Annotated in this window: 52 protein-coding genes (1 of these 52 running past the window's edge); 19 read left to right on the top strand and 33 right to left on the bottom strand. The window is 42.1% G+C overall.

Annotated features, from left to right (window positions below; genetic code table 11):
• Window positions 1–40 precede the first annotated feature (40 nt).
• The 3 genes from MHB83_RS10370 (at window position 41) to MHB83_RS10360 (ending at window position 6,277) form a co-directional block, all read left to right on the top strand.
• Window positions 41–1,882 (top strand): bifunctional homocysteine S-methyltransferase/methylenetetrahydrofolate reductase, encoded by a 1,842-nt coding sequence (locus tag MHB83_RS10370; protein WP_342496303.1) that lies wholly within the window; start codon window positions 41–43, stop codon window positions 1,880–1,882.
• The gene (metH, locus tag MHB83_RS10365; protein WP_342496302.1) at window positions 1,866–5,294 is read left to right on the top strand and encodes a methionine synthase; all 3,429 of its coding nucleotides are present in this window, start codon (window positions 1,866–1,868) and stop codon (window positions 5,292–5,294) included. Before MHB83_RS10370 ends, metH begins: the two co-directional genes overlap by 17 nt.
• Before the next feature lie 125 nt (window positions 5,295–5,419).
• Window positions 5,420–6,277: a GNAT family N-acetyltransferase gene (locus MHB83_RS10360; RefSeq protein ID WP_342496301.1), complete on the top strand. Its 858-nt coding sequence runs from the start codon at window positions 5,420–5,422 to the stop codon at window positions 6,275–6,277.
• A 42-nt stretch (window positions 6,278–6,319) separates the two neighbouring features.
• On the opposite strand, the gene MHB83_RS10355 is transcribed toward MHB83_RS10360, so the two are convergent.
• From MHB83_RS10355 to MHB83_RS10330, 6 genes are read right to left on the bottom strand one after another with little or no spacing between them, the layout of a single operon-like run.
• Window positions 6,320–8,134, bottom strand: a complete 1,815-nt coding sequence (locus tag MHB83_RS10355; RefSeq protein ID WP_342496300.1) for an IucA/IucC family siderophore biosynthesis protein — start codon at window positions 8,132–8,134, stop codon at window positions 6,320–6,322.
• 13 nt (window positions 8,135–8,147) lie between these two features.
• A complete protein-coding gene (locus MHB83_RS10350) occupies window positions 8,148–9,497 on the bottom strand; it encodes a lysine N(6)-hydroxylase/L-ornithine N(5)-oxygenase family protein (protein WP_342496299.1) in 1,350 nt (449 codons plus the stop codon).
• Complete coding sequence (locus MHB83_RS10345) at window positions 9,472–10,026, bottom strand: GNAT family N-acetyltransferase (RefSeq protein ID WP_050945332.1); 555 nt, start codon at window positions 10,024–10,026, stop codon at window positions 9,472–9,474. The genes MHB83_RS10350 and MHB83_RS10345 overlap by 26 nt, the downstream gene beginning before the upstream one ends.
• Window positions 10,023–11,804, bottom strand: coding sequence for an IucA/IucC family protein (locus MHB83_RS10340; protein WP_212046090.1), 1,782 nt, complete (start codon window positions 11,802–11,804; stop codon window positions 10,023–10,025). The genes MHB83_RS10345 and MHB83_RS10340 overlap by 4 nt, the downstream gene beginning before the upstream one ends.
• Complete coding sequence (locus tag MHB83_RS10335; RefSeq protein WP_342496298.1) at window positions 11,801–13,297, bottom strand: aspartate aminotransferase family protein; 1,497 nt, start codon at window positions 13,295–13,297, stop codon at window positions 11,801–11,803. The genes MHB83_RS10340 and MHB83_RS10335 overlap by 4 nt, the downstream gene beginning before the upstream one ends.
• Window positions 13,284–14,630, bottom strand: a complete 1,347-nt coding sequence (locus MHB83_RS10330; RefSeq protein ID WP_342496297.1) for an aspartate aminotransferase family protein — start codon at window positions 14,628–14,630, stop codon at window positions 13,284–13,286. The genes MHB83_RS10335 and MHB83_RS10330 overlap by 14 nt, the downstream gene beginning before the upstream one ends.
• Window positions 14,631–15,016: 386 nt before the next feature.
• On the opposite strand from MHB83_RS10330, the gene MHB83_RS10325 reads away from it, so the two are divergent.
• Window positions 15,017–15,553, top strand: a complete 537-nt coding sequence (locus MHB83_RS10325) for a serine acetyltransferase (RefSeq protein ID WP_034620007.1) — start codon at window positions 15,017–15,019, stop codon at window positions 15,551–15,553.
• Here MHB83_RS10325 and MHB83_RS10320 read toward each other — a convergent pair.
• The 4 genes from MHB83_RS10320 to MHB83_RS10305 all read right to left on the bottom strand — a co-directional run bounded on the left by MHB83_RS10320 (window position 15,548) and on the right by MHB83_RS10305 (window position 17,621).
• A complete protein-coding gene (locus MHB83_RS10320; protein WP_080984794.1) occupies window positions 15,548–15,808 on the bottom strand; it encodes a hypothetical protein in 261 nt (86 codons plus the stop codon). The genes MHB83_RS10325 and MHB83_RS10320 overlap by 6 nt on opposite strands.
• A 36-nt stretch (window positions 15,809–15,844) precedes the next feature.
• Window positions 15,845–16,111: a hypothetical protein gene (locus tag MHB83_RS10315; RefSeq protein WP_253622745.1), complete on the bottom strand. Its 267-nt coding sequence runs from the start codon at window positions 16,109–16,111 to the stop codon at window positions 15,845–15,847.
• A gap of 68 nt (window positions 16,112–16,179) precedes the next feature.
• Complete coding sequence (locus tag MHB83_RS10310) at window positions 16,180–16,740, bottom strand: GNAT family protein (RefSeq protein ID WP_342496296.1); 561 nt, start codon at window positions 16,738–16,740, stop codon at window positions 16,180–16,182.
• 14 nt (window positions 16,741–16,754) lie between these two features.
• Entirely contained in the window at window positions 16,755–17,621 is an 867-nt protein-coding gene (locus MHB83_RS10305; protein WP_342496295.1) for an AraC family transcriptional regulator, read from the bottom strand.
• A gap of 113 nt (window positions 17,622–17,734) precedes the next feature.
• Here MHB83_RS10305 and MHB83_RS10300 point away from each other — a divergent pair, with 113 nt between their 5' ends.
• A complete protein-coding gene (locus MHB83_RS10300) occupies window positions 17,735–19,111 on the top strand; it encodes an MATE family efflux transporter (protein WP_342496294.1) in 1,377 nt (458 codons plus the stop codon).
• Between the two features lie 25 nt (window positions 19,112–19,136).
• Here MHB83_RS10300 and MHB83_RS10295 read toward each other — a convergent pair whose 3' ends face one another.
• The 4 genes from MHB83_RS10295 to asnB all read right to left on the bottom strand — a co-directional run bounded on the left by MHB83_RS10295 (window position 19,137) and on the right by asnB (window position 24,948).
• Window positions 19,137–19,976: a phytoene/squalene synthase family protein gene (locus tag MHB83_RS10295; protein WP_050945342.1), complete on the bottom strand. Its 840-nt coding sequence runs from the start codon at window positions 19,974–19,976 to the stop codon at window positions 19,137–19,139.
• Window positions 19,969–21,444, bottom strand: coding sequence for a phytoene desaturase family protein (gene crtI, locus MHB83_RS10290; RefSeq protein ID WP_339161709.1), 1,476 nt, complete (start codon window positions 21,442–21,444; stop codon window positions 19,969–19,971). Before crtI (MHB83_RS10290) ends, MHB83_RS10295 begins: the two co-directional genes overlap by 8 nt.
• On the bottom strand, window positions 21,441–22,958 hold the full coding sequence (crtI, locus tag MHB83_RS10285; RefSeq protein ID WP_137054812.1) for a phytoene desaturase family protein: 1,518 nt from the start codon (window positions 22,956–22,958) through the stop codon (window positions 21,441–21,443). Before crtI (MHB83_RS10285) ends, crtI (MHB83_RS10290) begins: the two co-directional genes overlap by 4 nt.
• 148 nt (window positions 22,959–23,106) lie before the next feature.
• Window positions 23,107–24,948, bottom strand: a complete 1,842-nt coding sequence (gene asnB / locus MHB83_RS10280; protein WP_106029939.1) for an asparagine synthase (glutamine-hydrolyzing) — start codon at window positions 24,946–24,948, stop codon at window positions 23,107–23,109.
• 155 nt (window positions 24,949–25,103) lie between these two features.
• On the opposite strand from asnB, the gene MHB83_RS10275 reads away from it, so the two are divergent.
• Window positions 25,104–25,631 (top strand): DUF2777 family protein, encoded by a 528-nt coding sequence (locus MHB83_RS10275; protein WP_342496293.1) that lies wholly within the window; start codon window positions 25,104–25,106, stop codon window positions 25,629–25,631.
• A gap of 38 nt (window positions 25,632–25,669) precedes the next feature.
• Here MHB83_RS10275 and MHB83_RS10270 read toward each other — a convergent pair whose 3' ends face one another.
• Both MHB83_RS10270 and MHB83_RS10265 read right to left on the bottom strand, forming a co-directional pair.
• Window positions 25,670–26,038: a YisL family protein gene (locus tag MHB83_RS10270; protein WP_003212021.1), complete on the bottom strand. Its 369-nt coding sequence runs from the start codon at window positions 26,036–26,038 to the stop codon at window positions 25,670–25,672.
• Between the two features lie 92 nt (window positions 26,039–26,130).
• Complete coding sequence (locus tag MHB83_RS10265) at window positions 26,131–27,036, bottom strand: fumarylacetoacetate hydrolase family protein (RefSeq protein WP_050945352.1); 906 nt, start codon at window positions 27,034–27,036, stop codon at window positions 26,131–26,133.
• A 931-nt stretch (window positions 27,037–27,967) separates the two neighbouring features.
• Here MHB83_RS10265 and MHB83_RS10260 point away from each other — a divergent pair.
• From MHB83_RS10260 to MHB83_RS10225, 8 genes are all read left to right on the top strand, one after another.
• Window positions 27,968–29,062 (top strand): CotH kinase family protein, encoded by a 1,095-nt coding sequence (locus tag MHB83_RS10260; protein WP_106029935.1) that lies wholly within the window; start codon window positions 27,968–27,970, stop codon window positions 29,060–29,062.
• Between the two features lie 122 nt (window positions 29,063–29,184).
• On the top strand, window positions 29,185–29,346 hold the full coding sequence (locus MHB83_RS10255; RefSeq protein WP_012009503.1) for an aspartyl-phosphate phosphatase Spo0E family protein: 162 nt from the start codon (window positions 29,185–29,187) through the stop codon (window positions 29,344–29,346).
• 127 nt (window positions 29,347–29,473) lie between these two features.
• Window positions 29,474–29,695, top strand: a complete 222-nt coding sequence (locus MHB83_RS10250; RefSeq protein WP_003211745.1) for a spore germination protein — start codon at window positions 29,474–29,476, stop codon at window positions 29,693–29,695.
• 14 nt (window positions 29,696–29,709) lie between these two features.
• On the top strand, window positions 29,710–29,943 hold the full coding sequence (locus MHB83_RS10245; RefSeq protein ID WP_003210877.1) for a spore germination protein GerPB: 234 nt from the start codon (window positions 29,710–29,712) through the stop codon (window positions 29,941–29,943).
• A 31-nt stretch (window positions 29,944–29,974) separates the two neighbouring features.
• A complete protein-coding gene (locus MHB83_RS10240; protein WP_003211179.1) occupies window positions 29,975–30,589 on the top strand; it encodes a spore germination protein GerPC in 615 nt (204 codons plus the stop codon).
• On the top strand, window positions 30,586–30,762 hold the full coding sequence (locus MHB83_RS10235; protein WP_003210893.1) for a germination protein GerPD: 177 nt from the start codon (window positions 30,586–30,588) through the stop codon (window positions 30,760–30,762). Before MHB83_RS10240 ends, MHB83_RS10235 begins: the two co-directional genes overlap by 4 nt.
• Window positions 30,762–31,193 (top strand): spore germination protein GerPE, encoded by a 432-nt coding sequence (locus tag MHB83_RS10230; protein WP_050945359.1) that lies wholly within the window; start codon window positions 30,762–30,764, stop codon window positions 31,191–31,193. Before MHB83_RS10235 ends, MHB83_RS10230 begins: the two co-directional genes overlap by 1 nt.
• A 22-nt stretch (window positions 31,194–31,215) precedes the next feature.
• Window positions 31,216–31,434, top strand: a complete 219-nt coding sequence (locus MHB83_RS10225) for a spore germination protein (RefSeq protein WP_003211468.1) — start codon at window positions 31,216–31,218, stop codon at window positions 31,432–31,434.
• Window positions 31,435–31,479: 45 nt separating this feature from the next.
• Here MHB83_RS10225 and MHB83_RS10220 read toward each other — a convergent pair whose 3' ends face one another.
• The 5 genes from MHB83_RS10220 to addB are packed head-to-tail and all read right to left on the bottom strand — an operon-like array spanning window position 31,480 to window position 43,578.
• The gene (locus MHB83_RS10220) at window positions 31,480–31,779 is read right to left on the bottom strand and encodes an HNH endonuclease (protein ID WP_268458930.1); all 300 of its coding nucleotides are present in this window, start codon (window positions 31,777–31,779) and stop codon (window positions 31,480–31,482) included.
• A gap of 19 nt (window positions 31,780–31,798) precedes the next feature.
• Window positions 31,799–35,194, bottom strand: a complete 3,396-nt coding sequence (locus MHB83_RS10215; RefSeq protein WP_342496292.1) for an SMC family ATPase — start codon at window positions 35,192–35,194, stop codon at window positions 31,799–31,801.
• On the bottom strand, window positions 35,191–36,366 hold the full coding sequence (gene sbcD, locus MHB83_RS10210; RefSeq protein WP_044139868.1) for an exonuclease subunit SbcD: 1,176 nt from the start codon (window positions 36,364–36,366) through the stop codon (window positions 35,191–35,193). The genes MHB83_RS10215 and sbcD overlap by 4 nt, the downstream gene beginning before the upstream one ends.
• Before the next feature lie 26 nt (window positions 36,367–36,392).
• Entirely contained in the window at window positions 36,393–40,091 is a 3,699-nt protein-coding gene (gene addA, locus MHB83_RS10205; protein WP_106029932.1) for a helicase-exonuclease AddAB subunit AddA, read from the bottom strand.
• Window positions 40,069–43,578, bottom strand: coding sequence for a helicase-exonuclease AddAB subunit AddB (addB, locus tag MHB83_RS10200; protein WP_342496291.1), 3,510 nt, complete (start codon window positions 43,576–43,578; stop codon window positions 40,069–40,071). The genes addA and addB overlap by 23 nt, the downstream gene beginning before the upstream one ends.
• A 165-nt stretch (window positions 43,579–43,743) precedes the next feature.
• Here addB and MHB83_RS10195 point away from each other — a divergent pair, with 165 nt between their 5' ends.
• Entirely contained in the window at window positions 43,744–44,190 is a 447-nt protein-coding gene (locus tag MHB83_RS10195) for a ferritin-like domain-containing protein (RefSeq protein WP_003211961.1), read from the top strand.
• Window positions 44,191–44,387: 197 nt separating this feature from the next.
• Here the strand turns inward: MHB83_RS10195 and MHB83_RS10190 are convergent, their stop codons facing one another.
• Genes MHB83_RS10190 through MHB83_RS10180 form a run of 3 tightly spaced genes read right to left on the bottom strand, consistent with a single transcriptional unit; the run spans window position 44,388 to window position 46,109 of the window.
• On the bottom strand, window positions 44,388–44,798 hold the full coding sequence (locus MHB83_RS10190) for a DoxX family protein (RefSeq protein ID WP_106029930.1): 411 nt from the start codon (window positions 44,796–44,798) through the stop codon (window positions 44,388–44,390).
• A 56-nt stretch (window positions 44,799–44,854) separates the two neighbouring features.
• Entirely contained in the window at window positions 44,855–45,694 is an 840-nt protein-coding gene (locus MHB83_RS10185; RefSeq protein WP_050945367.1) for a M56 family metallopeptidase, read from the bottom strand.
• Window positions 45,687–46,109, bottom strand: a complete 423-nt coding sequence (locus MHB83_RS10180) for a BlaI/MecI/CopY family transcriptional regulator (protein ID WP_003210872.1) — start codon at window positions 46,107–46,109, stop codon at window positions 45,687–45,689. Before MHB83_RS10180 ends, MHB83_RS10185 begins: the two co-directional genes overlap by 8 nt.
• Before the next feature lie 266 nt (window positions 46,110–46,375).
• Here MHB83_RS10180 and MHB83_RS10175 point away from each other — a divergent pair, with 266 nt between their 5' ends.
• On the top strand, window positions 46,376–47,521 hold the full coding sequence (locus MHB83_RS10175) for an AbrB family transcriptional regulator (RefSeq protein WP_251191064.1): 1,146 nt from the start codon (window positions 46,376–46,378) through the stop codon (window positions 47,519–47,521).
• Window positions 47,522–47,555: 34 nt separating this feature from the next.
• On the opposite strand, the gene lepB is transcribed toward MHB83_RS10175, so the two are convergent.
• Both lepB and MHB83_RS10165 read right to left on the bottom strand, forming a co-directional pair.
• On the bottom strand, window positions 47,556–48,068 hold the full coding sequence (gene lepB, locus MHB83_RS10170; protein WP_041815362.1) for a signal peptidase I: 513 nt from the start codon (window positions 48,066–48,068) through the stop codon (window positions 47,556–47,558).
• Window positions 48,068–48,685: a TVP38/TMEM64 family protein gene (locus MHB83_RS10165; RefSeq protein WP_080772985.1), complete on the bottom strand. Its 618-nt coding sequence runs from the start codon at window positions 48,683–48,685 to the stop codon at window positions 48,068–48,070. The genes lepB and MHB83_RS10165 overlap by 1 nt, the downstream gene beginning before the upstream one ends.
• Window positions 48,686–48,835: 150 nt before the next feature.
• On the opposite strand from MHB83_RS10165, the gene MHB83_RS10160 reads away from it, so the two are divergent.
• A complete protein-coding gene (locus MHB83_RS10160) occupies window positions 48,836–49,198 on the top strand; it encodes a hypothetical protein (protein ID WP_003210969.1) in 363 nt (120 codons plus the stop codon).
• Between the two features lie 68 nt (window positions 49,199–49,266).
• Here the strand turns inward: MHB83_RS10160 and MHB83_RS10155 are convergent, their stop codons facing one another.
• From MHB83_RS10155 to MHB83_RS10145, 3 genes are all read right to left on the bottom strand, one after another.
• Entirely contained in the window at window positions 49,267–50,223 is a 957-nt protein-coding gene (locus tag MHB83_RS10155) for an LCP family protein (protein ID WP_342496290.1), read from the bottom strand.
• Between the two features lie 257 nt (window positions 50,224–50,480).
• On the bottom strand, window positions 50,481–50,756 hold the full coding sequence (locus tag MHB83_RS10150; protein WP_309216350.1) for a barstar family protein: 276 nt from the start codon (window positions 50,754–50,756) through the stop codon (window positions 50,481–50,483).
• 64 nt (window positions 50,757–50,820) lie between these two features.
• Window positions 50,821–51,990: an MFS transporter gene (locus tag MHB83_RS10145; protein WP_310024014.1), complete on the bottom strand. Its 1,170-nt coding sequence runs from the start codon at window positions 51,988–51,990 to the stop codon at window positions 50,821–50,823.
• 144 nt (window positions 51,991–52,134) lie between these two features.
• Here MHB83_RS10145 and MHB83_RS10140 point away from each other — a divergent pair, with 144 nt between their 5' ends.
• Complete coding sequence (locus MHB83_RS10140; RefSeq protein ID WP_342496289.1) at window positions 52,135–53,574, top strand: PLP-dependent aminotransferase family protein; 1,440 nt, start codon at window positions 52,135–52,137, stop codon at window positions 53,572–53,574.
• A 31-nt stretch (window positions 53,575–53,605) separates the two neighbouring features.
• On the opposite strand, the gene MHB83_RS10135 is transcribed toward MHB83_RS10140, so the two are convergent.
• The 3 genes from MHB83_RS10135 to MHB83_RS10125 all read right to left on the bottom strand — a co-directional run bounded on the left by MHB83_RS10135 (window position 53,606) and on the right by MHB83_RS10125 (window position 56,247).
• Entirely contained in the window at window positions 53,606–54,088 is a 483-nt protein-coding gene (locus tag MHB83_RS10135) for a hypothetical protein (RefSeq protein WP_003211388.1), read from the bottom strand.
• Window positions 54,089–54,403: 315 nt separating this feature from the next.
• Window positions 54,404–55,510, bottom strand: a complete 1,107-nt coding sequence (locus MHB83_RS10130; RefSeq protein WP_137054823.1) for a D-TA family PLP-dependent enzyme — start codon at window positions 55,508–55,510, stop codon at window positions 54,404–54,406.
• A gap of 158 nt (window positions 55,511–55,668) precedes the next feature.
• A complete protein-coding gene (locus tag MHB83_RS10125; protein WP_003212419.1) occupies window positions 55,669–56,247 on the bottom strand; it encodes a competence protein ComK in 579 nt (192 codons plus the stop codon).
• A 288-nt stretch (window positions 56,248–56,535) separates the two neighbouring features.
• On the opposite strand from MHB83_RS10125, the gene MHB83_RS10120 reads away from it, so the two are divergent.
• Entirely contained in the window at window positions 56,536–56,766 is a 231-nt protein-coding gene (locus MHB83_RS10120) for an IDEAL domain-containing protein (RefSeq protein WP_003210924.1), read from the top strand.
• Between the two features lie 63 nt (window positions 56,767–56,829).
• Here the strand turns inward: MHB83_RS10120 and MHB83_RS10115 are convergent, their stop codons facing one another.
• Window positions 56,830–57,671, bottom strand: partial view of an SDR family oxidoreductase gene (locus MHB83_RS10115; protein ID WP_342496288.1) — the 3' portion only. It continues 19 nt past the right edge of the window; the window shows 842 of its 861 coding nt (coding positions 20–861); the start codon falls outside the window, past its right edge — the gene reads right to left on this strand; it ends in the stop codon at window positions 56,830–56,832.

The following is a 57,671-nucleotide window of genomic DNA, read 5'->3' as shown; positions in this document are numbered from 1 at the left end:
AGAAGGCTTTTTTTGTTACATAAAAATAAGGAGGAAACCAATGGGCCTATTACAAGACTTACAAAACCGCGTACTGATTGCTGACGGTGCAATGGGAACACTTTTATACTCTTACGGCATTGACCGCTGCTTTGAAGAATTAAATTTATCGAAAGAAGATGAAGTAAGGCGCGTGCACGAAGCATATGTGCAGGCTGGTGCGGACATCATTCAAACAAATACGTACGGCGCAAATTATATTAAACTATCCCGCTACGGCTTAGAGGAAGAAACAAAGCGCATCAATACAAAGGCGGTACAAATCGCAAAAGCAGCCGCCGGCTCTGCTTATGTCCTTGGAACGATCGGCGGCATTCGAACGTTTAACAAAAATGCCTATACAATTGAAGAAATTAAACGAAGCTTTAGAGAGCAGCTGTATATTCTATTAAATGAGCAGCCCGATGGATTATTGCTAGAAACGTATTATGACATGGAAGAAGCGAAGGCCGTTCTCCAAATTGCACGAAAAGAAACGACTCTCCCGATTGTCATGAACGTCTCCATGCATGAACAAGGTGTGTTGCAGGATGGAACACCGCTCAAGGATGGTTTATCTGAATTGTCCTCTCTTGGCGCAGACGTCGTTGGCATCAACTGCCGGCTTGGCCCTTATCATATGATTCAGGCACTCGAAGGCGTTCCAATTTTAGAAAATTCTCATTTATCAGTCTATCCCAACAGCAGTCTTCCCTCTCTTGAAGAAGGCAGACTCGTCTATGATACAGATAACGATTATTTTCGAAAAAGTGCACTTGAATTTAGAAATCAAGGCGCACGTATTATCGGCGGTTGCTGCGGAACAACGCCTCAGCATATTCACGCAATGGCTGAAGCGGTCAAGGATTTAGCCCCGATCACTGAAAAAGAAGTGAAAGTATTAAAAGAAGAAATCATTTCGATTCAAGATCAGCGGACTGAACCAGGTCTTGATGAGCTCGCTACGAAAAAACGGACGATTATTGTAGAGCTTGATCCGCCGAAGAAGCTGAACTTCGAAAAATTCCTCGTCGCGGCAAATGAGTTAAAGAATGCAGGCATTGATGCCTTGACATTAGCCGATAATTCTCTTGCGACCCCGCGCATTAGCAATGTGGCTTGCGGGGCATTATTGAAACAGCAGCTTGATATGCGTTCACTCGTCCATATCACGTGCCGTGATCGTAATTTGATTGGGCTTCAGTCCCATTTGATGGGTCTCGACACCCTTGGTTTAACTGATATTTTAGCCATTACAGGCGACCCTTCTAAGATTGGAGATTTCCCGGGTGCAACGTCGGTTTATGATTTAACCTCCTTTGATTTGATTCGGCTGATTAAGCAGTTTAACGAAGGCCTTTCTTTCTCAGGGAAGCCGCTTGGCAAAAAGACCAATTTTTCAGTAGCTGGCGCGTTTAATCCGAATGTTCGCCACATTGATAAAGCGGTCAAACGTCTTGAGAAAAAAATCGAATACGGTGCTGATTATTTTATTTCACAGCCTGTTTATTCTGAGGAACAGCTTGTGAAAATTCATGAGGAGAGCCGTCATTTAGATAAGCCGATTTATATTGGCGTTATGCCGTTAACAAGCAGCCGAAATGCGGAGTTTATTCATCATGAAATTCCAGGCATCAAATTATCTGATTCCATTCGTGACATTATGGCCAAGGCTGGTGAGGATAAAGAAAAGCAGCGAGCAGAAGGCTTAGCGATTGCCCGCTCTTTATTAGATACAGCCTGCGAATTGTTTAACGGCATTTATTTAATTACCCCTTTCCTTCGATCAGACTTAACAGCAGAACTAACCACCTACATTCATCAGAATGAAAAGGAGTCAAACACCCATGTCAACTATCACTGAACAGCTTAAGAAACGCATCCTCGTCCTTGATGGTGCAATGGGGACCATGATTCAAAATGCCAATCTCACAGCAGAAGACTTTGGCGGAGAAGAGTATGAGGGCTGTAACGAGTATTTGAATGTGACAGCCCCTCACACCATCCGCGCGATTCATAGAGAATACCTTGAGGCAAGCGCCGACCTCATTGAAACAAATACGTTCGGGGCTACAAAGCTCGTCCTTGACGAATACGGGCTTGGCCACCTTGCCTATGAACTCAATATACGGGCTGCCCAGCTGGCAAAGGACGAAGCTGACCGTTTCTCCACGCCGGAGCAGCCTCGATTTGTTGTTGGCGCGATGGGTCCCACTACGAAAACATTATCTGTGACAGGCGGCACAACCTTCGATGAGCTCGTCAAAAACTATGAAGAGCAGGCCCGCGCCTTGATTGATGGCAAATGTGATGCCCTTCTTTTAGAAACAAGTCAAGACATGCTGAATGTAAAAGCTGGTTTCAAAGGCATTCAGGAAGCCTTCCAGCAGACAGGTATTGAGTTGCCTCTCATGGTATCAGGTACGATTGAACCGATGGGCACTACCCTCGCTGGTCAGGATATTGAAGCCTTTTATATCTCTCTTGAGCATATGAAACCAATGAGTGTCGGCCTGAACTGTGCGACGGGTCCTGAATTCATGACAGACCATATCCGCACGCTCTCCTCCATCGCCAAGTCAGCGGTTAGCTGCTATCCAAATGCTGGTCTACCAGATGAAGAAGGTCAATATCATGAATCCCCTGCTTCACTTGCTAAAAAAATTTCCGCCTTTGCCAAGGAAGGCTGGTTAAATATTGTTGGCGGCTGCTGCGGAACAACACCTGCACATATACAGGCATTGTCAGATGAAGTACGAACGATTCAGCCGCGTCACATTGCGCATGAATCGTCTCAGCATACCGTATCAGGAATTGAGCCCCTGATATATGAGGAGTCAATGCGCCCTCTTTTTGTAGGAGAACGAACCAACGTGATTGGTTCACGCAAATTCAAACGACTCATTGCGGAACAAAAGTTTGAAGAAGCATCAGAAATTGCTCGTGCACAGGTAAAAAACGGCGCTCACGTGATTGATGTGTGTCTCGCTGATCCAGATCGCGAGGAGGCGGCTGACATGGAAGGCTTTTTACAAGAGGCTATGAAAAAAGTCAAAGCCCCTTTTGTCATTGATTCAACGGATAAACACGTGATCGAAAAGGCGCTCACATATTCCCAAGGGAAAGCCATCATCAATTCCATTAACCTTGAGGATGGCGAAGAACGCTTTGAAGAAATTCTTCCACTTGTGAAGCTATACGGCGGTGCACTTGTTGTCGGCACGATCGATGAAACAGGGATGGCCGTAACAGCAGAACGAAAGCTCGAGATTGCCGTACGCTCTCATGATCTATTAACGGAGAAATATGGCATTCCCGCAAGTGACATTATTTTTGATCCACTCGTCTTTCCAATAGGCACTGGAGACGAGCAGTATATTGGCGCTGCCGAAGAAACGATCAAAGGCATCAAAATGATCAAGGAAAACCTGCCTGAGTGCTTGACGATTTTAGGCATCAGCAACGTGTCTTTTGGACTCCCGCCTCTTGGGAGAGAAATCTTGAATGCCGTCTACTTGTATCACTGCGTCCAAGCAGGACTTGACTACGCCATCGTGAATACAGAAAAGCTTGAACGCTTCGCTTCTATTCCAAAGGAAGAAATCAAGCTCGCTGAAACGTTGCTCTATGAAACAAATGATCAAACCCTTACTGAATTCACCCAGTTTTACCGAGGCAAAAAGAAAACGGTAAAAAAACCAAAGGTCTCCTTATCACTTGATGAAAGGCTAGCACTCTACGTCGTCGAAGGAACAAAAGAAGGACTTATCGATGATTTATCCCTTGCTCTAGAGCAATTTGAATCACCACTTCATATCATCAATGGTCCGTTAATGCAGGGAATGGCTGAGGTTGGACGTCTTTTCAATCAAAACGAACTGATTGTGGCGGAAGTGCTTCAATCGGCAGAGGTCATGAAGGCATCTGTATCGTATCTCGAGCAATATATGGAAAAGCAGCATGCAAACGGAAAAGGTAAGATTCTACTTGCCACTGTAAAAGGAGATGTCCATGATATTGGAAAAAACCTTGTCGACATCATTTTGAGTAATAACGGCTTTCAAGTGGTCGATCTCGGGATCAAGGTGACACCGCAAACATTGATCGAAGCTGTGCAAAAGGAAAAGCCAGATATGATTGGATTATCAGGATTGCTTGTGAAGTCAGCCCAGCAAATGGTACTCACCGCTCAGGATTTACAAAAGGCGAATATTTCCGTGCCCATTTTGGTTGGCGGCGCTGCACTTTCTCGGAAATTTACGAAAATGAAGATTTCGCCTCATTATGACGGACCGGTCCTTTACGCAAAAGATGCGATGGACGGCTTATCTTTAGCCAATGAGTTAAAAGCAAATCCTCTTCAGTTTCAAATAAAGCCCGACGAAGAGTCTGTGGCACCTGTCAAAGAGAAAGAAACAAAGCAGCCACAAGCTGTCATTGAATTACTAGAAAAACGTGCGGCACTCCCTGAGTCACCTATTTTCACACCAGAAAATACGGCACGTCATTATGTAAGGGACATCGACCTGCATCACATTATGCCTTATGTAAATGAACAAATGCTCATTGGCCACCACCTTGGATTAAAAGGAAAGGTCAAAACATTGTTAGCGCAGCAGCATCCAAAAGCATTGGAATTAAAGCAGCTTGTCACAGACCTTCTAAACGAAGGCAGAGAGAAAAACTGGTTTGCCCCTGCATTTGTCTATCAATTTTATCCTGCTAGTTCAAACGGAAATGATCTGCATATTTATGATCCCAAAGCGCCTGACCGTATCATTGAAACATTCCAATTTCCAAGACAGGAGAAGCTTCCATACCGCTCCATTTCTGATTATGTGCGGGGAAGCGGTGAAAAGGAGAAAGATTATATTGCCTTATTTGCCGTCACAGCCGGAGCGCGTATACGTGAAGTCGCGCAGCACTTTAAGCAAGAAGGAGATTATTTAAAAATGCATGCAGTTCAAGCTCTTGCGCTTGAGCTTGCAGAAGGATTAGCCGAAAGAACCCACCAAGTGATTCGTGACAAATGGGGCTTCCCTGACCCAGTCGATTTCACAATGGAAAAACGATTCCAAGCGAAATATCAAGGGCAGCGCTATTCCTTTGGTTATCCCGCCTGTCCAAATCTTGAAGACCAAGAAAAGCTGTTCAAGCTGCTTCAGCCAGAAAAAATCGGCATCCAGCTAACAGAAGGATTTATGATGGAACCTGAAGCATCTGTTTCAGCGATCGTCGTTGCTCATCCTGAAGCTCGATATTTTAATGTTCATTAATGCAGAACCTCCGAAACTGGAGGTTCTTTTTTGCTGGGAAAATTAGATAAACTTCAATTTTTACACTATACCTTCTTATGGTACGATACACATAGATGAATTCAGCTAAGAAGGAGTTGCGCGTCATGACAAACGTTGTTCAACGAGCATTAACACTCGATGACATACCAGATCTTATCGCATTGTCTCAAGAGGTAGACTGGCCTGATTACAATGCGGAAGAGCTCACATCTCTTTTAACAAATGGATATTTCACAGGTTTTTCAACAGCGGATGGACAAGTCATCTCATGTGCAGGACTTTTCCAATATGATCGAATGGCGTCAATTGGTGCTGTCATTGTATCTGAGACACATCGCGGCTTAGGTCTTGCAAGGAAAATGATTGACACCCTGCTAGATCAATGTGATCAAAGCATTCCTGTCGTTTTAACCGCTACTGTCCAAGGGCGGCCAGTTTACGAAAAAATCGGGTTTCACACGGCTGGTTACATTACGACTTACAAAGCGCAAAACCCAAACCCAGAAGCGCTTCGTGTGTCAGATGACATCCACCTGTCTCCTGCCGATGAATCGCACCTTTCGTGTATTGAAGCACTAGATGAAAAAGGCGCAGGCACAAATCGATCAAGCTTTATAAAAAACCGGATGAACCGAGCAGCACGGCGTATCATTGCACAAAATGAACATCACGACACAACTGGCTTTGCGTTTGGCGTTGAAACACCTGCCAATTTAATGATTGGTCCGCTTGCTGCAAATGATGAACTTACAGCTCTCTCGCTGATCCGTTCGCTCATTTCGTCTTATTCGGGTCCAATTCGTTTAGATATGCAGGAGGAAACAGCTGAGCGCCTCCATGAATCACTTGTTGAAGCAGGTTTTACGAAAACAAACAAAGCGCATTTTATGATGATTCGTGGAAAAGAAAAGCTGAACGATCCCGCTCTTCTTTATTTCCTTGCCTCTCAAGCATTTTCGTAATATATAAAAAGCTGTAGACACTTGATGTCTACAGCTTTTCTATTATTTCTCGCCGATGGACGAAAGAACATGCGCGAGTGCATTTGTGACCTTTCCATGCTCTGATGCATGCGGGCGGTCATCTCCGTCTCCATACCCATAATCAATCATTCGATTACGATTTAAGCACAGCTTTGTCAGCTTCGGCTGGAATAGATCAAATAGTTCAAAACGGTCCTTCAGCTGTGGGAATTGCTTTTGATACTGCTGAATTTCTTCGGCAAGCAAGCTCCAAAGTGTCACTTCATCTAATAGCTGATGGTTCTCTAACACGTTTGATACGTAACGCAGGTTGCAAATAAACAATCCTGTAAAGATAAACTGCACTAAGCCTTCCGGCGGTTCACTCCGCAGCACTTCTTTTAAATCGTCTCCTAGAGAAGCCAATTCAGGCAGCGGCTGATCACTAATATTCACATCATCGACGAAATCTTTGATCGCCAAACGGTGAGGCTGATGATCTTTTAACACAAGAATCGTATTTTGTCCGTGCGGTGAAAAGACGGTGCCGTATTGATACATAAAGTGCAATAGCGGCGGCATCACCACATGGAAAAATTTCGCCATCCACTCTTTTGCTGAGAGACCTGATTTTTCAATCAGCTGTTTCACATATGGCTCACCTTCATGATCCTCATAAGTGAGTGCCGCAAGTGTAACAGGGTTCTCTCCTTCATCTAAGTACGAGTAAATGCTTTCTCTAAAAATCACACCGAGCATTTCAAGATATTGATACGGGGCACCAGGCAGTTTGCTATAGTAAGGATGATCGACATTAATACTTGCATTCTCACCAGGTAATATCACGCGGCAGACATCAGATAAAAATGAATCTTGATCCGCGATCCCTTTAATATGCGCTGTAATGCGAGGGGCAATGACTGTCCGTTCTGACGGAAGTCCTCGGTACACGAGTGTATTTAAAATGCTCATTGGCAGTTTAATATGATGCTTGCCTTTATTTGAGATGTTCGTAAAGGTTCTGATCGACTGCTGCGGGATATATTGATCCAGTCCCTCTCCTACATACACAATCCGGCGCAACGCCAAATCTTCTGGGAAATGCTGAATAATCATATGTGTCCACTGCCATTTATGAACAGGCATCAAATAATAATCAGCTGCAATCAATCCTTCATCCTTTAGCACGCGGTGAAATTGACGGATCGTGACTTCATCTAACTCTTTGGCAATTACCTGCTCATAGTTTTCATGATCGACTGCATGGAATGTCGCAAGGTCCCGGTGAACAGCAATCCAAGACAGCTGCACACTTTCTTGCCTTTCAGGTGCATAGGCTAGGTAGTCATCATAACTGAACCCAATGCGTCCTTTGTTATACACAATCCAAGGATGGCCTGTCATTTCTCCTTCAATCCATGCATAATCAGTATCTGTCAGTTCATCCGCACGAAGTGCTTTTTTCGACAGCAAATGTACATCTGCTAACAGGGTGTGATGAAGCTCTTTTATAAGGTGTCCTGTTGTGTCAGAAGACATTGGAATGAGCGGCTGAATGTCTAGTAAAAACACAATGGCACTGACATCCTTTGACCATTTTCCGTCTTGACAGCACTCGATTGATTCAGCAATTGTATCAAAACTATCAAACAAACGAGGTTTTGCAAGATAGCGATATTTCTTATGTTCGTGAATGATTAATTCATACTGAGCAATGCCATCCTTTTGATCTAGCTGCACGGGATGAAGCATATCCTCATACATGTATTCAGACAGCATTTTTGCCACCATTCGCTGGTTTGCCTTTTTCCAAGCAGCCGGATTCACCGCTTTTTTCAATTCATCTTGTACACTCATCGCTTCATCCTCCTTAACCTTTGATTTCTTCAAATGTGTTGACGTTCTTATGTGTACCAAATGTCTGGAAGACGTGTTTTTGATAAAGTGGATACACGGTTTGACGAGCAAGTTCATTGATAATCACACTGTTTCGGTAAGCGCCAAGTCCTAAATCTGGAGCGCCAACGCCATGTGTATGAAGCTCTGCATTTTGGACAAAAATATCATTTTCACCCATTGTATTCGTTTTTAAGCGATATTCACGTTCGACTTGGAACCGTCCTTGATCGTCCCATTGAATGTGATGAGAAATTGGATTGATAAACGGGGGCAGTACCGATTGATAGCCCGTCGCCAGTACGACAATATCTGTCTCGTGGGTAAAGGTGTCCTCTTTGACCCATTGCGTGCATGAAAGGGACAAGCCGCGAGCTGTTTCCTCAATCAAGTTGACCTCCGTCATTGCTTGAAGCACTGTGTTCAACTGCTCTCCGCAGGCAGAACGTTCATAAAGCAAATGATAAATATCACGGATCATTGCAGAGCTGATGCCCTTATACAGCAAATCTTGCTGCTTTAACAACGCATCCTTTTTTGTTTGCGGAAGCTCATAAAAGAAATCAATATAATCTGGAGAGAAATATTCAAGACCAAGGTTTGAATATTCCATTGGGAAAAATCCTTTAGAGCGTGTGAACCAGTGAATATCCTTCGCCTCATCATCTGATAAAATATCATAGAACACTTCTGCCGCACTTTGACCAGAGCCGATCACTGTCACAGATTTCCCTTTGAAACAGCCTTCTTTCTTTCGTTTTAAATAGTCAGCAGAATGAAAAACTTTCTCTCCTAAAGCTGGCTGGAGCGATGCTGGTATCGCCGGCTGTGTACCAATTCCTAAGACGAGATGCTTACTTTCAAACACCTCTACCGTTTGGTCTTTCACATGACGCACATGCACTTCATATCGCTTTTCTCCTGCTTTCTCGATCAATGAGACAGATTCGACGTTCATGCCAAATCGGCAAGAGTCTAACTGGTCTGCGACCCAGCGGCAATAATGACTATATTCCTTGCGCGGAATATGAAAATCCTCTAGAAAGTAAAATGAATACAAACGGTTTTGTTCCTGTAAATGGTTGAGAAAGCTATATTTACTTTTCACATCTGCCATACTGACAAGGTCCGCTAAAAAGGGAACTTGCAGTGTCGTCCCCTCAATGAGCATCCCTGGGTGCCAATGAAAGGCTTCACTTCTTTCAAAAAACAAAGCGTCAATTTCATTTACCTCTTCAGATAATGCGGCAAGTCCTAAGTTAAACGGACCAATGCCGATCCCTATTACATCCACTACATTATTTTGCTTGTTGAACCGCGTCATGGTTATACTTCCTTTCGAATCTTTCTCGATCACAAAACATTAAAAGACCTGTTTTATCGGGTAAATTGACTGGTTTTACACGTTCAAATCCGCATTTTTCAAATACATGGATCATTTTTTCATTGCGAATATCCGGCTCAGCGACGACTTTTTCTGTTCGTTTATTCTGCTCAAATTGAAATGCTGTCATGGCCTGAAGCAGAGGGGCTGCAAAACCTTTTCCCACATAATCCGGTTCCCCTATTAATAGATGGATTCCTTGGTCATGCGGAGAAGGCTGATAGTAAGATTCAATGACATCACCTTTGACGTTGTACGCCTCAAAATAACTCATGGGTGTCCCATCAATTGTACCTAAATAAAGGGTTTGATGCGGATCATGAATCGCCTGATAAAAATGCTTTTCAAAAGCAGGAAACGGAATATTCAAATGCCAAAATGGGTGAACATACTCCTCTTGCATCCACTTGTGGACAAGCCGGACATCTCTTTCATATTCAGCGCGAATAAACTTAATACGATCCCTCATCCAATCAGCGCCTCCTTATGTAAAAAGAGCGGATTCAAGACAGCTGTGTAACGAGACTGTGTTTCCAGAGATCCTGTCAGTTCATCCATATCTTCAAACCGTGTCAGCAAATTCGCTTTTGAAGGCAGTTCTTTTGAGCGCAGAAGGCTGTTTGTCAGCTCAGATGCACCGTATGTTTCCTCATGAGCGAGCAATGTGTCTCTCACAAGGGCGAGCAAGTCTTCTTCTTTCGCCAGACCTTCTGTACCAAAACCGTTAATGAGACCAAATAAATGATTAAAGAAGAAATAATAACGCAGTCTCTCAACAGCTACCTCATCTGCACAAATCGTTTCACTTCTCACGCTCAGGTTTTGGACAAGATTTGCGAGTTTATCCTTTTTCGATTCACTATAGTAGTAGCCTTGGTTGTCACGATAATAGAAGGTGTGCGGGTAACCACCCTTCATTTGCACAACAGCGTTTTGCTGATGGGCTTCCAGTGCAAGACCATACGTTTCAAACAGCCAGAGCATCGGTTCTAACGAAATGGTTAAATATTGCTTAAACCAATCTTGGCTCACAGCCTCCAGTGATCGGCCTTCTGCGTCTGCAAGGTCATGAATGATCCCTGCTAATCGCGATTTTCCACCATACGCATGATCCTGACATAATCCAGCAATTAAGCTTGCCCCTTTTTCACGATGTAAAAATGGATTTTGGCGAATGACTACTTCAAAGCCAGATTCCGCCTCTTCTCCTTGAATAGATAAATAGGCAGGATCTTCAATGACCCGGAATCCAGAGAATTTGTCGTATAGAGAAACGCCTAATTCTGTTTTTAAAATGCGCGACATCTCTACTCCGCGATCCAGTTCCTTTTGTTTATTAACACGTAAGGAGTTTGTAATTTTCACAGGAACAGAGAATTTGAGCATGTAAGCAGAATCCTTTTGATAGACGGTTCTGAAGGATGAGGTCGCTGTGTATTCAGAACCGATCGGTCCTAAATAAGTGAGTTTCCCTTCCTCTATATAACGGTTCACGAACGCTTTCTCCATAACCACCTTCACTTGAAGCGGGTGAATCGGAATGAGCACATATTCTCCGTTTTCTACTAACGTATTCAGTCTCTCTTTTTCTGCTGGTACCTGGCGCAAGAGCTCCTCTAGCATGAGGCTTGCCGCAGACTGTGTAATTGACGAATCCTGAAGCACAATCGAATGATGCGCTTTAAAGTAATGAAGCTGGAAAGCCCCTTTCAGCTCAGGAGAATAGATCGCTTCCTCCTCCTCTGTCATTCCTTGTCTGCTTTTTGGGGTAGGATGCGTTAAATGACCAAGGAGAAGTGACTGCTCAGCCTCGATATACTCAAAATCGGCTTCAGAAAGAGCGGCTCGATCACTTTCTCGCTCCTTTAAGAACCGTTCAATATTTCGGCAGCTTAAAATGATGCGAAGCATGAATTCATCCTCTGCATCTGTACGGCCATATTCAATGAGAAGCTCCTTTGAACATAAAGCAACAAGTGTCGTGTAATCGACGATTGCGCCCTCTTGTTCACTGCCTTGCGGGCGAAAGCGAATCGGAAAATCAAAGAGATGGCGGCCAACAGATGAAACATATCGGATCGGAATCACAAGCTCTAGATCTTGTTTTGCTAGTTTTGCGATGAAGACAAGCGAGCCATCTGCTCTCACCTCTTTTTTTGCAGATCGATCGATTCCTGTTTCGCGTAAAAAACAGTTTAAAAAGCTTTGCATGGTTGCATTTTCAGCCATTTGTTTATATTGACTCAACGTAGTACCCTCCCGGATTGAATATGAGCGATCCCGATATCAACGATGTCAGAAAGGATTTCCTCAATATGTGTGATTGTCGTTCTCGGATTTAACAAAGTGAATTTTAAGCATGTTCGGTCATTCACCACTGTTTTCGCAATGACAGCAGTTCCTGTTTTGAATAATGTCCGATGAATGATTTTATTGATGTCATCTGTTTGATCGTCATCCTTAAATCGGAACACAACTGCATTGATTTCTGGCTCAGGATTGATCACTTCAAGGTCATCATTTCTCTCAATAAGCGCGACCACATCCTTTGCAAAATGAATGGTATGGTCAATGATTTCTCCAAAGCCTTCTTCTCCAATTAAACGAAGAGAAAGAAGTAATTTCAGAGCATCAAACCGGCGCGTCGTTTGGACAGATTTATTGACGAGATGTAGAATACCATCGAGCTCGTCTTCCTTTGGATTAAGATAATCGGCATGATAATTGATCAAACCAAAATGTCTTTTATCCTTTAGCAAAAATGCCCCGCAGGATATCGGCTGATAAAATTGTTTGTGAAAGTCAATCGTGATTGAATCAGCAAGCTCAATACCGTCTAACTTCTTACGGTAGGTTTCGCTTAATACAAGTGCTCCGCCGTAGGCAGCATCTGCGTGAATCCAAAGACCGTATGGCTTGACGAGGTCATATACCTCTCGAACTGGGTCAATACTGCCAAAATCCGTTGTCCCGCAAGTGGCTACTACCGCAAAAGGCAGCAAGTTCTGCTCCTTCAACTCAGCCAGCTTCTTTTTTAAATCATTGAGGTCCATTCGATGATGCTCATCTGTCTCGACTAGTACGACTGCCTCCTCTCCTAAACCTAACTGGGATGCAGATTTTTTCACAGTGAAGTGAGCATTCTTCGAGCAAAGGATTCTCATGCGGTGAGATTCACTTGGTAAGCCTTTCTGCTGAAGATTCCACTGCCATGTGTTTTCACAAAAGGCATCTCTCGCTAGAAGCAGCCCCATGTAGTTAGATTGGGTTCCACCGCTTGTAAATGTCCCATCTGCTAGGCCGCCATAAGAAAACTTCGCACATAGCCACTTGAGAATTTCTTCCTCAACCAAAGAAGCAATACCGCTTTGATCAAAGGAATCCATTGATTGGTTAAAGGAACTTACCATCACCTCTGCGGCAAGTGCAGGAATAAGCGGTGGACAATGCAGATGTGCCAAGCATTTAGGATGCGATACATCAATCAAATGCGGCAAAAGATGTTCTTTTATATCTTGAAAGACGGATTCAATGGATTCACCAGACGGTTGAAATCGGAATAGCGATTCGACACTATCCGCTAATTTCCCAGGCAATATTCCACTGTATGGTCCTGTGTCTTTTTGCCATTGATCCAGTAAGCTGTCGATAGATGTATGAAGAGCCGCTTGGAAGGACTCTCTTCCAAGCTGGCTTTGATTGATAAATAATGAATCCACTGAAGCCTTAGTTGATTGCATCGTACACGGCCTCTTTAAAAATAGCGATGACTTTTTCAAGCTGTTCTTCTGTCATAATGAGTGGTGGCAAGAATCGAATAACACTTCCGAAACGGCCTCCTGTCTCCACAATTAAGCCTTTGCCGAAGCAATTCTTTTGAATAAGACCGGCCAGCTCTGGATTCGCTGGATAGCTTCCGTCCACATCCTGTTTCTCATTTGGACCTACTACTTCAACGCCAATCATTAAGCCTCTCCCTCGAACATCACCGAGAGCAGGGACTTGTTTTTGGATGTCTTTTAGATGCGCCTGCATACGATCTCCTAACCGTTCTACATGATCAAGCAGGTTGGTTTCTTTGATAAATTTAAGCGTAGCAGTTCCAGCAGCCATCGCCATTTGATTCCCTCTAAATGTCCCGATGTGTGCACCTGGATTCCATTGATCTAAATCTTGATCATAAATCACAACTGAAAGCGGCAGGCTTCCACCGATGGCTTTTGACAGCACAATAACGTCAGGTACAATTCCTGCATGTTCAAAGGCAAACATCTTCCCTGTTCGGCCGATGCCTGATTGAACCTCATCAATAATGAGCGGAATCCCTTTTTCTTTTGTGATTCTTCTCATTTCTTTCATCCATTCAATCGATGCTGGAATGGAGCCCCCCTCGCCCTGCACTGCTTCAAAGATCATACCTGCTGGCGGAAGAATACCACTTTCAGGATCATTTAATACGCGCTCAATATACGAACTTGAAATGCGGTGCGAATTCTTCCCACCAATTCCAAATGGGCAGCGATATTCATATGGGTAAGGCATAAAATGAACATCAGGTATTAACCCTTGCACTCTTTCCTTTGGAGATAAATTCCCGCTTAATGACATCGTGGCATGTGTCGCACCGTGATACGCACCATGGAAAGATAGAATGCTTCGATTCCCTGTCGCTGTTTTGACTAATTTAATTGCTGCTTCTATGGCGTCACCACCAGTTGGTCCACAAAATTGAATTTTGGCTCTTTTTGCAAACTCTTCTGGCAAGTGAGAAAAAATTTCATTCACAAATTCTTCTTTAATTTCTGAGGTTATGTCCAGCGTATGCAACGGTCTTTTTTCATGAAGCATACGTTCAATTGCATCTATAACAACTGGATGATTGTGACCAAGTGCAAGTGTTCCTGCGCCTGCCAGGCAGTCATAAAACTCTCTGCCATCCGCATCTGTCACGATCATACCCTCGGCTTTTTGCATGGCTAATGGGAACCGTCTCGGATAAGACCTTGCATTCGATTCTCTTTGACTTTGCTGCTCTAAAAATTGCTGATTTTTAGAAACGGTTTTGATGGACATAATAAAACACTCCTCCAATTGATAAAGATTATCATTTTCATTTACTAGCCTAGAGGATGTGAGATATGAAAGTCAATTGTATTCAAAAAGATGATTCTAAAAGCATATGAATGCTATATTCTCTATTTAACGAGTAATTTCGTGTCATTTTGACAAACCTCTACTGCTATAGGGAGAATAAACGCGTGAGACGAAATAATGTAGAAAAAAATTACAAATCATTCTTCCTGGTTCTTTTGTTCTATTCATGACAAAGCACTTATTTTATATGGGAAAGTGGATGAAAGTGATGTAGAAAAGGAAAAAAAGAAACGTCATTCTATATTGATATAAATGGTTATAATGGTATAATTTCTCTGAAACAAAAGGGAATGGAGAGGGATCTGATGATTTTAACAAAGCATGATCTCCACCACTACTTAGCTCAGGACAAGAAAGCATTAGCCATTAAGCGCAAACGACCTAAGTGGTTTGGGGATGATATATGGAAATATCAAAGGATTTTACGAAAATATGAATACTATTCTAATAGCGGTGCTGAACTTCGCAAATGGTTCTATCGCTATTTACATAAAAAGAAAGGCATGCAGCTTGGCTTTGATATTCCGATTGGTGTCTTCGGTCCCGGTCTTAGAATCAATCATACGGGTCTCTTAATTGTGAACAAACATGCAAAAATCGGGGCATTTTGTGATATTCATCAAGGGGTGAATATTGGTCAGAATCATCATGAAAAAGATGTACCAACCATTGGGGATCATGTATGGATTGGCCCAGGTGCTAAGCTGTTTGGGGATATCTATATTGCAGATCATATTTCCATCGGAGCAAATGCTGTGGTAAACCGTTCCTTTCACGAGGAGAAAATTGTTATTGCAGGTGTGCCAGCGCAAAAGGTAAAAGAAAAAAGCCCTTCATCATGAAGGACCCACCTGATAAAAAAGAATGATACCGATCAAAACAGAGATGAGCAACATGAGGTAAAACAAAATCGTTAAAATAAGAATGGTCCAGCCAAGTCCCTTCCTCTCTGTCTTGATCAAATAAATACCAAGAACGATCGTACTAAATAAGACACCTAAAATGGCCCACAGCCATTTGTCTTTATCATGCTTTGGCGCATCAAACCATAAATAAATGGCAACAGCAAGTGAAACGAATAACCCTGTAAGTCTCACGTTCAAACTCCTCCTTATGTACACGCGTGCTTTCTATTATGCGTTTGAGTATCCGATCATCAGCAATAAGAAGTAAAAGACATAGACTAGAATGAAAATAGAATAGATGATAATGGACACGATCAGAATCGTCCAGCCCAATCCTTTTCTTCCTGTTTTGATCAGGTATATTCCAAATGTAAAGAGCCCGAATAAAAGGCCTAAAATCGCCCACAGCCATTTATTCTTCCCATGTTTAGGCGCATCTACAAATAGGTAAACGGCCACTATAATCGACACAAACCATCCGGTAATCCAGCGCAACTCATTCGTCACCCTTCTTTTTTAGTTTATTCAATCATACGCTACTTTTGTACTAAAAAGAAAAGGAATTATTCAGTTGAATGTTGCAGAAGGCTTTGCCATTCCTCTCTCAGCATCCCGTAACGCATCGAATCATAATACTCTCCTTGGTAGTAACGGACCTTTCGCAGTCTTCCCTCAAGGATAAACCCGCATTTCTCTGCGCACCGCATCATCCGTTCATTTCCCGACCATGTAGTAAGACCAATTCGAGGAATATCAATGTGTGTAAATAACTTATCAGTCCATAGACTTAATGCCTTTGTCCCAACGCCACCGCTCCAAAAGTGCGAATCATAAATGAGAATGCCGCATTCAAGCCACCGTGTACGTTCATTCTCCCAATAATATGACACGGTGCCTTTGATTTCGCCGTCTATTTCAATACCATATAGCTTTGGCGGAATGGATGTATCCTGTAAGTATCGTTTTTTAAAAGCAGCAAGCGGGATTTCGTGTTCATGAAAATATGGGGCGTTCCACTCTCGATAGGACTGGTCTGGTGCTTTGAATCTTAAATGCCATACCAACTCTAAATCAGCTTCGTTTAATGGTCGTATGTTCACAAGCTTTTGTTTTTCCCTTTTCATCTGTTCACGTTCCTTTACTTTGTCGTTCTTTTTGCAAGATGACGGTACTCGATAGGCGTCATGCCTTCGTTTTGCCGAAACAGCTTAGAAAAATAAGTAGGATCATCAATGCCTACGTGATCAGCAATCGCTGCGATTTTATCATTCGTTGAGGCAAGCATGCTTTTGGCTTTTTCGACCTTGAGACGATTGATATATTGGTTTGGCGTGAGTCCATACACCGTCTGCATACACCTTGTCATGTAATCAGGGTGATAGTGCAGCTTCTCTGCAAGCTCCTCCATTTGCAGTTTCTTCATAAAGTGACGCTCAAGATAATGAACCACTTCTGAGGCGACATTCTCCTTTGCACTTGGAATATGAAATGCTTCTTTTTGTAAATGAATGAGCAGTTCTTCAAACAGAAGCTGTTTTTTCAGCGGCAGTTCAGACGCGTCATCATTTAGTGCCCGCATCTGTGCAAGGTGCTTTTCAAATACATTTCTCCCCTTCACTTTTCCTATACGGGGCAGGCTAAATTCATATGTTGCCGGCTTTTCAAAGGTGGCTTGATTTTGTTTCATATCAAACCAGTGTTCTCTCGGCCGATTCGTCAAATCAAAAGGATCAATCGAAAAATGAAGCCACTCATAGTGCGTTTCTTCTTCGCATGGCAGGTGTCCGCTATGTGACAAGCCTGGTGAGAGAATGATATATTCTCCTTCTTTTACGTGATGAGCCTCCCTGTCTTCTGTGATCCATAGCTGCCCTCTTGTGACATAAAGAAGATCAAACACGGTAAAGGTTCTAGAGATATGTCTTTCTCCTTCATAAAATACGCCTTTGCCAGAAGCGATATAAACCGGAAACGGCGGTACAGTAAATGTAATAAATCGATTCATATTCATCCCCTTATGAAGTCGGATTTCTCCAATAAGTTTCGGTTTCATCTCTTCTTATTATAGTCGATGCAAGGTACACTATAAATCGGATTTATACGAAAGGAGGTTGATTGATGAAACCTCAATCACTGCCAATTCAAAAAGTTCAAACTAGAGGGAAGAAAAACCACCCTTCATTATTTGCATTAACTTGGCCTATTTTTATTGAAATCTCTTTATATATGCTCATGGGAAGCGCGGATACCCTCATGCTCAGCCAATATTCCGATAATAGTGTTGCAGCAGTTGGTGTAAGCAATCAGCTCCTGAATTTATTGATTGTCATGTTCAGCTTCATTACAACTGGAACGACGATTGTGATTGCGCAGCTTTTAGGAGCGAGCCGCAAGCAGGAAGCGACTCAAGTCGCCTATGTCTCACTAGGAACCAATTTCTTGATTAGCTTTGTCATTAGCCTTCTCATGTTTGGATTAGCTGTTCCCATCTTACACCTGATGGGCCTATCAAGTGAGCTCATGCCGGATGCGACTATATTTTTACAAATTGTCGGGCTGCTTTCTTTTATTCAAGCGCTCATTATGACGTATAGTGCTATTTTAAAAAGCTACGGATATACAAGAGATACGATGTATGTCACTATCGGAATGAACTTGTTAAACGTTGCTGGTAACTATTTGGTGATTTTTGGTCCGTTTGGTTTCCCTGTATTAGGTGTCATGGGGGTCGCTTTTTCGACCTCACTCGCTCGATTGATCGGATTAATGGCCATGATCCTCATTGTACGTCGCCGAATTGGATTACGCTTTTCACTGAAGAAGATGTTTCACATCCAGCGGACATATTTAAAAAAGCTGCTAAAGATCGGCATTCCTTCTGCTGGAGAGCAGCTTTCTTATAACGGCTCTCAAATGATCATTACACTGTTTATTACATTTATGGGGACGCAGGCATTAGCTGCAAAGGTTTATACTCAAAATGTCATGATGTTCATTATGCTATTTGGTGCAGCCATTAGCCAAGGAACACAAATTTTAATTGGGCGCCATATTGGGGCGAAGGAATTCGATGCTGCCTATCACAGATGCATGAAAAGCTTATACTGGGCCATTGGCATCTCCCTTCTTTCTTCCACTGCTTTATCTTTATCATCGACGCATTTGCTTGCTTTCTTTACTAGCAACAGCGAGATCATTCAAACCGCCGCCACCCTCCTCCTTTTGACCATTATTTTAGAACCGGGCCGTTCTTTTAATATGGTCATTATTAATTCCTTGCGGGCTGCTGGCGACGCGAAGTTTCCAGTGTATATGGCGATGATTTCAATGTGGGGCATCGGGCTTCCGATCGCTTACTTGTTAGGCATTCAGCTTGAAATGGGCCTCATTGGGATTTGGATTTCTTTTATCGTGGATGAATGGGTAAGAGGCATCTTTATGTATAGGCGGTGGCGTTCAAGGGTTTGGACAGAGCATCGCTTTTCTTCCACATAAAAAGGACTGCGGGTGCAGTCCTTTTTTACGTAATATCTTCTAAAATAAGTTCTTTTTCTTGGTTCGAAATAAATGATCGCTGTGTAAACACGCGGTATTCATTTTCTCTTGTTTTATCTAAAATGGCTTTATAAAAGTGAGCAGCTGCTTTCACTGGTATACGTGAATAGAGCGGGAATTCATGAAGATGGTCAAAAAACTCCTCGTAGTATGCCTCTGCCTCAAAGGCAATGTACTCCCATACGTGCTGAAATGCTTGATTGATAATGCCTTCTTGCAATTCTTGCTCTGTATATCCGAATTGATCCATGACTTGCTTTGGCAAATAAATGCGGTCTCTTTCAGCCTTATCCTCGCCAATGTCACGAAGAATATTGGTCAGCTGCATGGCAATCCCTAATGAAATCGCTGCTTCTTTTAGCTGTTCTTTTTTACGCGGTGCAATAATAGGAAGCAGCATAAGTCCAACGGTACTAGCAACATGGTAGGAATAAATGAGCAGTTCATCTAACGTTTCATATCGGTGCTGCTCTAAATCCATCTCCTGACCTTGGAGCAAGTCACGGAACGGGGCTTCATCCATACGAAACTCTTGAAATGTATGTGCTAGCGCCACCCACATCGGATCATTCCGATCTACCTCACCTTGTAAAAATCGATCAAACGTCTCTCGAAAGGAGGCAAGCTCCTCTTTTGGCGAGGGGGACTCATCTACAATATCATCTGCTCTCCGGCAAAAGGAATACACGGCCCAGACGGCCTGTCTTTTCTTTTTAGGCAGCATGGAAAAGGCACGGTAAAACGTTTTAGAATGGGTTTGAATCGTCTCCTCACACAATTTCAATGCTGTTTGTACATCAACCACTTAGCTTCACTTCCTTTCTGTCATTCAAATCTTTTAACAGCACAGACGCCATCAGCTTCGCACTTTGCATCACGATCGGCACTCCGCCACCAGGATGGATGGAAGCACCTACCGCATAAAGATTATCGGTCTCAGCTGCCTTCACTTGCGGGCGGAACACACCTGATTGAAATAAGTTAGGCGCAAGTCCAAAGCTGCCACCTTCAAACAATCCTTCTCGCAAGGAATCATTTGGTGTTCTGATTTTTTTCCAGACAATCGACTCTCGCAATCTTGGAAAGCCTCTTTTCTCAAGACGATCGACCATTTTCTCTACAAAATCTGTCTCCTCTTCCCAGTTGATATGATCTCCTGAGGGAACGGGAATCAGCATATATAAAACACTACAACCTTCCGGGGCAAGAGATGGATCAATGATCGATGGATTAAATGTATAAAACGACGGATCTTGAGGGATCGTCTTCGTTTGAAAAACCTCTTTCATATGCTGATCAAAGTGTTCGCCCATAAAGAATTGATGCACAGGCGCATCATGGTACATTTTGTTTAACCCGAGATACACCATTACACAGCCAGAGGACGGCACGTATTTTCGCCGATCTTGTTCGTCTAAACCAAGCTGTTTTAACGCAGCTGGATAATCTCCGTTGATGACAAAGGCATCAGCTGCTATATGGGCGTCACTGACTTTTGCTTTAACCACGCGCTTCCCATCAAACTCTAGCTCCGTGACTTCGACATTTTTTCTCACATGCACACCCATTTTCATGAGTTGCCCTTCCAATATATCTACTAAACTCGCATAGCCGCCTTTTAAATAGTAGATTCCATGTGCGTGCTCACTATATGAAACAAGCGAATATATAGCAGATGCTTCATATGGATTTCCTCCGACATAGAGGGTTTGAAGTGCATATGCATCTCGCAGGCGTTCGTCTGAGAAATACTTTTTCAGGGCACTTTGAACCGTGCGATACGCCTTTAATTTCATTAAAATTTTCATGTTTGCTTTTGTAAAAAATGTACGCTTTTCATGAAATGATTTCTCTAGAAAAGCTTGTTGTCCTTCTTGAAACCGGTCTGTCATTTCTTCCATAAACCTTAGGAATCCTTGATCTTCCTTTGGAAATACACGTCTGATTTCCTCTAGCTGACGAAATGCATCGGAGTACTTCGTGTAGGAGGTTCCATCTTGAAATTGAATCGTATACAGCGGATCAAGCTGCAAAAGATCAAGAGATGCTTCGTCAATTCCTACCTCATGTAAAATACCTTTTAACATATCTGGAAGTAGGACAATGGTTGGACCTTCATCTACTTTATATCCCTTCTCACTTACAAAAGCAAGTCTTCCGCCAAGTCGCTCGTTTTTTTCGATAAGCGTAACATCATGTCCCGCTTTTTTTAAATAAAGTGCTGAGATCATCCCGCCAATACCGCCACCTGCAATCAATATATGTTTTGTCATGAGGCGCTCCCCTTTTCTTGTTGCGGCAATGTTTTGTGCGTATGTTTCTCTTTTGAAAGAATCGCATTTGTCGTGATGCGTGCTGATTCTAAAATGGTCGGCAGTCCGCTTCCTGGGTGCGTTCCTCCTCCTACGAGCCAGCAATGATCCAATTCATCAAATTCATTGTGCGGCCTTAGGACCATCATCTGCGTCAGCTGGTGGCCAAGGTTAAATGTGGCTCCTTCGTATACGTAAAGGTCTTCCTCCCATTGCTTCGGTGTAATCATCCGCTCGACTTCTATATGCTGCCTTACATTCTTAAAACCGGTTTTTCGCTCCAGTGTATTCAGTACAAGTTCTCTGAATTCATCTTGATGCGCTTCCCAGTCAATGCCGCTTTGATTGTTGGCAACAGGTGCCAATACATAAAGAGCTGACTTTCCTTTTGGCGCAAGTGAGTCATCTGTGACACTAGCATTTTGAATATAAATAGATGGATCATCTGGCAGCTCATATGTTTTCGTAATGCCTTTGACGAATTGCGCATAATCATCGGAAAATACGATGGTATGATGCGGCTCCTCATATATGGTATCTAATCCTAAATAAAGCATAAAGGTGGAGCATGAGAATTTTTTCTTTTTTAATTTTTTCTCGCTATATTTCTTTAAAAGTCCTGGCTCTACAAGCTTTGTCATCACATGTGCAAAGTCTCCATTTACGACAACCTCATCTGCCTGTATTTCTTCCCCAGATTCTAAGCGAATGCCTTTTACCTTCCTGCCTTCTGTCAGCAGTTTTTCGACGCCGGCTGACAGATGAATCGTTGCTCCAGCTTCAACCGCCGCTTTTGCCATCGCTTCTGACAGCTGATTGACCCCGCCCTTCGGATGGAACACACCTGTGTCATGCTCCATAAATGATAGAATGGAGAAAGCACCAGGGCACTCCCACGGTGACATACCTAAATACTTTGATTGAAATGTAAACGCATATTTCACTGATTCATTTGAGAAATAATCTGACAGCACATCATATAAACTCTTATTCAATGAAAGCTGCGGAAGTGCTTTGAGCACCTTTGGACGCAAATAATGATGAAAACGATCCATTTTACTTTGTAAAATAGGTGTAAGCCGATCCATTTTTCGCTTCGTATCGTTCATAAATCGAATATACCCTTCGCCCTCTCCAGTTGCAAAGGCTTCTAACCGTCTATACATTTCATCACGATCTCGTATCATATCTAGCTGATCGTCTTGAAAAATCAATCTATACATTTCTTTTAATTCGATCACATCAATATAGTCATAAAGATTTTTACCAGCAAAGGTAAACAGCTCCTCTGCAATATGAATCATGCTGAGAAAGGTAGGACCCGTATCAAACGTGAAATCACCCAGTTGAAACTTAGCGTTTCGTCCGCCGATAAAGGGCTGCTTTTCGTATACATGAACGTCATGTCCTTTGCTTTGAAGCATCATAGCTGCCGCAAGTCCCCCTGGTCCTGCTCCGATCACAATGATTTTCATTATCCTTTTTCCTCCAAATTAATTCACTTTAAGTTAATTATACAAATGAGAAAGATTAGATCAACTTTCGATGTGCTCTATTCGTCTCATGTTATGTATCAAAAAAAGCCGGCTTCCCTTCAACAAATGTAAGAAAGCCGACCCTTTATTACGCTTCTATATCAATTCGATACGTTTCAAACCAATGATGAATTTGCGCCAGATGAGCGATTAATTGCGGGCCCTTCATGAGCTGGCCATACCAAGGCACTTGAAAGGAAGCTCCTTCCGTTTCAATCAGCTGCTTTAATTGATTCGGATCTAGAAATTCGTGAAGGACAGAATCTTTTTGCGCAAGGCAGTCTGTTAACATCTCTTTTACAGCCTGGGTATAGGCTGGATGATGTGTTTTCGGGTAAGGACTCTTCTTGCGATAAAGCACTTCATTCGGTAAAATTCCCTCTAATGCTTTCCGTAAAACCCCTTTTTCACGATTTCCATGCATTTTCATTTCCCAAGGAATATTCCATACATATTCGACAAGACGATGGTCCGCAAATGGTACACGTACCTCAAGACTCGCCCCCATACTCATTCGGTCTTTTCGATCTAGCAGCGTTGTCATAAACCAGACCATATTTAAGTAAAAAAGTTCTCTCCGGGCTTTATCTACTCCAGTTTCTCCATCTAAAAGAGGCGTTTCAGCCACGGTTTCTTCATATTTGCTTTGTGCATATTCTTTTAGTGACAGCTTCTTTTGCCACGAGTCTTGTAAGAGCTGCGTTCTAGCTTCCGTCGATCTCATCCAAGGAAAACCATTCGTTTCATTTGCCGAATGAAACCAAGGATAGCCTCCAAAAATTTCATCCGCACATTCACCTGACAAACCAACCACAAAGTCCTTTTTAATTTCTCGGCAGAACCAAAGCAAGGAAGAATCAATATCTGCCATACCCGGTAAGTCTCGGACCTCAACCGCTTCCTTTAAATAAGCAGCCAGCTCCTTTTGTCCAATGATGCAGCTGTGATGATTCGTTTGAAACGCCTTGGTCATGTGGTCAATCCATGGACCGTCCGCATTTGGCTGGAATTGACTTGCTTCAAAGAATTGATCATTCCCTTCGTAGTCAACCGAATACGTATGAAGCGGTGCTTTCCCTATTTTCTCAAAGTGCTTAGCGGCAATGGCGGTAATGGCACTCGAATCAACGCCCCCCGATAAAAATGTACAAACAGGCACATCAGAGACGAGCTGCCTTGTGACGGCATCTGTAAAGAGATCCTTGACGTGCTGTGCTGTGTCATCGAGCGAGTCCGTATGCGCCTTGCTTTTGACATTCCAGTATCTCCACACACGCAATCCGTTTTTTGAAAAGGTCAAGGCATGAGCAGGTCTCAGCTCTTTTACCCCTTTAAACACTCCTTGCCCTGGTGTTCTAGACGGTCCTAAACCAAAAATCTCCGATAATCCCTCATGATCGACTTTTGCTTTCATATCAGGGTGAGCAAGAAGCGCTTTGATTTCTGAACCAAATAAAAAGGAATGATGACGTTCTGTATAGAAAAATGGCTTGACGCCGAGCCGGTCTCTCCCTGCAAATAATAATTCACGCTCACTATCCCAAATCGCAAATGCAAAAATACCATTAAAATGGGTCACACACTCTTCCTTCCATTCTGTGTAGGCGTGAAGAAGTACCTCTGTATCAGAATGCCCAAGAAAGCGGTGGCCCCTTTTTAACAATTCTTTTCTTATATCCTCTGTGTTATAAAGCTCTCCATTGTATACAACGGTATAAGCATGGTTTTGATGTGTATATGTCATCGGCTGTTTTCCGCCTTCTACATCTACAACCGCTAATCTTTTATGCCCAAATAGAACGTGCTCACTTTTCCACGTATTTGTATCGTCTGGCCCTCTTTTAGATAATGTATCTGTCATTTGATTGATTACATGGTCCTGTTGGATGAGCTGCTTTTTAAAGTCTGCCCAGCCTGTTATTCCACACATCATCATCAGCTCCCATCCGTTTTTCCTCAAGTGTTCTCATTCAGCCTTTCTTAGTTTATGCATCGTCTCCTTGATAGTTGATTTGTCCTTTTTTCTCGGGCGTATAGGACAAGCATGATTTGGTAAGAAAAGAAAGAGGAAAGGAGCGTCTGCAAATGGAAAAACGAATGAGGCAGCTTGAACGCTACAGCCGAAGATGGTGTAGCGGGTATTTACTCATTGAAAAAGGGCATTGTCTGATTGAAGATGAAGAAGGAGAAATCATGCTACCAGAAAGTCTTCAAAGCACGATGATCTGTTTGAAGGATAATGACAGGTGGACAAAAGGGGAACTGCTCGGCTCCATGATCCTTCATGAAAGTGGACAGCTATTAGAGGTACAAGGCGGTGAAGAGATTCAATATACGGCATCACTTGCGAAAGGATGGCTTGACCTCCTGATGTTCGTTCCTGAAAACGTCTTTTATGAAATCATTGCACAGGTAGAGCAGCTTGGCTTTTCTGTCTACGATTGTGTTTTCTCTTCCTTTCATTCTTTTCAACGAGTTTCTTTCTTTCAGTTTTCGACAGATACACAATCACTTGCCCTTCAATGTCACCACGACTCCGCCGCAGGTCAAATTCGTTTTGAATGGACCACTTCTGACGGTCACCGGTCAGTTTCGCAATTTGAAGGCATATAAAAAGGACACTGCTTCGTATAAGCAATGTCCTTTTTATGTTAAAAGATATGGAAACCGATTGGCAGACGTAACCCGAGAAGAATGGTCACAATCGCGAGTACGATAAAACCAATCAATACACCAGTCACCGATTTTCCTTTTTTCTTGCGTACAAGAACCATTTCCATGAAGCCGATCACAAGGATACCGAAAATCATTTTACCGATATACTCGCCACCGAAACCTGGAATCTTCATTCCTGTGCGAACATACAGCTCTACGCCTGTGGCGATAATGATCAAGTACAATAGTCTGACAATCATGTGCACAATTTTAGCACCTTTGTCGTTTTTACCTGCTAGAGCAAAGGCCACGAAGAATAAAATAATTCCTAGCACCCATGCTGTAATATGTAAATGCGTTCCCATCTGTTATTTCCCCCTTTATCAGAACAATTACCTTCTCATCGTACCACGAAATAAGTCGAACACAAAGCGACAATCCTGTGTCATCTCACTCTTTATTTGACGCGATTTGATAGCGTCCCAATCGGTTCAATCGTGATGTCGATTCGATCCCCTGAAGCTAAAAATTTAGGCGGTTCAAAGCCTTTGCCAACCCCAGAAGGTGTTCCCGTTGCAATGATGTCACCAGCTTCTAGTGTCATCCCTTTTGAAAGAGTAGACACAATGTTCTCGATGGAGAAAATCATTAATTCTGTACTTGCAGACTGGCGAACCTCTCCGTTAACCTTTGTTTCCACATGGAGCGCGCCGTGATCCTCGATCACAGACTTATGTACAATATAAGGTCCTATCGGGCAGGTTGTATCTAAGCTTTTCCCTATAAAAAATTGTTTGTGTTTTTTCTGTAAATCTCTTGCCGTTACGTCATTTAAAATGGTGTAACCAAATAGATAATCATGGACTTCTTCAGGTGCAATATTCTTCCCTGATTTGCCCATCACGATCGCAAGCTCTCCTTCATAATCCAGTTCACTCGTCACATCTTCATGAAGGAGGATATCCGCTTCATGTCCAACGACTGAAGTAGGTGCCTTTGTAAAGATCATCACATCTTTAGGAATATCCGCTACACTTCCCATCTCCATGACATGATCTTGATAATTCTTTCCAACACACATAATGTTTTTAGCTGGCTTTGGAATCGGCGCATGGAGTTTCACGTCCGACAGCGGATAAACATAAGAACCGCGATCCTCTTCTTTTTTCTCAGCCCAGTCAAGGAGCTGTTTGACATGCTCAACAAACTTGTCCCCCATATGAATACATTCAGCTAAAGAGTTTGGCAGTGTCTCAAGCTCAAATAATTTGGCTTCTGCCTTTTTGACGTCCATGACCCATTCATCATCAATGACTACCCCGATAAACATCCTGCTATGTATCTCACCTGTAAAAAACTTCATGTTTTCCCCTCACAATCTTCATTTCACTAAGTGATGATGTCTCATTTTATTTCTCTATGAAATAAAAAAAACCCTTTTTTATCATACTCTCTTTTAAAAAGGGTTTCAAAAAAGATGATCTGATGTTTAGCGGTAGCGGCGATACTCCCACATGTTCCCTTGATCCCATTTACGATCAACATTTCCTCTGCTGCGGGAATGATGCTTTTTCTTTCCACATCTTTTGCAAGAGCGACTGCTTCTATGGTGATGAGATCGCTTAGATCGATGGCTGCGGCGCGACTTGCGGCTCTTCTTATGATGCGATCTGTGCTTGCTGCGATGTGACTTGCGGCAGCTCTTCTTATGATGCGATCTGCATTTGCTGCGGTGTGACTTGCGGCAGCTTTTCTTATGATGGGATCTGTGTTTGCTGCGACATGACTTTTTCGGTTCGCTCTTTTTGCTTCTGCAAGATTTCTTGCTTTTATATGACTTTTTACTCTTCATGCTTTTCTTCGAGCGATAACTTTTCTTTGAACGATGGCTTCTGTAGCTTTTTTTACTGCGACATGATTTACGGCGTCCACCACCGCCAAAGAACCAATGACCGCGATTTGAATGACGAGAACGAGCTGACTTATGCGATCGTCTCGATTCTGGCTCACGATCTAAGTGATGATCACGTCCTTCACTTCGAAGTGAATCCACTGCATGTTCAATATGTGAATGATCAAATGTGCTCACGAACGATTCCCCTCCCAGTCTATACTTTGACAAAACAAACAGATCAAACTGTTTATCTTCTCTGCTTTATGTTACGAGACTTGGTAGACAAGTGTTCTTGGCGGATGCCCCTTTCTTTTAAAACTCCATGAATACCTAACAAACGGGTACAGGACATTCCTTCATTTTCATATCGTAAAGAAGAGCATATGAGGAGGATGAACGCATGACTACAGAACCTTTAAAGCAAATGGATATTTGGATTCATCCAAAGGACCTGATTGAATTAAGAAAAGACATATGGAACGACGAACCTGTTGAGGCCATTTTGAAAACCGGCCAGATCAAATCGCACATTTATGCTTCATACCGAGGGTCTCATATTAGGAAACTTAAGAAAAAGTCCTATCAAATTGAATATCGAAAGCCAAAGCAAAGACAAGGCGAATCCATCTTTCATTTAAATGCGGAGTACAATGACCCTTCGTTTATCCGAAACAGGCTGTCCTTTTATTTCTTTGAGCAAATGGGCGTGCTAAGCCCTGCTGCGTCTCATGTGTTTCTCACTATAAACGGAAGAAAAGAAGGCATTTATTTAAAAATAGAATCCGTCGATGAGCACTTTTTTCAGAAAAGACAGCTTTCAGGAGGCGGCATTTATTATGCAGTCGATGACGACGCCAACTTTTCCCTTTTGAGTTCATTTGATAAAAAGCCAAAAAAACACCTTCTCCTCGGGTACGAGAAAAAAACAGGGACTTCTCAACATGATCAGCAGCTAAGTGAATTTATTTACTTTCTCAACACAGCGAAAGATGACATATTTGCAGAAAAGATTGAGCATTACCTAGATGTGACCCAGTATTTCCGCTGGCTCATTGGTGTTGTGTGCACACAAAACTTTGACGGCTTTGTCCATAACTACGCTCTTTATGTGAATGAACAAGGCAGGTTCCAAGTGCTTCCTTGGGATTATGATGCGACATGGGGCCGTGACATTCATGGAGAAGAAATGGCGTTTGATTATATTCCAGTAAGCGGCTTTAATACTTTAACTGCTAGATTACTAGATATCCCTTCGTTTAAGAGAGCCTATTACACGCTTTTCCAGCACGTACTCGATACACATTTTTTAGAAGACCGGCTTTGTCCAATTATTGAAAAATGGCATGCTTCTATTGAAAACCGAATCGGAGATGATCCTTATACGAGAAATAGAAAAGACATCCTACAATCAGAACGAGAGGTCATCCGGCAGTATATCAACAAAAGACGACGTTATTTACAGGCTGAAATAAGAAAAGAGAGAGATCGCACGTAAGGACGCTTTCGAATTTTGTCACTTTATTACTCATATTGACGAAACAACTTTTTTTATAGAAAAATAGGGTATACTAACCATATCCTTCTATTTGATAAAAAATGTGAGAGTTGGCGTCCGTTATGATCAATTATGAAATTGAACAAAAAAGATTACATTTAATTGAGACCGCAAAAAAATTCGGGATGAATGCCGAAGAAACCATCAGGTGCAGTCAAGAGCTTGACACACTCTTAAATAAAGGCATCAAATACACCTCGAATGAATGCTCTAAAAAAGGGTAAACCATACACCTCATTCCTCTCATCAAAAGCTTTCAAAAAGACAATCACACATTAAAAGACCCATCATAAGCTATGGTGAAACGCCCAAAAACAAAGTGCCTTATTTTTATAAAGGATGTGCACCGCTATGCCGGCTATTGTTGGAGCCTTTAAAGTAAATGCCGTCGGAACGAGCGGAGTCGTTCATGTTGGAGACTGCATCACCATTTCTCCAAATAGTCAGGTTAAAACGTTTGCTGGCGCAGGCAGTTTTAACACTGGTGATCAATTGCGCATTAGCAACTATAAAAGTGTGACAAATACGTACGACAGTGATGTCATTGATCAACCGCTTGTTGGTAACTTGTAAGGAGTGAGAATCCGTTGAACTTCTATATTAATCAAGCGATACAAATTAATTATTTGCGTGTAGAGTCTGTCAGTAACTCCTCTGTGCTGCAAATTGGGAGCGCTGGTTCAATTAAAGCTCTTTCTAATCTGTATAACACGGGCAGCTACGTAGAAGCAGCACCTGCCGCAGCAGGCACACAAGGAATTGAAGAATCCCAAGGCGCAAGCACAGCACCTTTTGTACCGCTTCAGTCACCAACAACTTAAGTTCATCTGCAATCCCCGGAGGTGTATGTCAATGTATGACTATCAAAGCAACGCTTCACAAGTGTATGGCATCATTCAAAAACAAACACAACAAATCATGATGCTTGAAAAAAGGCTTAACGAACTTCAGCAGGAAATGCAAATGATCAAGGATAAACCGACAACGACGATTGAACGGATTGATTATCAATTTGATCAACTGAAAATCGAGCGGCTGGAAGGTACGCTGAATATCGGCCTCAATCCATCTGATCCAAACAGTGTTCAAAACTTTGAAGTGGGCCAAACAACAACCCCGGGCATTGGAATGATGCAGCAAGAAACGGCTGATCAATTTTTCAATCAAACACGCCAGCTTGTCGACGCATTCTTAAATGAAGAAGCGCCAGAACTTCTTGAAGAGCTGGAGCAGCGATATGAAGGGTCCCTGGATGAAAGCAACAAACACCACATCATTGAGGACATCCGAAAGCAAATTGACAGCAGAATCAAATACTATGCAGGACAGCTCCCGCACCGGGAAGATATGACTCCGCTGCAGCGTTCAGAGCAAATTGCTGAATATGTGAAGCATGATGTTAAACGAGCGATTGAGCACTTCTTAGCCCATATTCCAAATGAAACGAAAGGAGAGGAAAACGGATGAATTTCACAGTCGTCAACCGCAACATCGAGACCGGAAGCATTAAAGTAGTTGGGGTTTCGTCCTCCTCCCTATTTATCATCGGGGACACAGATCATGTACAATTATCCTCCATTTTTGATACACCGCCAGAATCTTTGATCATTGGCCCGTTTGTTCCTCTAGCACCTCGATAATGATTAAGCGCACATCTCAAGTGAAGTTCTCGAAGGTGAATTCTGTCGGGATTTCGAGTGTCGTTCAAATTGGTGATACACAGGAGCTATGCCCGAAGGTCAAGGTGTTAGCTGTTCAACGGACGCTTAGTTTGTTTTATGGCTATGAAGCAGAAAACTTAAATGCGAAAGAATTTGAAGTATATTTTGAGCCGATTCCATTGATGCTGCCAGAACGATCAGTTAGAACGGCATTTTACCATGAAAAGCCTGTGATTAAAGTTTCTTCGATACATGTAGAAGGGGTATCATCGTCCTCTGTCTATCAAATCGGCTCTACTTGTAGAATGAATGCCGTTGCGCGAGTGAAGCATATTCGAGAGTTATTTAGCAACGACGAAAGTCCGCCAAACTCACAAGTGGACCTACCTGCGCATATGATGGTGATATGACTTCGAATAAAGGATGTCGATTATGCCAGCAATTGTCGGACCCATTTACATTAACTCTATTTCTGGAGGCGTCGTAAACGTCGGTGACTCATTTTACCTTTCACCTAAAAGTTCGTCAAAATCTGCTTTAGGCTCTGGAGCGGGGAATACCGGAGATTTCTTGATATTAAATAATGGCATTAGCGCCACCAACTATGTGGATCCTGACTTAAATGATCAGAATATGGTAGGCAATGCATAAAGCAGCTCCTCTACAGTCATTTCATGAGAGGAGCGCTTTTTATGCTTATTTTTTTCTACGTTGTCTCGATTTTTTTGTTTTAACCAGCTTGCTTGCCGGCTGTTTTCGAATCCATTTGATGTACGAAGCAAGCTTTTCATCCTGCCTTAGTGCATCAAGTGTGTTCAAGCGCACGGCAAGCTCCTGGTTTGTAAAGAGGGCATGCACTTGTTTATGGCAGGGGATACACAGGAAGCCAGTCGGTAAAAAAGCCCCACCTTCTTCTCTTGGTGTTAAGTGGTGTTCTGTGAGCAGGACATGTTGTCTTCCGCACAGCTCACATAATCCAATGGTTTGCTTTGCCACCCTGTCATCACCTCAACATTTACATTAATTCCATTGAGACCGTTGTCCCTTTCCCGCTTGGATCTGCTGGATGGACAATCAGTTTCTTCGGTAGTCTCATTTTCAATTCTTCCACGTGGCTAATAACACCAACTGCTAAATTGTGAGACTGTAGCTTTTCTAATGCGGTAATGACCGTATCAAGCAAGTCTTGATCGAGCGTACCGAATCCTTCATCAAGGAAAAAGAATTGCAGTGGGAATTCACCTCTCAGCTGAATTTGTGCAGAAAGAGCAAGGGCAAGCGCCAGTGATGTCAAGAAGGTTTCCCCGCCGGACAAGCTGGACACGGGACGCCTAACACCGCCATTTGCATCATCACGCATAACAAAGCCGCCTTCTGAGTCGACCTCAATCGCATATCTTTGTCTCGTCAACATACCTAAGCGGGCGGATGCATCACGACTGACACTTTCCAGCTGTTCTTCTGCTAAAAATTCAACAAACGTATTCCCTTTAAAAACAGTTTGCAGTTTATCAAGGCGATCAATTTCTTCCTGCAGTGCTTCCAATCGTTCGTGAATACTTGCAAAGCGCTGATGATTCTCTTCAATCACACGCAGGTGTTCATGTGCGGACCCACTCATTGCTGTCGCTTCTTCCAATGCTTTTTCAGCTGCAGCTTTTCTGTGCTGAATGTCTGTCCACTGCTTTTCATCCAGTGACTCTTCTTTCAGTAATTCAGAAATTCGCTTTAAGTTTGCGGCACATTCCTTTCTTTTATCCTCAAACTCCTCAATTTCCTGTTTGACCGATTGACGTACTGGCTGTTCCATTGAAACAGACTCAATTTCCTGCGGCATATGAAAAGGAGAAGATTCTGCTTGTTTTTCCCATGCTGCTTCTGCTTCATGTTTTCGCCTGTTCGCCTCTTGAAGCTGACGCTCACTGCTTGAAAAATGACTTTGCGCCTCACTAAACAACTGCTGCGCGTGCTGCAATTGCTTGTACGATTGCTGCTCTTTTTCATTAAGAAGAGAAAGGGTGTGTTCAACCTCTATAAGTTCATCAGAAATAGAGGCAGCTTTTAATGGATATCGGCCTAAATCTGTTTCATATTGTTGGATAAGCTGCTGCTGACTTTCTAACTGATGCGCTAGTTTATCAAGTTCTTTCTCGACATTGTATATCACTGTCTGCAGCTGCTCTTTTGCTAGCTGTTTTTCTTCCAAAAACGTAATGCTTTTCTCAATACGTTCTTTATAGCCTTCCGCTTGTTGGTCCTTTTCATCGATTTGCTTTTGCATTTCTTGTACTTGATTCAATGTAAGATGCGGGAAGGTCTGTTCAAATTGAGTCGTTTGCTCTGAAAGCTCAGCATCAAACTCTTTGATCAGCACCTCTAATTCTTCGATGCGCTGCTGTTCAAAAGTCATTTGCTCTTTTATCTTGCTCATCTCTGCTACTTGATCATGCGTTTCATCCATTAAACGAGCTCGTTTATGTTCAACTTCTTGAGTATCCTGTTTTATGCCTTTCCATTCTTGCACCAGACCCTGCAAAGACTGCGAATTTTGTACCGTTTCTACTGCTGCAGCGACTTCCGCTCCAGGGGCTTTCTGAGATAAGAAAGCGAATTGCTTCACTAATTGATTGGCATGCGTTTCGAGAAGCTGCTTTGCGGCATACATGTCTCTCCCATAATCCTCTGCCTGCTTGAGCTCTTTGTCCATCCGTTGAATGACTTCATCGACTTGTGCCACGGTTTCTTCATGGTCATTGGATTGCAAAGTCTTTGGATCATGATGAATCGACCCACAAACCGGACATGGCTCACCATCTACTAGCTCTGCCGCTAATTCTTTTCTTAATTCTGCCGCCCTTACCGCATCTCGCTGCTTTAATTTTTCGAGTTTCTGTTGTTGTTCTTTTTGACTCCATTCTGTCAGAGCTCGTTCGAGTTCACATACATAAAAATAGAGGTGTTCAATTGCTTGAAACGATTGGTCTATTTTTTCATAATGGTCGTTTTGCTGCTTTTGAAGCTTTTCATATGCTTCTGAAGTCTGTGAGGCTCGCTTGTTGAGCTCCTCCAGCTTTTGCTTTTCCTTTTGAATACTAAGGTTTATTCTTTCAACATTTTCACTTAAACGTAAAGCATCCTGTACACTTTTGCGTTCTTTCACTGAAACTTGTAACTGCTCCAGCTCATTTTTCAGCTGTGTTTGTTTCGTTAGTGCACGCTCTAATAGAGATTGGAGATTCTCCGCTTCTTTCTTCTTTTGGAGGAGCTGCTGCGCTTTTTCATTTTTTTGGCGCTCTATGCTCGTCTTTTCCTGAAAAGCTGCCTCTTTTTTACGTTCAATTTCTTTTAGCTGAATCAGCTGTTCTTTCTTTTGGAGAAGGTCTGGCTCTGTCTCTATTTTCTTTTGCCGGGCTTGCTCATACTCCCGCGCCATTTGATCATAGATCGTTCGTTGATGCAGCAGCTGCTTTTCTGCTTCCTCTTTCTCTTTCGATGCTTGAGAAAGCTGTTTTTCAGCCTTTGTCAATGCATCCGCATAGGGCTTTAGCGTCTCTGCCTGCTCTGCGATATGGAGCTTCGTCTTTTTCTCTTCTATTGATGGTGCCAGTAAATTCAGCTTGTTTTGTTCAGTCTCGTAAGCTTCTTGTTCCTTTTGATACTGCCAAATCGCTTGCGCCTTTGTAAAAGCAGTGAACGCTTCGTCCCGCGCTTGTTTTTTCTCATGAAAAATAGCCTTTGCCTGCTCAGCTGCTTCCTTTGCTTTTGCCAGCGCCTCTGGACCAGCTTCTCCTAAACCATTCAGTTCAGCTAGCAGTTCATTTTTTTGCCCATAATGCTTTTGAGCCTTTGTACGCAATCGCTTGACGAGTTGATCTCCATATTTCTCCAAGTTAAATAACCGCTGAAGCATTTGACGTCTGTCTGCCCCTTTGAGGGAGAGAAATTCTGCAAACTTCCCTTGAGGTAAGACAACCGCACGGGTAAAGTCATCAATGGTTAATCCGAGTAGTTCTTCTACTTTACGATTCACCTCACTCGCTTTATCTGCGAGAACTGTCTGCGTATCACCGATTTCAATTAGGCGGCATAATGTCGTTCTGACTTTCATTTCATCCGCTCGTTTGAAAGCACGTTCAACTTTATAAGAAATGTGGTGTTCCTTTTGCAAAGCAAATGTAAAGGAAACCGACAGCTTTTCTTCCGCTTGGTTCAAAATACCGTGTGTATTATTTAACGCACGCTCCACTTTGCCATAGAGTGCCAGTGTCATGGCGTCTAATATGGAAGACTTTCCACTTCCTGTCGGTCCAAATATGCCAAACACACCCGCATCACATAATGAGCTAAAGTCAATTATTTGTTCTTCTCTGAAGCTATGAAGTCCTTTAATGGTCAGCGTAATCGGCTTCAAGTCGCTTCCTCCTCTTGCATATCATTGGCTAGCTCTAAAAACAGTTTGACTGTTTTTTCATCAGGCAGACCGCCACCTGTCTGACGCTCATAAAACTTCACGAACCTCTCTTCGATCGAGAGTTTTTCCACTTGCTTTTGCTCTTCTATTTGCTGTAGTTCTTTGAACTTTGGACGAATGTGAACAAACCCACTATGCTGCTTTCGGAGCTGATGAATCTCTTCAATAGAGAGCTGATCTGTTAAATGAATCTCTAGATCAATCCATGCCTGAAGATCCCGTTTTTCATCCAGCCACTCGTACACTTGACTCAGTCCCTCAGTCGCCTTCCATTTCATAAGTGGTTTTCCGCTTGATAGAAACACTTCTTTCCAGCTCGCTTTTTCATTCGGTTTTGCCTCTACAATTGTGACTGATTTGGCGTAACCTGATTCAGAAAAGCTATAAGCAAGAGGTGATCCAGAATAACGAGCAATCGTTTTGGCACGTTTGATCGTTTGCGGCCTGTGCAAATGACCAAGTGCAACATAGCAAGCGGATTCTGGCAGGCTTTCAGCCGCAACAGTATATGCGCCGCCTACTTCAATCGGTCTTTCTGAATCTGTTTGACTCCCCCCTGCCACATAAATGTGGCTTGTTGCCATATTGACCGTATCCGGTTGAAATTGATTACTTAAATGTTGAAACGCTTGTTGAATCTTTAAATTGTAATGATCACGAAGCAATTTCTCTTCAAATGTTTCAGCTAGCACCTCATTTAGTCTCGCCTCAGACGGATAAGCGAGTGCTGCAATGGATAAACGTTCATCCGCAGAAGGAACATCGACACGGATGATGTCATTTGTCGGATATCCAATTAAATGAATCCCTTGATCATTTGTTAAAGGTGATGCGGCTGATAAACGATCCGGATTATCGTGGTTGCCTGAAATGACCACTACCTGGCGTTTTCCTTTATCAGATAAGGCTGATAGACTTTCATAAAAAAGCTGCTCTGCTCTAGCAGGCGGATTCACAGTATCAAAGGCATCACCGGCCATCACAATGACATCAATGTGTTCGTCTTTCACGATTTGATACAGTTCATCTAAAAACTGTGCTTGCTCATCAAGCCGGCTTCGACCTTCAAGGGTTTTCCCTAAATGCCAATCCGCTGTATGCAGAATCCTCATGTGATTCACCTCTCATTCCGATACATTTATAAAGAAATTTCTAAATTTCCATCGAAGAAATAGAGAATTTTCTCCTCTAATGTTCTGTTTGTCAAACGCTCTACAGCTTTTGCATATAAGGCTATTTGGGTTTCATAACGCTTTTTCAAGATCGGTTCAGCAGCGTCAACTGTATATCTGCCTTGTACTCTATCAGTTTTATAATCTAGTAAATATAGCTTTCCATCTGTTTCAAATAAACAGTCAATCATCCCTTGAATCAGAACAGGCTCTCCCTCAGTATCAATATGACTGTATACCTCTTTAACAGGTAACACCATACTAAATGACACCTCTCGTTTTACCCAGTCCGCTTTTAGCAGTTTTTGACCAATTGAAGTAGAGAAGAAAGAAGCAATTCCTTCTTGATTAATTGATTGGATCTGCTCATCTGTTAGCAAGTCTCGCTGCTGTAAGGATTCGAGCAGGTGTCCTATACGTGATTCATCATAGGGCTCCTCAGAAGGAAGCGGGATATGCTGCATCACTGTATGCATTGCGGTGCCTTGTTCTGCGGCAGTGAGTGTTTTTTTCTTCATGAAAGCTGGCCGGTCATACAATGTTGCACGAGCTTTTCGAATAGAAGAAGGAACACTGTACTCATCCTGTATTTCTTTCATTCTTTTTATCTCGGAAACAGACTGCTTTGTGCCGACTTGCGAGGCCGCTAGATACGGATATTTCCATGAGAGTCTCTCTGCCACCTTCTCATCAGCATCACCATATCCTTCAACAGGTAGACCATCGATCAATGCTTGTACAATCTCGTCTTGCTCCTTTTTTTCAAGTGACATATCTTCCTTTAAAAGATCAGAAGCTTGCGTAAATGAGATAGTAAATGTAGACGGATGCGAAAGAACAATATCTCCTGTTTCTTCTAAAACAGATGACATCGCTTGATGACGGATAAGGGCAGGGCCAATGAAATCTAAGTATGTTTTCGATTGATACCGTTCAAAATCAGGGAGCAGCCACTCTTCTCCGGTTGCGGCATTTTGCCATTTGCTTAATGCTTTCACCTGATTTTTGACAGAGCCGACCAGAAATAATTTTTCTTTAGCCCTTGTGAGCGCTACATATAGGACCCTTAATTCTTCAGATAATAACTCTTTTCTCATCTTTTTTTTCATCGCCACAAGCGGTAATGTCGCATAACTAATTCTCAGCTCAGGATGGATGTACTTGCTGCCAAAGCCTAGTTCTTTATCAAGTAAATAGGGCTGGTTTAAGTCCATCATATTAAAGTTTCTGCCGAGCCCTGCGGTAAAGACGACTGGAAATTCTAATCCTTTACTGCTGTGGATCGTCATCATACGCACAACGTCCTCTGTTTCACTGAACGTTTTTGCTGCACCAAGATCATCCCCACGCTCCTGCATTCTTTCAATAAAACGAAGGAATCGGAATAGCCCTCTAAAGGCAGCTTTTTCGTATTGCTTAGCCCGGTCATAAAGGGCACGAAGATTTGCCTGTCGCTGCTTACCTCCAGGCATTCCGCCAACATAATCAAGGTACTGCGTATCACGGTAGACTTCCCAAATTAATTCTGCCACCGAATGATTGATAGAAAAATCACGCCACTTGCGCAGTAATTGGAAAAATCGCTCTAGTTTTTTGCATGTAGGGTGATCAGAATGCGTCACACTCATGAATGCCTTTACAGCATCATAATACGTGCCTTTTTTATCACTCGTTCGAATCAGAGCCAATTCATTTTCGTCTAAATGAACAATAGGTGATCTTAAAACAGCAGCAAGCGGGATATCCTGATATGGATTATCGATGACTTTTAACAATGAAAGAATGACAGACACCTCTGTTGCTTCAAAATAACCAGAGGAAAGATTCGCATATACAGGGATTCCCTGCTTCTTTAATTCCTCCATCATTTGTGGAGCCCAAGGCATAGACCGAAGCAAAATGACAATGTCACGATACTGCAAATTACGGGTCATTTGCTGCTTTGCATCGTACACTTGAAATGGCTGCTCCACTAATTCTTTTATTTTTTTAGCAATGATTCTCGCTTCAAATTGGACGGTCTCGAGCTCTTCTCGCTCTTCGCCGGTTTCTGCTTCCTGCTGATCTAAGTGGACAAGAAGCATTTCTGTCGTTGTATCTTTGCTTTCTGGATAACTCGCTCCAAGCTTTAATTCAGCTTGTTCATCATATTCAATTTCTCCCACTGTTTCCCCCATCAGCTGCTTGAACAAAAAGTTCGTACTATCTAAAACATCTGAACGGCTACGGAAGTTTTTATTTAAATCGATTCTCTTCCCTGTTTCTTTGCCGTCTGGTTGAAAGTGTTTATATTTGTTTAAAAAGAGCATAGGCTCTGCCAGCCTAAAACGATAAATTGACTGCTTTACATCACCAACCATAAACAGATTGCCCTCTGCAGAATGTTTCCCCTTAGATACAAGCTTTAAAATCGTTTCTTGTACAAGGTTTGTATCCTGGTATTCATCAACGAGCACTTCTTCAAACTGCTGTTGATAGTATTTGGCAGCTTCTGTTTCGATCAAATGTCCTTCTGCATCCTGCTCCGCTAAAATGCGTAAGCAATAGTGCTCTAAATCCGAAAAGTCGACAATTGACTTTTCCTGCTTCGCTCTTTCGAAACGCTCACCAAATTGGATCACAAGCTCTACAAGCGTCTCCACAACTGGCTTCATTTCAGCTAAGCTTTTTAAATGCTGGGCAGGACTGCGCATGAAGTATTCATCTTTTAGTTTTTCTAATTGTTTTTTTGCTTGATTACGTGCATCAGTGGATTTTTCTAAGAGAGCAGGGTCATATTCGTCCCCTTTGCACGTTTTGAGCCTTTTAAAATTAACGTTCGGCAAAAGCTCATAAAGCTTCTCAAAATCATCTTGATGACGGATTAATTCATTGACTTGCTCTAAATCATCTATAAAATTCTCTGCTCTCGGTGCTGGGCCGCCCGGTTCTTTTGATAGCGAAAGAGCTCGTTCAAGCAGCTCCTGGCAGCTCCGGAGAACGAGAGAAAGATCTTCTTTGATATATGGATAAAACGGTAATTCTTCTACTTTTGTTTGAGCATCTACATCATAAAGTGAAAGAAATGCCCGCATCCATTGCTCCGGAGAAGGATGAGATCTCGAAAACTCATAAATTCTCTTCACGAGCCATTGCAAATCTAAGTCGTGACGGTCAGATGTATAACGATCAACCAATTCAAAGAATGATGGCTTTCCAGCCTTATATTCATCCTCAAACAGTTCGTCTAACACTTCATCTCCTAATAATTCTCCTTCTGTTTGGTCAGCCAAACGAAAGCCTGGATCAAGATCAATTTCATAGTAAAAGGTGCGCAAAACCTGCAAGCAAAAGGAGTGCAAGGTTGAAATATTGGCTCGATTCATGAGGGACAGCTGCCTTCTCATATGAAGAGACCCAGGGTTTTTGGCTAATTCTTTTTCAAGTGCTTCTGTGATCCGATGCTTCATCTCTGCCGCAGAAGCATTTGTGAAAGTCACAACGAGCAGACGATCCACATCAACTGGATGTTCAGGCCGGGTCATTTTTCGAATCAGGCGTTCAACCAAAACAGCTGTTTTACCTGACCCTGCCGCCGCCGCAACCAAGATATCTTGTCCTTCTGAAACGATGGCTTCCCACTGGTCATCCGTCCACGTACTGTTATTCGGTTTTGGTATTTGCATACTGATCCCCTTCTTTTTTGATCCGTTCTATCACAACATCATCCTTTTCAGAGGTGAGCACCCTAAAATCATTATCTTCTATTGATTCATCGAATTGGCAAATAGACTTGAATGAACAAAAGCGGCAAGGTGTTTGATCCTTTAATTTATATGGATTAATTGCGACCTCTCCATTTGTAATTCTTTCGCCTGCTTCTTCAAATGTGCGCCGAACGTGTTGTGTGAGTATATGGAAATGATCTTCACTTAAAACTGCCGAATCAGAACGGAAAGACCCATCCTTTTTCAAACCGGCTTGAATGACTTGCGATCTACCTGAATCAAGCGTTTGATCCATTAGCTTTACTGCTTCCACATCTTCAAGCAATAAACCCTTCATTTTAAATTTCTTGAAGATTTCCTGCTCAATTTCATCCTCTGCAAGTGGAATCGGTGCTTGAATGAGCGGATCATGAATATGGAAATATAAAATGCCAGCAGGCGTTGCTTCTACGCCGAGCCACTCTTTCGAATACGTAATGGTTAGGTCTAAGTATGTGAGCATTTGCAAGGCAAGACCATAGTATACTTCTGCTAGGTCAAGACCTTTCTCACTGGATTTGTAATCGACGATTCTTAAAAGCAGCCCTTTTGAACCTTCTGCCTTATCTACCCTGTCAATCCTTCCGACAAGCTCCATCGTGCAGCCATTCTTTAATTGAAAAGTAAACGGCGGCAAAGGCCCTTGACCTCCAAAACCTAACTCAAGCCCTACCGGAGAAAATCCACTCAATTTGGCATGTTCACTTAATATAGAAGAGACTCGAATCAAGATTTTCTGAAGCTTTTCTTTAATATAAGCATGCCGATTAGAGCTTAATAGAATTTCCTTTTGAAGACGCGGAGCAAGCTGTTCGATTGCATGTCTTGAATAGGTGACACAATCTTCCTTCGTTAGGTTTTTCCAATCCTTTTTTTGTTCAACTAGCGTATCTGAAATATGCTTCAAAGCCGAGTGAAACAATTGGCCGATATCGGGTGCTTCCAATTTGTAAAATTGTCGATCCTTTAGTTTTAAACCGTGGGAAGCAAAGTGAGAGAATGCACACGCATTGAACTTCTCCATTCTTGAAACACTGCCCTGAATATGGTCACCGTAAAGCTCTTTTGTGACATTAGGCTTTAATGGCTTCGCTCGATTTGTAAAGAACAAGCTTGACATGATGTTTTTTGATACATCCCGATGAGGAGATGTCATTAAGTAGTTATAGACACTCCACCATACACCGCTGATGGGATATTGATTGAGCCATTGCTGCAGCTGTGAGATGGTATACGACAACGAAACATGCTCATTCGCTACAAATTTTAATTGCTCATCGTCTTCCAGTTGTTCTGGATCTAACACATAAAGAGCCTGTTGATGATTTGGCATAAGCTCTTGGCAATACTTGATGAGTGTCGAAGGCAATAGAGAACGTCCTTCTGCATCAGAAGCCGCATAGGATAGATACAAATGACGGGATGGACTTGATAACGCTTGGTAAATTAAAAATTGCTCATCTAGCAGCCGTTCTTTTCCTGTCTCTGCTAGCTCTGCTCCTGCTCGTTTTAACCATTCTCGGTCATCCTCAGACAATACACTCTCATCAGAGGGACGTGCGGGAATAACGCCATCATTTACACCAATGATAAACGTACACTTCACTTGATACATTCTGGATAAATCCATACTTCCAATAAATACTTGGTCGAGTGAAGGCGGAATCAAAGCGAATTTTAGAGAAGCTAATCCTGTATCTATCATCTGTTGGAATAAGGGAAATGAGAGCTCTTCGTCACCTAGCATGTCAACAAATTCATCCATTAATTGAATCACCGCATCCCATACTTGCCCGTGCTGCATTGCTTCAGCTAATCGACCTGCTTCTTCAGCCTCAAGCCTCGCTTTTTCAAGCTTATCTGGTACTTGTATCTCTTCTAAAAAGACATAGACAGCCTCTACCATGTCCCTTACCTTTTGCGCTTTTTTGAGCCTTTTCTGCAACTGGTAAAGCGGGGGCGCGATCCATTCTTTGACGTCATTTAGCATTTGTTCCATTTCAATTTCTTGATCTGTTTGTCCGAAATCCTCATCTAATGATTGGAAACGCCTGTAATGAAACCGGGAACCGTTTGTCCAGCGCTCTCCTTTTACACCATAAGCAATGCAATAGTTTTCAAGCTGATCTGCCTGCTCTCTCGCTTTGTTCTTAGTGATTTCAAGCGGAAATAAGAACTCTGTTTTCACGCAGCGAAATACCGCTTCATACCGCCAATTTCCTTTTATGACATCCAAGCTCGAACGAATTAATTCAATGAGCGGATGATACTGCATCGATTCATTTCCATCAATAAAAAAAGGAATATCGTAATCTCGAAAAACCTCTTTTAACGTATCTTTATAGTCATCTACATGCCGCGCTACAATCGAGATATCTCGCAGTCTGAGTCCTTTTTCTCTCACTAAATCAAGGATATCTCTCGCTACTCCCTCAATTTCAGCTCGTTTATTTGCACTTTTAGACACTGTGAGATGAGGGGTGTTTTCCTGATATGGCTGAACGGGCCGCTGCTCATATTGGTGTTCTAAATAAGCAAGATCTGGTGTATAAAGGTGCCGATGATTTCTTTCAAAAATATTTTCAGAAATGTCAGCTCCGCACTCTTTAGCAAGCTGATAGAGCTGGAAATACGTTTTACCTGTCATACGAAATAAATCAAGTTCATTTGGCTGCCTATCATGATAGGATCGATCTACTGTGAAAGCCGCAGTTATTTTTGCTGCATACAGCAAGAGCTGTTCAATGACAAGAAGCTGCTGCGGTGTAAATTGATAAAAACCATCTATATAGATGTGTGCTCCTTTTATTTCTTCAGCTGAAGGAATTTGCTGGGAAAGAAGAGTCAAATAGTCTTCTGAGTGCACATATTCATCTTGTAAATGCTCCTCCATCTGCTGATAAAGAACATGGAGATCATGCAATTTTTCGGCTGCCCGTCTTTCTTCTGTATACTCTGAATGCATGCTAGACGCTGAAATCTTCTCAATATCCTCTGGCAGCATACAGTATCTTTTGAATTCAGCCATCGTTTTTTCGATTTGCTCCACAAACCCCGGCTTATCACTCGCTTTTTTGAATACTTTAAACTTGTCTTTCTGCTCTTCAATCACTTTTCTTAAAAGCATTTGAATTCCTGTGCTTGTCACAAATTGCCGATTCGCTCCACCAGTCTGCTGTAAAATCGACCAAGCAAGACGAGTGAAACTAAATACTTTAGCTCTGATCATTCCACCAGCTTCAGACGTTTTCGCAAGCTCATATTCCATTAAAAATGTCATTTGATCCGGGACTAAAAAAATGATTGGCGGACCCAACGGATCAAGCCGAAGCTGTTCTTTGATTTCCTCTAAGATTGCAGTCGTTTTTCCACTCCCCGATCTGCCTGCTAAAAACTGAATCTCCACGTTCCACAACACCTTTCTTATGTACTCATATTCTAGCGAAAATAAAGGTAAATAGCTATTTTCCGATCACGTTCCCATTATCCTTTCTGAAAAAAGACATAGGCACCTTTCCTCACTCTTTTCATATCATAAACCATCATGAACTAAAAGGAGGCTGGCAATATCATGTATTACGGTTACTATGACTACTCGCCTTATGACATGCGCCAAAACACAAGGATCATTTCAGACCTTGAGAAAGCGATTAATGGTGAGTATTCTGCGATCCAATGCTACGAAAAACTTGCCCAAAAGGCAAAAAATCCTGAAGCAAAAAAGATCATTCAAGAAATACGCCAGGATGAAGTCAGACACTATCAACTATTTTCAAAGCTATATTATTCTTTAACAGGGAAAAACCACAAACCAAGCGTAACAGAACCTTGTCCAGACCAATTCAGAGAAGGACTTATGTTTGCCTTTAAAGATGAACAAAAAACGGTCGATTTTTACTTAAGCGTATCAGACTATGTCCGGGATCAAGGAACAAAAGAGCTAATGAAACGTATCGCTCAAGATGAGCAGCAGCACGCTGTATGGTTTTTATATCTTTTAACGCACCATGTATCATAGATAGTCCTATTTTAATAGGAGATCGTATGTTCCGTCAAAAAATGAAATCGATTTTTCGTTCATTCAATCTATTAAAGAAAGCGCTAAATGTAGCAAAGCCTCACATCCCTTCCTTATTTTCAAACGAGAAAATGAGAATTCGACCATTAAAAAAACTCCTCTGCCCAAAATAGCAGAAGGAGTTTTTTCATGATCTTTTAATGAAATTTTGCTTCATTGCTTTGCTGCTGATGCTTGAGTATCCCATCAATTGACAACAGCTTACTGCCGCTAAGAGTCAAATAAAGCGCCATGACGAGCAGCGAAAGTTCAAATTCATAGCCACCAACAAATCCTCTAGAAAAACCAACAGTGATAATCGCTACTGCCATAATTGGTACGAATAATGCTGCGAAAATACGTGTTCCTAGACCTAAAATCAAGGCAATACCACCGACTAGCTCAATTGTCTTCACAATATAGGCCATAAATTCAGGTACACCGATTTGTCCAAAGAATGCTGCTGTGCCTCCCAGCCCTCCTTGATATGCCTGAAGCCCATGTAAAAAGAAAATAATACCTAAAATAACGCGTACAAAAAGTGTTCCTATTTCTTGATTTGTTTTCATATAGTGATTTCCTCCTGTTTTTACACTACACAATGTAATGTTAATAAGTAAAAAAATTAGTAATTAAGGTTGAGCATAATCATTAAGACCACCATCAGAATGGCTGATGTGACGATTGGAATCATTGGTACATTAAAAGGAATATTGTAAGTTGGATTTAAGATTTTTTGTATTCTTAAATTCAATGCCCGATCCCCAAAGGACACCGCAAACTTTGTTTGTTTTTGAAACTGGGTTCTCTTTTTAATCAGCTTCAAAAGGGCCTGCCCTACTCCAAGCTCAGTACCTGTCTTCTGAATGGCATAGTCATCTGCAATCACTTCACGAAAAACAGAGTAGCTTTGTCTCATATGCTTTAACACTGGAATGTACCAAATGACTTTTGTGAGCATTGAGAACATGAAAGCCTTTAAAGGATCATAGCTGTATTTGTGATGCAATTCGTGATGAACTACAGCGTCAATCTCTTCTTCATCCAGCATGTCCATGAGAGCTGTTGATAAATAAACCTTTGGGTGAAGCATCCCCATTGCAAAAGCAAGCGGTTCATGACAATGAAACACGATGATGTCATTAGCATATTTCTCAGATAAAGATTCGGTCGACTGGTGATCGACTGCAAGCATCAGATTTTGCTTGAATTGAATGTACTTTTTGATTTGTTTCGTCATATAAAAAATCGCAAAACCCAATGTGTAGAGGACTAAGGCATCCAGAAAATATTTTAAAGGAGTGAATCCATAGAATTCGAGCACAGACTGGCATACATGGATCAGGTTATATGCTTGATTCCAGCCAAAAAAGCTTGAAAGCACGTAATACCCCATCTGATAAAAAATGGCTAAACCAATCAATATACCGCCTGAAAACAGCAGACTCGACTTCATTTTATTCATTTTGCTGCTCCTCTTTTTTAGATGCTAGCCGTGCTTCTAGTACTTTGAGTAATTCAGGATCAGCACTTTCAATCGCATCCACCATATGATTCACTGCCAGTGGACCGAAATCATCCATCAATCCTTGTGTAATCCATTTTGTTTGCTCATTTAGAAATTCTTCTTTTGTTAAAATAGGATTATAAATAGATGAGCGCCCTTTTGTTTTTTTCTCCACAATTCCTTTTTCGGTTAAGCGGTTCAGCACAGTCATCACGGTGTTGAAATTAATCGGCTTCTCATCTGACAGCTTTTGCTGGACCTCTTTAATCGGCATATCCTCACCTTCATAAAGGATCTCCATAATTCTTCCCTCTAAAGGACCAAAAAAACGATTCAATCCCTTTTCATTATATTTAAAAGAAGGAATTTTCATGTTATCACCTCACACTATGTAGTGTAGTGTAATTGAAAATGATAGTCAACCGATAACATAAATAGGGGAAAATCGTTGTATATCGACTTTATTTTTGGTAAAAATGATATCTTTCTTTATAAAAATGTACTAATCATTTAGTGATAAGATAATCTTATGAAAATAGTGAAAAAATTCGTATTTTATTTATAGAGACTTTTGTATTATAGTGAAGTTAACAACATTTCACTTACTGAACAAACATATAGGAAGAAGGTTTACATGTGATGAAACAAGGAAACAGCCTTCGAACCGATCTCATTCTCATTGCGATAAGCGGTTTAGGTGGATTTCTTTTGTCTTTAACAGGTATGTCCATTGGCTGGATGGTAGGTACATTAATCACCGCGGCTTTTATTGCTATGCGCCGCCCCACCCTGTTTCAGCGTAAAGGAACTAGCACCTTACGTATTCACAGCAGATGGCTGCTCCTTGGTCAATTCATTCTCGGAATCGAACTCGGACAGAAAATGAATATGAAGGTCCTTCACATTTTCGCTGAAAATTGGCTCCCTGTGAGTTTCATGCTCGTCTTTTCTATTCTACTGGCGATGCTCTCAGGCTTTGTCTTATGGAAGCTGAGCAAAACAGATATGCTGACAAGCTTTGTCGGAACTGCCCCCGGCGGTTTATCCGCTATGCCGGGGATTGCCCAAGAGGTGGGAGCCAATACAGCTGTTGTGAGTCTCGTGCAAACGATACGTGTATTAATGGTTGTACTCACTATCCCATTTACAGTGTTTTATTTAAATACAAAAAACCAAGTGGATGCGGCTGTAGTTACGCAAGGGAGCGCTTTTTCTTCGGGTGTTTTCACCCTTTCAAACATCTCTTGGACCGCTGCGCTTATTTTAGGTGCCTGGCTCATGTCACGCCTAGCAGTTCGTCTTCATTTCCCTGCTCCTTGGCTGATCGGCAGCATGCTAGGCGTCGCAGCTCTTCAAGTTGGTGCGGGCGCACTCATAGGTTATGATTTGATTCCTTATTGGCCGGCACAAGCGAACATTGCGTCTCAAGTATTTCTAGGTGCAACCATCGGTTCAAAAATGAATAAAGAAATGTTTGTCGGGCTAAAAAACACTCTCATTGTGGCTGTCGTCAGCTCAGCTGGGCTAATTGCTGCGACTGTCCTCAGCTCTATTGCCATCGCTGAGATCACAGGTATTTCTGTCATTACAGCCATTCTTGCTTTTTCGCCTGGCGGTATTGCAGAGATGGCAACAACTGCGGTCACACTGCATGAGGATTCTACCTTTGTTGTGGCTGTACAAGTCGTCAGAATTATTCTCGTCATTGCAATGCTACCACCGTTTTTCCGCTTCTTACATCACGTATGGGCAAAAAGGCAGCCTGATTATAAAGCCGCAAAATAAAAAGAGACGCTTTGCATGTGCAGAGCGCCTTTTTTTATTCGCTGGTATTTCTTTTAACACCGACAACTTGATCCTTTGAAATGGTGCCAAAATGCCGGCTGTCGAAGCTATGTATTCGGTTATCTCCGACCACAAAGTAATGATTGTTTTTGATTTTATCGTCTCCTGTGATGGCTTTCAGCTGAAAATCCCCTGTCAGAACGTTCCCCATTTTATGTTGTTTCTGCTCTTTTAAATAAGGTTCCTTCTTTTTTTCACCATCGACAAATAACTGATCATCTTCATACTTGATCGTTTCTCCTGGGAGTCCAATGACTCGCTTGATCAAGATTTGATTTTTAGGGCCGTGAAATAACACATAATCAAACCGGCTAATTTTCGTGAGTTTTGGCGAGAACTTATTGATTAATAATTCTGTTCCATCTGTAAAAGTTGGGTCCATACTAACCCCTTCTACTTTGTACGTGACAAACATGAAATTCTTGACTTGGAACAATAAGACGATGCCTGTAATAATCATCAACCATAGCAATGGCTTCTTTTTCATTAAGAGCCTCCTTTGTCCTCACGTTTGCTCATTCGAATGTTTAACCTATTTTCTACTCTCTTTCCAACATACCATAATAACGCAATAACTAGAACCGCAAAAACACTTCTTAACGGATTCTTAACTAAAGCAGAAAGATCATAACCAATAAAACTAATGATAAAAAGCATGACACACTTACCAGATAAAGTAGCTAATGAGAATTGCCAAAAGCTAATTCTTGATAAACCCGCTACAACATTGACGGCAGCAGAGGGCGTGAAAGGAAAGCAAAGTAAAATAAATAATGGACCAAACCCCCGCTTTTCCACCCAAAGCATCAATTTTTTAATGGAAGGATGCCTGCTGATAAAGTTGAGCATTCTCATCTGTCCAAATTTTCTGATCAGTAAAAAGACAAGAATAGACCCTGCACTTGCGCCAATCCAGGTCAATAAAAATCCTTCCCAAAGGCCGAATGCATTTGCATTCGCTACAGCAAACGCAACGAGTGGTAAAAACGGAAGAAATGCTTCTATTAAAGGGAGCAATATGGCCACAATCGGTCCAAAGGCCTTGTAGCTCTCAAAAAATGATGTGATATTTTCGTGAGTAAATAGGGAAAGAAATGATGTCAACTTGTTTGACTCCTTCAAGGTTTGTCTACTTTTCATTTTACATGGAAAACATAAAAATATACAAATGAATCCCCCCCTTGAGATTATTTGACTCATTCGGTATAATAAATAAGAACATGTGTTCTATCAAGAAAGAAAGCAGGCTTGGACATGACGAGACTATCAAGAATACAGCTTCAGATGATGGAACAGGCCATCTTTCTTCCAATGGTCGTCTCCATCCTCAATCGTGATTTGACTCACTTAAAACAACATCAAACATTTAAACTAAATGAACCATACATTCAGCTTGTGACCTCCGCCTTAAAGGAAGCACAGAAAGCACTTTATGAACTAAAGCAGCATTTACGTAAAGAAAAAATGAAGGTACAGCAAATCGAACACGATGAAGGATTTACAACGTATCTATTTATCATGGATGGCTATGAAGAAAAACATAAATACTTTAATCCACGTATACGTCACCGGGTAGAGGAACTACTGACTCGGTATTTTCTTCATCAAGCGAATTGAATTGGCTTCATTGTCGCGCTTCCCCATTCAAAGCAAAAAGCCTGCCACAGCGGCAGGCTCCTTCTTATTTATGATAATTCAAGCTGTTCTCTCAGCTCTGTTCTCACTTCTTCTAATCCAGCGCCATCTAACTCAAAGTAATACACATTCCCAGGCTGATAATCATGGCCCTTTAGCTGAATGGTATCTACTGATGTCAATGAGCTCAATAACGGGAAAAGACCGATAAACTGCTTCATGGACAGATTGGTTGAAACATTGTCACCAAGTGTATCAATGATGTTGTCATAGGATGGGATCGAAGAAATGGATTTAGATTTTTCAAAGATGGCTTGAAGTGCTTCCATTTGGCGCTTCCCGCGCATAAGGTCACTGTCTGCCTTTCTTGTTCTCACAAAGGCTAATGCTTCTTCACCATTTAACGTATGTGTTCCTGTTTGCACATGAACTTTCCCTTTTGAATCCTTTTCCATTTGTTTTGCGATACCTTCATCTTCAATCGTTACGTCAATTCCGTTTAGCTCATTTACAATGTCTTGAAACGCCTTAAAGTTCCCTGAAATCACATAGTCTACAGGAATGTTCAGCAGGTTTTCGACCGTTTTGACTGACAAATCTGCACTCCCAAACGCATGGGCGTGGGCGATTTTATCATATCCTCTTCCCGGAATATCTACATAAGAATCACGAGGAATACTGAGGAGCTTGATGGTTTTCTCTGTTCGGTTCACAGCCGCCAGTAAGACCGCATCACTTCTTGCTTCGTCTACCGTTTCACCTGGACGGCTGTCAATTCCAAGCAGCAGGACCGAGAAGCTGTCCTTTCCTGGATCAAAAGCTTTCACACGCTTTTGCGAGGTGTCTCCTCTTTCTAATGACACTTGCGCCTTATTCGACGCTTTTGAAATTTTATAGTAAGCATATCCTGTCACAGATATTGCCATCACCATGACAAATGCCATGATAAACAGCACGACTTTCACCCAAGGTCTCAGCCTTCTTTTTGATCTTGTTTTCTCCTTCATCCTTTCCGAACCCTCACTCTATCTTAGTCTATCAATGTAGGTTCCACTATAACATATTTTAACGAAAGTTTCCTGCACGCAACATATTTTTATGAATCCACAATTAAAAAAATTTAAAACTCAGATAACTCAATCTTTTAATCTGCCGGTAGTGTTCTTTTTAAATGATTCCGTATAGTTAGCATTGTCTACATCCATATCATCGCAGAAGAAAATTCAGAAAAAAGCAGCCTCTAATGTCGGCTGCTTTTTCACCATTATTGAAAACTCACTTGAAATTGTCCCTTCAATTCCTCTTCTGCTTCTTGAAATAACTGCTTTACGCTTTCTGCATACTCGCCAAGAGCGTCCTTGCTCGTGTCAAAATTCACCCATGTCAACTCTACTGGCAGATTTACTTCTCCTGTCAAACAGTCCCATAGGGCATCGAGATTTTTCCCGTAGTAGTCAGGAAGGTGTAAAACTGTTTTTAGTTGGTCATGAAGCTCTTCTTGCGACCTGCACGACGCGCCGTCCAGCTGCACTTTTTTCATGTCATCTTCCCCTCTCATGCCTTTATTTTAAACGAATGGAAGGCAAAAGAGAAAGCAAGACTCCTCACTTTTGTTTCTGTCTGACACTTGACATCAAAAGGATGAGACAAGCTGCCAAAACGACCAAGAAAAAGACGGTTAACACCACCTGAGTTCCGAACAGATCAGCGAAGAGTCCGACAAAAACACTTGGAAGACCCAGACCTAAATAGGCAAACAAATAAAACCCGGCAACGGCTCTAGCTGCCTCCTTTTTTCCCCGCTCGACAATAAGCTGAAGACCGCCTAAATAAGTAAATCCATAGCAGGCAGTACCCGCAAGCATCGTTCCGGCAAGCACAAGAATGATTGACCCACCATTTGCTCCAAATAGCAAGAGACCGTATCCACATGGAAGACAGATAAATCCGGCAAGGAGCGCTGCTCTGCTATTCATTTTGCGAACAAAAGGCTGCATCAGGACACCTGACATATTAATCAAAAACAGTGCCGGCCCTACCCATAATTCATATCCATTCAATTTAAGCTGTGCTGGCAAAACCGAAATCACAAGGCCACACACTGACCACGCGACAGCAATCGCTGCATTCGCTGGCATTGTTCCTTTTGGAAATGTTGGCATGTTCATCATCGGTTTATCTGCATCTCCTTGTACAGGCGGAACGAAAAAGAAGACACCCACGATCGTTAGGATTAAAAAGCCCATCACAATCCAATAACTAAGCGGCGCAAGCGTCACATACTGAAAAGAAAGAAGTGCCGTAAAAAGAGCACCGCCCCCAAAGCCAATCGAACTGCATAACGCAATAAAAGTTGGAATCCAGCTTGATTTTTCTGGATATAAAGCAATCAAATAAGCAGTGCATGTGCCAACACTCAGGCCAAGCCCCACCCCTTGCAGCAGCCGCGCCAAAAAGAGCATCTGAATGGTAGGATGTACGATCATCAATAAGGTAGCACATAACGAAAAACTAAGTGCGACCAATAAAACCGGTTTGCGTCCAGCCCGGTCAGATATCCCGCCAAGAAAAAGTAAAACTGGAATCAGTCCGAAGACATATGCAGCAAATACAAGGGCTGTAGCCGCCTTTCCGTACCCTGCTTGTTCGGCATACAACGTATAAAGGGGCACCTGCAGATTCACTGCGGTTGTAATCATAAAAAGACCAAATAAAACGAATATAAATGGAATGATGGATAGGTGTGCGGTTTCTTCTTTAGCTGCAGGGATCATTTCACTCTCTCCTCTAGTCATAAGCATATGAGAACAGTGTACACACCTTTTGGCTTACTTCCTATATCCAAAAACGATGCTATTGACCACTCCATATTCCCGTGTCATCATCATGTTATATGTGACAATGAGAGAAGGTGTCCGATGTATATTTATTTAGACCGCTCAAGTACTACCCCGCTCTGGCAGCAAATCGTGACTGAGATCATTCAACAAATTCATTCCAAAAAACTGAACCCCGATGATCAGTTAACACCGACACGCGTATTAGCACAGGAGCTCAATGTATCAAGATCAACTATACAGCTTGCTTATGATGAACTGCTGGCAAGAGGATATGTCAGCACATCTAGAAGAGGCGGTACGAAGGTCATTTCAAGTGATCACTATGCGGCCTCCACTCCCCATCAAGGTGAGCCGCCTTTTCCTCTTCCGGTAAGACCACACTTTCAAGAGGCGGAGAAACAAATGAACCACTGGCTGTCGGCCAATCAATTTCATGAGAAGCTTGATATTGATTTTCGTCATCAGGAACCAGCCATCGATGAACATTTCCAAAACATATGGAAACGCTCGCTCACAAAAGCATTACAGCGATTAGAGATGAAAGATTGGGGCTATTCCTCCCCGCATGGTTTATGGGAAGTACGTTCAGAAATACGCCAATACTTATCAGTAGAACGCGGCATCGATGTAGAAGAAGATCAAATCATGTTAACAGGAGGCACGCAGCAAGCCATTGATTTGATTTCACAGGTATTGCTTAAAAAAGGCGATACAGTAGCTGTTGAAGATCCAGGCTTTCCTGGAGCAAGGCTTTCCTTTATGCATCGTGAAATGAACATTTATCCCGCGCCCGTCGATGAAGAAGGGATCATGGTGAATACATTACCACGAAAAACAAAGCTGATTGCGGTGACGCCCTCCCATCAGCATCCAACCGGTGTATGTATGAGTGTGAGCAGAAGGCAGCAGCTGCTAAAATTTGCCGTCAGTCATCAGTCTTATATACTAGAGGATGATTTTGATGGAGATTATCGTTATCATGGCGGACCGCTTCCTTCCTTATTTTCAGAAGCACCCGACCATGTGATTTATATCTTAAGCTTCTCCAAAGTGCTGGCACCAGGCATCCGCCTTGCTGCCATTATCGGCTCCAAAGCGGTCATAAAAGAAATCGCTTCCTTGCAATCACTCATTCAAAGACAGCTGCCCATTATGGAACAGATCACACTCGCCTCTTTTTTCAGAGAAGGAGAATTTACGCGATATGTCAGGCGAATGAGACAGCTATATAAAAAAAGACAGGCTGCCATTATGGATGCCCTTTTAACACAACAATTTGACAAGCACTTTCATATTTATGGAACAGATACGGGTCTTCATGTCTTTTTGGAAGGAGCGCCAAACTTTGACGAAAAAGGCAGTATTGAGGCAGCAAAAGCAGCAGGTATTGGCATTTATCCATTAAGTCCTTATTGTTTTGAGAGCAATCGAAAGGGATTACTGCTAGGCTTTGCTTGTACGGACGAAAACATGATTCAAGAAGGTGTGCGCCGCTTAAAGCAAATACTTTATATGTAAAAAAAGCCTGGAAGTCCGCCTTCCAAGCTTTTTACGTTGATTGCTGAATGCGGCCGACTTCTTCAATAAATGCAGCTGCCCTCTGCAATCCATCTTGTAGATGATGAGTAGCGGAAATAAACAGCTTTTCTTGATCTGGGCGCTTTAATAGCTGCTCCACCTGACCAATTCCTTTTTCAAATGAATGAAGACCTGTCTTTAATTGTTCATCTGCCTTTTGATAAGCGGCTGGAATTTCTTGATGAGCAAGCCCCTTTTGAATCACACGATCAAAGGCTTTCGTCGCCTTTTTCAATTTTTTATTTACTTGGATCTTTCCCTGTCCATCTGAAATAAATTGGTCGGTCATGTTTTCATAAGCTTCATTTAACTCATCCATATAACGCTGAACCCATTGTTCATACGCAGCTTCTTTTGTGTCTTGTTTTGAAGGCGATTGACCTGCTTGCTGACAGGCTGCTAGTAAGGTCACTATCAAGGTGAATAGCAGCAGCAATTGCGATTGTTTTTTCATACAGAGCCTCCATTTCTTATTCCCATTCGTTCATATCGGTCAAAATAGGAGGATCCTTTACCACATACGAACACTTTGCAAGAAATGATTTCTTTTATTGTAACAGACGGCTCGTGTCACTTCTGTGATTTATGAATAATTGCTTGAAAATACGTCTAAGGATCCACATTTCTCTGTCATTTGGTGGACAGTCTACCGATACACACTCAATAGACGACTGGATATATGGATTTGGTTTCAACAAATTCATGTGCATGGTGGATGTTCTCGTGTCATCATAATGATGCCCCAACGAAGTCGCCTTGTCCTGTTGATTTATTGAAGTTTACCTTTACAAGCAATGTCAAGCTCTTCGACTACTTCACCATCTTGGATGAGATAGGCTTTTTCATGAAGATTGACAGCGGGACAAATATGATTTGGAATGATTTGCACCTTCTCACCGATCTGGACAGTCTGACGGAAGCCTTCGTGATAAATGATGGCATGCTCATCAAATACACTGGAAACAAATACATCATCAAAGTCTTTTACCTTGCCTAGTCCCTTTGTTTTCGTCAGCCCTTTTGTACGGGTTTGAGCCGTGAGCCCTTTGGCTCCAACATCTGTAATGACACGAGTATTTGTTGGCTTACTAATCACCGTCGTCAGGACGGCTGCTGCACAATGTGAAAAAGTGCCGATCACATTGGACTGAGAGGCATCCATGAAGATGTATGTGCCTGGGCGGATTTCGGTCACTCCCTTTGGAATATCAAATTGAAATAAGAACGGTGGTGTTGATCCTATGCTCACTACCTCTAGCAGCATGCCTGATTCTTTTGCAATCTGTGCAAATCGAAGCGTTCGATTCACAGCGTCTTCATATAATGTCTGACAATGCGCTTTACTTTCCGCCTTGTATGTATGACCATCATGAGAAAAAATCCCTTTTAAATGAACGAACTCACATGTTTTTATCGCCTGCAAGATTTGACGGAAATCACTCTCTTCAATGACACCAGACCTCTCTTCTCCAACCTCTATCTCAATTAAAACCTCCGCTTTTTTCTCTGCTCCACGAAAGACATCTTCAATTTGATGCACATGCTCTACACAATCTATTCCAAATGAAATGTGTATCGACTCTGCCAGCTTTCGAATTCGCTTCAGCTTTGTCTCACCTACAATTTGATTGGCGATAAAGATATCTGTTAGCCCATGCGCCGCCATCACTTCTGCTTCCCCTACTTTCGCTACAGTTAAGCCAGATGCGCCCATCTCCTCCTGCACCTTCGCAAGACCAGGTGTTTTATGTGTTTTCGTATGAGGACGCAGTTTGACTTGCTGACGGTCCGCATATTGCTGCATAGCAGCTAGATTCTCCATCATCACCTGTTTATCAATTAATAGCGCCGGTGTATCTAGTTCATCATAAGTCATCATCATATCCCCTTTTTTGTCGCTCATTATATAAAATTTTATACGTTGTACTTAAATTATATAATTTGTTATATAATTTTCAATGTTTTTTTCTTCGAGAAAGTAAGACGATATGCTAAACATAAGGAGTCCAGCGGCTGGGCTGCCGCTGGTTTTAGTTAATATCTGTTCCGAAGCTCCCTTAATATAAAATCGTATACAAGGTTGAGCTGTTGTTCCTTTGGATACAGCATAAATTCTTGTTTTTTAGGAAGACCACCATCAAGGCGATCTTGAAATTTCGTTCGGAGATACGCTGTTCTGTGCACCTGACTCTCAAATGACTTATATGAGACATCGAGTTTGACGGTTTGCTCATTTGTAAAGATGACCACCGTGTCTCCGAGGGATGATTCCTGGAAGGTATGAATGTATTTGTGGGAGATCCAGCCGCACTGAGGACGGTTGGATGAATAGGTTGGGAAGAAATACAGATGATTGGATGAGTCAATCACAATTGGAGGCTTATGAGATATTCCTGTTACTTCATATGTTCCCGCTTTTCTGCCTGCATAGCTTGAGCCGAAGAATCGGCAGCTGCGTTCAATAATTTGCAGAGGTTTTAATTCAACGTAAAAGCTTGTCTCTCTTTCTATGACTTTTGAATATACTCTTTTTCCTTCTTCAACTGGAAGGATCGCCATTGTTGTTTGATTAATGACGTATGAATCTAAAGGTGTTTCACTAATTCCTGACACTTCATTTCCTCCTGTGTTAATTTTTGGTTATTTTAGATACTATTAATCTATCACCAACATATAAGAAACGACAGGATTTTTTCAAAATTTATTAAAAATCATTTTTTTATCGTATTATTTAGTCCATTCGATCTATCGAAAAGCCTTTTTTAAGATATATCACATCGTGTCGATTGGACAAGAGGTGTCGATTTCGCTCAAAAATAAATTGTCTAAAAATTATAAATTCTTGTTGATTTTTTCTTCGCCAATCCATATACTATAAAAAAGGCATCGGGGGGATTCTTTATGAAAGAGAAAAAAACGTATGCTGAGCTCATGAAGTCCCGCAACACCCAAAAAACCGAAGAAAACGGCGTGACGATTTTAGACATCTATATTCAAATGGTTTTAGATGAGGCGCTTTATAAACAGCGCTTAACCTTCCTTAGAGAAGAGATTGATAAGGCACTGGATCAGCGTGATGAAAAACGATTCAACGACCTGTCAGCTCAATATGCAGAACACTGCTTACATTAATCATGATGATTTTACTTGCGGCAAAGAGGGCAGCAACTCGTCTCTTTACCGCAAGTTTTTTGTTTATCCATTTAAAATGGTTCCGCCATTGACATGCAGGATTTGTCCATTTATATAAGAGGAGTCTTCGCTCGCTAAAAATAAATAGCTCGGCGCAAGCTCTACTGGCTCACCAGGACGCTCCATTGGAACATCTCCGCCAAATTCAGAGACTTCCTTTTCCGTAAAGGTCGATGGAATGAGGGGTGTCCAAATGGGTCCCGGAGCTACCCCGTTTACTCTAATCCCTTGCTTAATGAGCGATAAAGATAATGATCTCGTAAATGTCACGACTGCCCCTTTTGTAGATGAATAGTCGATCAAGGTTTCATGCCCTTTATAGGCTGTGACAGATGTGGTATTAATGATACTGCTTCCTTTTTTCAAATGAGGAAGTACCGCTTTTGTTAAGTAAAACATGGCAAAAATATTCGTTTGAAATGTTCGAAGAAGCTGATGTGAGGTAATCTGTTCAATGCTTTTTTGCGGATGCTGTTCCCCGGCATTGTTCACCAAAATATCTATGGAACCGAAATCATCCTTCGTTTTTTTGACGACCTCATTTGAAAACGCCTCATCTCCTAAATCACCTGCAATTAAAATGACGCGACCTCCCGCCTTTTCAATATAGTCCTTCGTTTCCTCTGCATCGCGGTGCTCACTCAAGTAAACAATGGCGACATTGGCGCCTTCCTTCGCAAATAAGACCGAGACTGCTCTTCCGATCCCGCTGTCCCCACCTGTCACAATGGCTGTTTTCCCTGCTAATTTTTTATTCGGCACCTCTCGATCAAAAACAGGCCTTGGATTCATTTTATATTCAAGACCTGGACGCTCACTTTGATGCTGAGGCGGCAATGTTTTCT

Origin of the sequence: Bacillus sp. FSL K6-3149 (assembly GCF_038630515.1) — a bacterium.
Lineage (GTDB): Bacteria > Bacillota > Bacilli > Bacillales > Bacillaceae > Bacillus > Bacillus pumilus.
This window is presented reverse-complemented; position numbering and strand designations above follow the sequence as displayed.

What these genes read in the sequence shown, in the direction of transcription:
- MHB83_RS10140 (WP_342496289.1), top strand. Translation starts at nt 52,135, where the DNA reads ATGTATATTTATTTAGACCGCTCAAGTACTACCCCGCTCTGGCAGCAA.
- MHB83_RS10130 (WP_137054823.1), bottom strand. Translation starts at nt 55,510, where the DNA reads ATGACTTATGATGAACTAGATACACCGGCGCTATTAATTGATAAACAG.
- MHB83_RS10330 (WP_342496297.1), bottom strand. Translation starts at nt 14,630, where the DNA reads ATGTCCATCAAAACCGTTTCTAAAAATCAGCAATTTTTAGAGCAGCAA.
- MHB83_RS10265 (WP_050945352.1), bottom strand. Translation starts at nt 27,036, where the DNA reads ATGAAGTTTTTTACAGGTGAGATACATAGCAGGATGTTTATCGGGGTA.
- MHB83_RS10325 (WP_034620007.1), top strand. Translation starts at nt 15,017, where the DNA reads ATGATTTTAACAAAGCATGATCTCCACCACTACTTAGCTCAGGACAAG.
- MHB83_RS10275 (WP_342496293.1), top strand. Translation starts at nt 25,104, where the DNA reads ATGGAAAAACGAATGAGGCAGCTTGAACGCTACAGCCGAAGATGGTGT.
- crtI (WP_339161709.1), bottom strand. Translation starts at nt 21,444, where the DNA reads ATGACAAAACATATATTGATTGCAGGTGGCGGTATTGGCGGGATGATC.
- MHB83_RS10335 (WP_342496298.1), bottom strand. Translation starts at nt 13,297, where the DNA reads ATGCAATCAACTAAGGCTTCAGTGGATTCATTATTTATCAATCAAAGC.
- MHB83_RS10360 (WP_342496301.1), top strand. Translation starts at nt 5,420, where the DNA reads ATGACAAACGTTGTTCAACGAGCATTAACACTCGATGACATACCAGAT.
- MHB83_RS10150 (WP_309216350.1), bottom strand. Translation starts at nt 50,756, where the DNA reads ATGAAAAAAGTGCAGCTGGACGGCGCGTCGTGCAGGTCGCAAGAAGAG.
- MHB83_RS10120 (WP_003210924.1), top strand. Translation starts at nt 56,536, where the DNA reads ATGAAAGAGAAAAAAACGTATGCTGAGCTCATGAAGTCCCGCAACACC.
- MHB83_RS10355 (WP_342496300.1), bottom strand. Translation starts at nt 8,134, where the DNA reads ATGAGTGTACAAGATGAATTGAAAAAAGCGGTGAATCCGGCTGCTTGG.
- MHB83_RS10155 (WP_342496290.1), bottom strand. Translation starts at nt 50,223, where the DNA reads ATGAAGGAGAAAACAAGATCAAAAAGAAGGCTGAGACCTTGGGTGAAA.
- MHB83_RS10350 (WP_342496299.1), bottom strand. Translation starts at nt 9,497, where the DNA reads ATGACGCGGTTCAACAAGCAAAATAATGTAGTGGATGTAATAGGGATC.
- MHB83_RS10240 (WP_003211179.1), top strand. Translation starts at nt 29,975, where the DNA reads ATGTATGACTATCAAAGCAACGCTTCACAAGTGTATGGCATCATTCAA.
- asnB (WP_106029939.1), bottom strand. Translation starts at nt 24,948, where the DNA reads ATGTGTGGAATAACAGGCTGGGCAGACTTTAAAAAGCAGCTCATCCAA.
- MHB83_RS10250 (WP_003211745.1), top strand. Translation starts at nt 29,474, where the DNA reads ATGCCGGCTATTGTTGGAGCCTTTAAAGTAAATGCCGTCGGAACGAGC.
- MHB83_RS10160 (WP_003210969.1), top strand. Translation starts at nt 48,836, where the DNA reads ATGACGAGACTATCAAGAATACAGCTTCAGATGATGGAACAGGCCATC.
- lepB (WP_041815362.1), bottom strand. Translation starts at nt 48,068, where the DNA reads ATGAAAAAGAAGCCATTGCTATGGTTGATGATTATTACAGGCATCGTC.
- MHB83_RS10270 (WP_003212021.1), bottom strand. Translation starts at nt 26,038, where the DNA reads ATGGGAACGCATTTACATATTACAGCATGGGTGCTAGGAATTATTTTA.
- MHB83_RS10370 (WP_342496303.1), top strand. Translation starts at nt 41, where the DNA reads ATGGGCCTATTACAAGACTTACAAAACCGCGTACTGATTGCTGACGGT.
- sbcD (WP_044139868.1), bottom strand. Translation starts at nt 36,366, where the DNA reads ATGAGGATTCTGCATACAGCGGATTGGCATTTAGGGAAAACCCTTGAA.
- MHB83_RS10310 (WP_342496296.1), bottom strand. Translation starts at nt 16,740, where the DNA reads ATGAAAAGGGAAAAACAAAAGCTTGTGAACATACGACCATTAAACGAA.
- crtI (WP_137054812.1), bottom strand. Translation starts at nt 22,958, where the DNA reads ATGAAAATCATTGTGATCGGAGCAGGACCAGGGGGACTTGCGGCAGCT.
- MHB83_RS10180 (WP_003210872.1), bottom strand. Translation starts at nt 46,109, where the DNA reads ATGAAAATTCCTTCTTTTAAATATAATGAAAAGGGATTGAATCGTTTT.
- MHB83_RS10175 (WP_251191064.1), top strand. Translation starts at nt 46,376, where the DNA reads ATGAAACAAGGAAACAGCCTTCGAACCGATCTCATTCTCATTGCGATA.
- MHB83_RS10190 (WP_106029930.1), bottom strand. Translation starts at nt 44,798, where the DNA reads ATGAAAACAAATCAAGAAATAGGAACACTTTTTGTACGCGTTATTTTA.
- MHB83_RS10195 (WP_003211961.1), top strand. Translation starts at nt 43,744, where the DNA reads ATGTATTACGGTTACTATGACTACTCGCCTTATGACATGCGCCAAAAC.
- MHB83_RS10185 (WP_050945367.1), bottom strand. Translation starts at nt 45,694, where the DNA reads ATGAATAAAATGAAGTCGAGTCTGCTGTTTTCAGGCGGTATATTGATT.
- metH (WP_342496302.1), top strand. Translation starts at nt 1,866, where the DNA reads ATGTCAACTATCACTGAACAGCTTAAGAAACGCATCCTCGTCCTTGAT.
- MHB83_RS10305 (WP_342496295.1), bottom strand. Translation starts at nt 17,621, where the DNA reads ATGAATCGATTTATTACATTTACTGTACCGCCGTTTCCGGTTTATATC.
- MHB83_RS10260 (WP_106029935.1), top strand. Translation starts at nt 27,968, where the DNA reads ATGACTACAGAACCTTTAAAGCAAATGGATATTTGGATTCATCCAAAG.
- MHB83_RS10230 (WP_050945359.1), top strand. Translation starts at nt 30,762, where the DNA reads ATGATTAAGCGCACATCTCAAGTGAAGTTCTCGAAGGTGAATTCTGTC.
- MHB83_RS10255 (WP_012009503.1), top strand. Translation starts at nt 29,185, where the DNA reads ATGATCAATTATGAAATTGAACAAAAAAGATTACATTTAATTGAGACC.
- MHB83_RS10145 (WP_310024014.1), bottom strand. Translation starts at nt 51,990, where the DNA reads ATGATCCCTGCAGCTAAAGAAGAAACCGCACACCTATCCATCATTCCA.
- addA (WP_106029932.1), bottom strand. Translation starts at nt 40,091, where the DNA reads ATGCAAATACCAAAACCGAATAACAGTACGTGGACGGATGACCAGTGG.
- MHB83_RS10135 (WP_003211388.1), bottom strand. Translation starts at nt 54,088, where the DNA reads ATGAAAAAACAATCGCAATTGCTGCTGCTATTCACCTTGATAGTGACC.
- MHB83_RS10345 (WP_050945332.1), bottom strand. Translation starts at nt 10,026, where the DNA reads ATGAGGGATCGTATTAAGTTTATTCGCGCTGAATATGAAAGAGATGTC.
- MHB83_RS10225 (WP_003211468.1), top strand. Translation starts at nt 31,216, where the DNA reads ATGCCAGCAATTGTCGGACCCATTTACATTAACTCTATTTCTGGAGGC.
- MHB83_RS10300 (WP_342496294.1), top strand. Translation starts at nt 17,735, where the DNA reads ATGAAACCTCAATCACTGCCAATTCAAAAAGTTCAAACTAGAGGGAAG.
- MHB83_RS10235 (WP_003210893.1), top strand. Translation starts at nt 30,586, where the DNA reads ATGAATTTCACAGTCGTCAACCGCAACATCGAGACCGGAAGCATTAAA.